Source organism: Amycolatopsis sp. NPDC000009, from assembly GCF_055563465.1.
Window position 1 is genome coordinate 69,807 of sequence record NZ_JBVHDI010000005.1, and the last position, 54,082, is coordinate 123,888.

49 protein-coding genes are annotated in these 54,082 nt (G+C 69.2%); 20 read left to right on the plus strand and 29 right to left on the minus strand.

Going from position 1 to position 54,082, the window contains the following annotated elements:
- Positions 1–174 precede the first annotated feature (174 nt).
- From ACZ3HL_RS16350 to ACZ3HL_RS16365, 4 genes are all read right to left on the minus strand, one after another.
- A complete protein-coding gene (locus ACZ3HL_RS16350) occupies positions 175–1,245 on the minus strand; it encodes a Glu/Leu/Phe/Val family dehydrogenase (RefSeq protein WP_465531742.1) in 1,071 nt (356 codons plus the stop codon).
- Positions 1,246–1,403: 158 nt separating this feature from the next.
- Positions 1,404–2,597 carry a kynureninase gene (locus ACZ3HL_RS16355; protein WP_465531744.1) on the minus strand — a complete coding sequence of 398 codons (1,194 nt, stop codon included), beginning with the start codon at positions 2,595–2,597 and terminating at the stop codon, positions 1,404–1,406.
- On the minus strand, positions 2,594–3,376 hold the full coding sequence (locus ACZ3HL_RS16360; protein ID WP_465421658.1) for a tryptophan 2,3-dioxygenase: 783 nt from the start codon (positions 3,374–3,376) through the stop codon (positions 2,594–2,596). The genes ACZ3HL_RS16355 and ACZ3HL_RS16360 overlap by 4 nt, the downstream gene beginning before the upstream one ends.
- Positions 3,373–4,194, minus strand: coding sequence for a PaaX family transcriptional regulator (locus ACZ3HL_RS16365; protein ID WP_465531746.1), 822 nt, complete (start codon positions 4,192–4,194; stop codon positions 3,373–3,375). Before ACZ3HL_RS16365 ends, ACZ3HL_RS16360 begins: the two co-directional genes overlap by 4 nt.
- Before the next feature lie 48 nt (positions 4,195–4,242).
- On the opposite strand from ACZ3HL_RS16365, the gene ACZ3HL_RS16370 reads away from it, so the two are divergent.
- Genes ACZ3HL_RS16370 through ACZ3HL_RS16385 form a run of 4 tightly spaced genes read left to right on the plus strand, consistent with a single transcriptional unit; the run spans position 4,243 to position 7,980 of the window.
- Entirely contained in the window at positions 4,243–4,968 is a 726-nt protein-coding gene (locus tag ACZ3HL_RS16370; protein WP_465421654.1) for a creatininase family protein, read from the plus strand.
- On the plus strand, positions 4,965–6,467 hold the full coding sequence (locus ACZ3HL_RS16375) for a benzoate-CoA ligase family protein (RefSeq protein ID WP_465531748.1): 1,503 nt from the start codon (positions 4,965–4,967) through the stop codon (positions 6,465–6,467). The genes ACZ3HL_RS16370 and ACZ3HL_RS16375 overlap by 4 nt, the downstream gene beginning before the upstream one ends.
- Positions 6,464–7,156: an SDR family NAD(P)-dependent oxidoreductase gene (locus ACZ3HL_RS16380; protein WP_465531750.1), complete on the plus strand. Its 693-nt coding sequence runs from the start codon at positions 6,464–6,466 to the stop codon at positions 7,154–7,156. The genes ACZ3HL_RS16375 and ACZ3HL_RS16380 overlap by 4 nt, the downstream gene beginning before the upstream one ends.
- Positions 7,153–7,980, plus strand: coding sequence for an enoyl-CoA hydratase family protein (locus ACZ3HL_RS16385; protein ID WP_465421648.1), 828 nt, complete (start codon positions 7,153–7,155; stop codon positions 7,978–7,980). Before ACZ3HL_RS16380 ends, ACZ3HL_RS16385 begins: the two co-directional genes overlap by 4 nt.
- 377 nt (positions 7,981–8,357) lie before the next feature.
- Here ACZ3HL_RS16385 and ACZ3HL_RS16390 read toward each other — a convergent pair whose 3' ends face one another.
- Positions 8,358–9,611, minus strand: a complete 1,254-nt coding sequence (locus tag ACZ3HL_RS16390) for an HNH endonuclease signature motif containing protein (protein ID WP_465531752.1) — start codon at positions 9,609–9,611, stop codon at positions 8,358–8,360.
- A gap of 271 nt (positions 9,612–9,882) precedes the next feature.
- A complete protein-coding gene (locus ACZ3HL_RS16395) occupies positions 9,883–10,845 on the minus strand; it encodes a helix-turn-helix transcriptional regulator (RefSeq protein WP_465531753.1) in 963 nt (320 codons plus the stop codon).
- Between the two features lie 62 nt (positions 10,846–10,907).
- Between ACZ3HL_RS16395 and ACZ3HL_RS16400 the strand changes: the two genes are divergently transcribed.
- Positions 10,908–11,378: a VOC family protein gene (locus ACZ3HL_RS16400; protein ID WP_465421644.1), complete on the plus strand. Its 471-nt coding sequence runs from the start codon at positions 10,908–10,910 to the stop codon at positions 11,376–11,378.
- Here the strand turns inward: ACZ3HL_RS16400 and ACZ3HL_RS16405 are convergent.
- The 5 genes from ACZ3HL_RS16405 to ACZ3HL_RS16425 form a co-directional block, all read right to left on the minus strand.
- Complete coding sequence (locus ACZ3HL_RS16405) at positions 11,370–12,287, minus strand: SMP-30/gluconolactonase/LRE family protein (protein WP_465531755.1); 918 nt, start codon at positions 12,285–12,287, stop codon at positions 11,370–11,372. The two genes, ACZ3HL_RS16400 and ACZ3HL_RS16405, sit on opposite strands and share 9 nt — an antisense overlap.
- A gap of 173 nt (positions 12,288–12,460) precedes the next feature.
- Positions 12,461–13,117, minus strand: a complete 657-nt coding sequence (locus ACZ3HL_RS16410; RefSeq protein WP_465531757.1) for a histidine phosphatase family protein — start codon at positions 13,115–13,117, stop codon at positions 12,461–12,463.
- Complete coding sequence (locus ACZ3HL_RS16415; protein WP_465531759.1) at positions 13,118–14,182, minus strand: phosphotransferase family protein; 1,065 nt, start codon at positions 14,180–14,182, stop codon at positions 13,118–13,120.
- Positions 14,179–14,931: an SDR family oxidoreductase gene (locus ACZ3HL_RS16420; protein ID WP_126735513.1), complete on the minus strand. Its 753-nt coding sequence runs from the start codon at positions 14,929–14,931 to the stop codon at positions 14,179–14,181. The genes ACZ3HL_RS16415 and ACZ3HL_RS16420 overlap by 4 nt, the downstream gene beginning before the upstream one ends.
- Positions 14,932–15,032: 101 nt before the next feature.
- Positions 15,033–16,283, minus strand: coding sequence for a S8 family peptidase (locus ACZ3HL_RS16425; RefSeq protein WP_465531761.1), 1,251 nt, complete (start codon positions 16,281–16,283; stop codon positions 15,033–15,035).
- Between the two features lie 260 nt (positions 16,284–16,543).
- Between ACZ3HL_RS16425 and ACZ3HL_RS16430 the strand changes: the two genes are divergently transcribed.
- The gene (locus ACZ3HL_RS16430) at positions 16,544–17,500 is read left to right on the plus strand and encodes a hypothetical protein (RefSeq protein WP_126735509.1); all 957 of its coding nucleotides are present in this window, start codon (positions 16,544–16,546) and stop codon (positions 17,498–17,500) included.
- A gap of 59 nt (positions 17,501–17,559) precedes the next feature.
- On the opposite strand, the gene ACZ3HL_RS16435 is transcribed toward ACZ3HL_RS16430, so the two are convergent.
- The gene (locus ACZ3HL_RS16435) at positions 17,560–19,194 is read right to left on the minus strand and encodes an acyl-CoA synthetase (RefSeq protein ID WP_465421631.1); all 1,635 of its coding nucleotides are present in this window, start codon (positions 19,192–19,194) and stop codon (positions 17,560–17,562) included.
- Between the two features lie 144 nt (positions 19,195–19,338).
- Here ACZ3HL_RS16435 and ACZ3HL_RS16440 point away from each other — a divergent pair, with 144 nt between their 5' ends.
- On the plus strand, positions 19,339–21,045 hold the full coding sequence (locus tag ACZ3HL_RS16440; protein ID WP_465531763.1) for a bifunctional 3'-5' exonuclease/DNA polymerase: 1,707 nt from the start codon (positions 19,339–19,341) through the stop codon (positions 21,043–21,045).
- A gap of 331 nt (positions 21,046–21,376) precedes the next feature.
- Here the strand turns inward: ACZ3HL_RS16440 and hrpA are convergent, their stop codons facing one another.
- From hrpA to ACZ3HL_RS16470, 6 genes are all read right to left on the minus strand, one after another.
- Positions 21,377–25,267 carry an ATP-dependent RNA helicase HrpA gene (gene hrpA / locus ACZ3HL_RS16445; RefSeq protein WP_465531765.1) on the minus strand — a complete coding sequence of 1,297 codons (3,891 nt, stop codon included), beginning with the start codon at positions 25,265–25,267 and terminating at the stop codon, positions 21,377–21,379.
- A gap of 138 nt (positions 25,268–25,405) precedes the next feature.
- The gene (locus ACZ3HL_RS16450) at positions 25,406–26,569 is read right to left on the minus strand and encodes a lactate 2-monooxygenase (protein WP_465531767.1); all 1,164 of its coding nucleotides are present in this window, start codon (positions 26,567–26,569) and stop codon (positions 25,406–25,408) included.
- Positions 26,570–26,582: 13 nt separating this feature from the next.
- Entirely contained in the window at positions 26,583–27,791 is a 1,209-nt protein-coding gene (locus ACZ3HL_RS16455; RefSeq protein ID WP_465531769.1) for a cation:proton antiporter, read from the minus strand.
- A 40-nt stretch (positions 27,792–27,831) separates the two neighbouring features.
- Positions 27,832–28,143 (minus strand): hypothetical protein, encoded by a 312-nt coding sequence (locus ACZ3HL_RS16460; protein ID WP_465531771.1) that lies wholly within the window; start codon positions 28,141–28,143, stop codon positions 27,832–27,834.
- A 23-nt stretch (positions 28,144–28,166) separates the two neighbouring features.
- Positions 28,167–28,709 carry a GNAT family N-acetyltransferase gene (locus ACZ3HL_RS16465; protein WP_465531773.1) on the minus strand — a complete coding sequence of 181 codons (543 nt, stop codon included), beginning with the start codon at positions 28,707–28,709 and terminating at the stop codon, positions 28,167–28,169.
- Between the two features lie 26 nt (positions 28,710–28,735).
- On the minus strand, positions 28,736–30,205 hold the full coding sequence (locus tag ACZ3HL_RS16470; RefSeq protein WP_465531775.1) for an APC family permease: 1,470 nt from the start codon (positions 30,203–30,205) through the stop codon (positions 28,736–28,738).
- A gap of 188 nt (positions 30,206–30,393) precedes the next feature.
- On the opposite strand from ACZ3HL_RS16470, the gene ACZ3HL_RS16475 reads away from it, so the two are divergent.
- Both ACZ3HL_RS16475 and ACZ3HL_RS16480 read left to right on the plus strand, forming a co-directional pair.
- Positions 30,394–31,035, plus strand: a complete 642-nt coding sequence (locus tag ACZ3HL_RS16475; protein ID WP_465422253.1) for a GOLPH3/VPS74 family protein — start codon at positions 30,394–30,396, stop codon at positions 31,033–31,035.
- A 20-nt stretch (positions 31,036–31,055) separates the two neighbouring features.
- Complete coding sequence (locus ACZ3HL_RS16480) at positions 31,056–32,225, plus strand: saccharopine dehydrogenase family protein (protein WP_465531777.1); 1,170 nt, start codon at positions 31,056–31,058, stop codon at positions 32,223–32,225.
- A 32-nt stretch (positions 32,226–32,257) separates the two neighbouring features.
- Here ACZ3HL_RS16480 and ACZ3HL_RS16485 read toward each other — a convergent pair whose 3' ends face one another.
- Genes ACZ3HL_RS16485 through ACZ3HL_RS16495 form a run of 3 tightly spaced genes read right to left on the minus strand, consistent with a single transcriptional unit; the run spans position 32,258 to position 34,431 of the window.
- Positions 32,258–33,250 carry a PHP domain-containing protein gene (locus ACZ3HL_RS16485; protein ID WP_465531779.1) on the minus strand — a complete coding sequence of 331 codons (993 nt, stop codon included), beginning with the start codon at positions 33,248–33,250 and terminating at the stop codon, positions 32,258–32,260.
- A gap of 18 nt (positions 33,251–33,268) precedes the next feature.
- Positions 33,269–33,772, minus strand: coding sequence for a metallophosphoesterase family protein (locus ACZ3HL_RS16490; RefSeq protein WP_465531781.1), 504 nt, complete (start codon positions 33,770–33,772; stop codon positions 33,269–33,271).
- The gene (locus ACZ3HL_RS16495; protein ID WP_465531783.1) at positions 33,772–34,431 is read right to left on the minus strand and encodes a GntR family transcriptional regulator; all 660 of its coding nucleotides are present in this window, start codon (positions 34,429–34,431) and stop codon (positions 33,772–33,774) included. Before ACZ3HL_RS16495 ends, ACZ3HL_RS16490 begins: the two co-directional genes overlap by 1 nt.
- Positions 34,432–34,465: 34 nt before the next feature.
- On the opposite strand from ACZ3HL_RS16495, the gene araD reads away from it, so the two are divergent.
- The 4 genes from araD (at position 34,466) to ACZ3HL_RS16515 (ending at position 40,839) form a co-directional block, all read left to right on the plus strand.
- A complete protein-coding gene (gene araD, locus ACZ3HL_RS16500) occupies positions 34,466–36,184 on the plus strand; it encodes an L-arabinonate dehydratase (protein ID WP_465531785.1) in 1,719 nt (572 codons plus the stop codon).
- Positions 36,185–36,333: 149 nt separating this feature from the next.
- Positions 36,334–38,136: a VanW family protein gene (locus tag ACZ3HL_RS16505; RefSeq protein WP_465531787.1), complete on the plus strand. Its 1,803-nt coding sequence runs from the start codon at positions 36,334–36,336 to the stop codon at positions 38,134–38,136.
- 137 nt (positions 38,137–38,273) lie between these two features.
- The gene (locus ACZ3HL_RS16510) at positions 38,274–39,485 is read left to right on the plus strand and encodes an MFS transporter (RefSeq protein ID WP_465422246.1); all 1,212 of its coding nucleotides are present in this window, start codon (positions 38,274–38,276) and stop codon (positions 39,483–39,485) included.
- A 139-nt stretch (positions 39,486–39,624) separates the two neighbouring features.
- On the plus strand, positions 39,625–40,839 hold the full coding sequence (locus ACZ3HL_RS16515; RefSeq protein ID WP_465422245.1) for a GGDEF domain-containing protein: 1,215 nt from the start codon (positions 39,625–39,627) through the stop codon (positions 40,837–40,839).
- 71 nt (positions 40,840–40,910) lie between these two features.
- On the opposite strand, the gene ACZ3HL_RS16520 is transcribed toward ACZ3HL_RS16515, so the two are convergent.
- Positions 40,911–42,263: a TrpB-like pyridoxal phosphate-dependent enzyme gene (locus ACZ3HL_RS16520; protein ID WP_465531789.1), complete on the minus strand. Its 1,353-nt coding sequence runs from the start codon at positions 42,261–42,263 to the stop codon at positions 40,911–40,913.
- A 76-nt stretch (positions 42,264–42,339) separates the two neighbouring features.
- On the opposite strand from ACZ3HL_RS16520, the gene ACZ3HL_RS16525 reads away from it, so the two are divergent.
- The 3 genes from ACZ3HL_RS16525 (at position 42,340) to ACZ3HL_RS16535 (ending at position 44,822) form a co-directional block, all read left to right on the plus strand.
- Positions 42,340–43,224, plus strand: coding sequence for an arginase family protein (locus ACZ3HL_RS16525; protein ID WP_465531791.1), 885 nt, complete (start codon positions 42,340–42,342; stop codon positions 43,222–43,224).
- Positions 43,221–43,910: a dienelactone hydrolase family protein gene (locus ACZ3HL_RS16530; RefSeq protein ID WP_465531793.1), complete on the plus strand. Its 690-nt coding sequence runs from the start codon at positions 43,221–43,223 to the stop codon at positions 43,908–43,910. The genes ACZ3HL_RS16525 and ACZ3HL_RS16530 overlap by 4 nt, the downstream gene beginning before the upstream one ends.
- A 117-nt stretch (positions 43,911–44,027) precedes the next feature.
- Positions 44,028–44,822 carry a PIG-L family deacetylase gene (locus ACZ3HL_RS16535; protein WP_465531795.1) on the plus strand — a complete coding sequence of 265 codons (795 nt, stop codon included), beginning with the start codon at positions 44,028–44,030 and terminating at the stop codon, positions 44,820–44,822.
- An 84-nt stretch (positions 44,823–44,906) separates the two neighbouring features.
- On the opposite strand, the gene ACZ3HL_RS16540 is transcribed toward ACZ3HL_RS16535, so the two are convergent.
- On the minus strand, positions 44,907–45,305 hold the full coding sequence (locus ACZ3HL_RS16540; protein WP_465531797.1) for a RidA family protein: 399 nt from the start codon (positions 45,303–45,305) through the stop codon (positions 44,907–44,909).
- Between the two features lie 57 nt (positions 45,306–45,362).
- Here ACZ3HL_RS16540 and mtnA point away from each other — a divergent pair, with 57 nt between their 5' ends.
- Positions 45,363–46,328, plus strand: a complete 966-nt coding sequence (gene mtnA, locus ACZ3HL_RS16545) for an S-methyl-5-thioribose-1-phosphate isomerase (RefSeq protein WP_465531799.1) — start codon at positions 45,363–45,365, stop codon at positions 46,326–46,328.
- Here mtnA and ACZ3HL_RS16550 read toward each other — a convergent pair.
- The 4 genes from ACZ3HL_RS16550 to ACZ3HL_RS16565 are packed head-to-tail and all read right to left on the minus strand — an operon-like array spanning position 46,300 to position 49,942.
- Positions 46,300–47,202: a nuclear transport factor 2 family protein gene (locus ACZ3HL_RS16550; protein WP_465531801.1), complete on the minus strand. Its 903-nt coding sequence runs from the start codon at positions 47,200–47,202 to the stop codon at positions 46,300–46,302. The genes mtnA and ACZ3HL_RS16550 overlap by 29 nt on opposite strands.
- A 57-nt stretch (positions 47,203–47,259) precedes the next feature.
- Positions 47,260–48,480 carry a GNAT family N-acetyltransferase gene (locus ACZ3HL_RS16555; RefSeq protein ID WP_465531803.1) on the minus strand — a complete coding sequence of 407 codons (1,221 nt, stop codon included), beginning with the start codon at positions 48,478–48,480 and terminating at the stop codon, positions 47,260–47,262.
- A 53-nt stretch (positions 48,481–48,533) separates the two neighbouring features.
- Positions 48,534–48,749, minus strand: coding sequence for a ferredoxin (locus tag ACZ3HL_RS16560; protein WP_465422237.1), 216 nt, complete (start codon positions 48,747–48,749; stop codon positions 48,534–48,536).
- A 2-nt stretch (positions 48,750–48,751) separates the two neighbouring features.
- A complete protein-coding gene (locus tag ACZ3HL_RS16565) occupies positions 48,752–49,942 on the minus strand; it encodes a cytochrome P450 (protein WP_465531805.1) in 1,191 nt (396 codons plus the stop codon).
- A gap of 112 nt (positions 49,943–50,054) precedes the next feature.
- On the opposite strand from ACZ3HL_RS16565, the gene ACZ3HL_RS16570 reads away from it, so the two are divergent.
- Positions 50,055–50,621, plus strand: coding sequence for a TetR/AcrR family transcriptional regulator (locus tag ACZ3HL_RS16570; RefSeq protein ID WP_465531807.1), 567 nt, complete (start codon positions 50,055–50,057; stop codon positions 50,619–50,621).
- 40 nt (positions 50,622–50,661) lie between these two features.
- Entirely contained in the window at positions 50,662–51,564 is a 903-nt protein-coding gene (locus tag ACZ3HL_RS16575; protein WP_465531809.1) for a phosphotransferase, read from the plus strand.
- Here ACZ3HL_RS16575 and ACZ3HL_RS16580 read toward each other — a convergent pair.
- Positions 51,545–52,747 carry a cytochrome P450 gene (locus tag ACZ3HL_RS16580; protein ID WP_465531811.1) on the minus strand — a complete coding sequence of 401 codons (1,203 nt, stop codon included), beginning with the start codon at positions 52,745–52,747 and terminating at the stop codon, positions 51,545–51,547. The two genes, ACZ3HL_RS16575 and ACZ3HL_RS16580, sit on opposite strands and share 20 nt — an antisense overlap.
- Positions 52,748–52,825: 78 nt before the next feature.
- Entirely contained in the window at positions 52,826–53,380 is a 555-nt protein-coding gene (locus ACZ3HL_RS16585) for a TetR/AcrR family transcriptional regulator (RefSeq protein ID WP_465531813.1), read from the minus strand.
- A 51-nt stretch (positions 53,381–53,431) separates the two neighbouring features.
- On the opposite strand from ACZ3HL_RS16585, the gene ACZ3HL_RS16590 reads away from it, so the two are divergent.
- Positions 53,432–53,977 carry an SRPBCC family protein gene (locus tag ACZ3HL_RS16590; RefSeq protein WP_465531815.1) on the plus strand — a complete coding sequence of 182 codons (546 nt, stop codon included), beginning with the start codon at positions 53,432–53,434 and terminating at the stop codon, positions 53,975–53,977.
- The last annotated feature ends 105 nt before the right edge of the window (positions 53,978–54,082 follow it).

Genomic DNA, 54,082 nt, shown 5'->3' on the forward strand with positions numbered 1-54,082 from the left:
TTTTGTGCTTGGCGTTGTAATGGCAATTCTCGTATGTTTTTTTTTTGTAATTGTGGCTTTCGCAACCCCCGGCCGCACAGGTCCGCACCGTTCCGGGAGGCGGCACAGCAAAGGTCCCTTCCTTGCGGAATTCGCAAGGAAGGGACCTTTCCTGGCGTCGTGGGGAGGGAGCGGCTACACCGTCAGGATCGACCGCAGTCCGCCGACCTCGGCCATCCGGCGCTCGGCCAGCCGGTCGGCCGCCGTCGCCGGCGGCACCCCGTCGGCCTTGGCCAGCGCGAAGACCGCCTTGGTGGTGTCGAAGATGGCCGTCGTCTTGCGCTTGGCCCGCGCGAAGTCGAAACCGTGCCGCTCGTCGTCGACCTGGATCACGCCACCCGCGTTGACCAGGTAGTCCGGCGCGAAGAGGATGTCGCGGTCGTCGAGCTGCTTGCCGATGCCCGGGTGCGCGAGCTGGTTGTTCGCCGCGCCGCAGACGATCTTGGACCGCAGCAGTCCGACGGTCTCGTCGGTCAGCACCCCGCCCAGCGCGCACGGCGCGAAGACGTCGAGCTCGGTGCGGATCAGCGTGTCGAGGTCTTCGACGACCTCGACACCGGGGTACGCCGCGCGGGTGCGTTCGATCGCCGCGGGTGAGACGTCGGTGATGACCACCTGCGCGCCCGCCTCGATCAGATGCCCGACCAGGATGTGCCCGACCTTGCCGACCCCGGCGACGCCGACCTTGCGGCCCGCGAGGTCCGGGACACCCCAGACGGCGTCCGCGGACGCGCGCATGCCCTGGTAGGTGCCGAAGGCGGTGAGCACCGAGGAGTCGCCCGCGCCGCCGTTCTCCGGCGAGCGGCCGGTGACGAACTCCGATTCGCGGGCGACGATGTCCATGTCCTGCACGTAGGTGCCCACGTCGCAGGCGGTGATGTACCGGCCGCCCAGCGTCTGGACGAACCGGCCGAAGGCGCGAAGCAGCGCTTCGGTCTTGTGCTTCTGGGGGTCGCCGATGATGACGGCTTTGCCGCCGCCGAGGTCGAGCCCGGCGAGCGCGTTCTTGTAGGCCATCCCCTTCGACAGCGCGAGGACGTCCGCGAGGGCCGCGTCCTCGGATTCGTAGGGGTAGAAGCGGGTCCCGCCCAGCGACGGCCCGAGCGCCGTCGAGTAGATCCCGATGATGGCCTTCAGGCCGGTGGCCTGGTCCTGGCAGAAGACGACCTGTTCATGGCCGGTTCCCTGGCCGAACACTTCGGTCACTGTGGTGACTCCTTGTCCTGGAGTGCACGCTGCTTGTGGCTCACGTGCGAAGTTCCTGCAACAAGGCACAGTCCCCGACGAAGGTCGTCCGGCGGCGACGGTGCCACATCGCAAACCTAGATCGCCCCGGTCCGTTCGCCAAGCCGGGGCGAACGGTCTCAGCCGTCGACGACCTCTTTGAGGACGTCGAGCGCGGAATCGAGCTGCCGGTCGGACAGATACGGCGCCGGCCCGAACCTCAGGTACGCGCCGCGGCTGTCGGTCCGGACGCCGCGTTCGTCGAGGGCGGCCTGCAGCGCTCCGGCGTCGGCGCACTTCAGCGAAAGGAATCCGCCGATCCGGTCCAGCGGGGTGTCCCGGTCACGGGTGATGACGTCCTCGGGCAGCCCCAGCTTGTCGAAGCCCTCGGCGAGGTGGCCCACCTGGTGCCGGGAGACCTCCCGCAGGAACTCGGGGGTGAGCCCGTGCTCGGCGAAGAACCGGAAGACGCGGGCGCCCCGGTAGTGGCTGGTCGGGTCGTAGGTCGCTCCGGCGAACCGGTCCGATCCGGAGGCGTAGGCGATTTGACCGGGCCGGCGCGCGTCCGCGAGCGCGCCGAATTCGGCGTACCAGCCGGTGACGACCGGCCGCAGTTCCTGCGCGTGCGCGGGCATCCGCAGGAAGCAGTTGCCCTCGCCGAGCTGGAGGTACTTGTAGCCGCCGCCGAGGACCCAGGCGTTGGTGAGCCCGAGGTCGTGCAGCGAGAACGGGACGACGCCGAGCGCGTGGTAGGCGTCGACGACGAGGTTCACCGACTTCGAAAGGCAGACGTCGGCGAGATGCGCGAGACCCGGCACGAGGCGGGCGGTCTCGAACAGCACCGCCGAGACGAGCACGGCGGCGGTGTCTTCGGTGACCTCGGCCGCGACGCGTTCGGCCAGCGTGGAGACCGGCGCCGCGGGGACGCGGACGACCTCGACCCCTTCCTCGGCCAGCCTGCCCAGCTGACGGCGAAGCGTGTGGAACTCGCCGTCGGTGGTGACCAGCCGCGGACGCCGCGGCAGGTCCATCGCCGAGAGGAACCGGATCACCAGATCGTGCGTGCTGGCGCCGAGCGCGATGTCGCCGTGCGGGTCGGCGAGCAGCGCCCGGAACCCGGACCGCATCTCGTCCGCCTTGGCGAAGGCCCGCGCCCATTTGGTGTCGACTTCCTCGGCAGCGTCGGCGAAGGCTTCCAGGAGACCTTCGCGCGCGACGTCCGGCCAGGCCTGGTGCGAGTGCCCGGTGAACAGCATCCGGTCCGCCACACCGAATTCCGTGTAGTGCGCCGCGAGCGCGTTGGGGTCGCGGCGGAGATCGCCGAGGTTCGTCAAAGCCTGCTCCGCACAGCCCAGAGATCCGGGAACATCGGGGAGAAAAGCGTCGTACGCAGATAGTGCGCTCCCGACGAACCTCCCGTCCCGGTCTTGTCTCCAATGGTCCGCTCGACCATCTTCACGTGCCGATACCGCCACTCCTGCATCCCTTCGTCCAGATCGACCAGGTGCTCCGCCACGACGGACGGCCCGGTGTCGTCGCGGTAGACCCGCAACAGAATCTCTTGGAGCGCCGGAGAGGGTTCGAGTGGCTTGGTGACATCGCGCCCGGTCGGGACGTCGTACCCCTTCACCGCGAGGTAGGTGACGAAGGAGTCGAAGAGCGACGGCCGTGCCATCGCGTCCGAGATCTGGGCACGCTGGTCACCGCCTTCGGGGTAATGCGCGAACACCCGCTCGTCCCGGCGGCCGAGGACGGCCTCCAGAACACGGAACTGAGCCGACTGGAACCCGCTCGAAGCGTCGAGTCGCGCACGGAAACTGGTGAACTGGCTCGGAGTCATCGTCTCGAGCACATCGATCTGCGCGACCACCACCTTGAAGATAGTCAGGATTCGCCTCAGTGTGCGGACAGCGTGAGCGGTGTTACCCGCTTCGAGTTGCTCCTGCAGGTAAAGCGCCTCGTGGAGAACTTGTTTGAACCAAAGTTCATACACTTGGTGGATCACGATGAAGAGTAATTCGTCGTGCTCGTCGGACCGCGGATGCTGTGCGTCCAGCAATTCGTCGAGCGAAAGGTAGGATGTGTAACTCAATGCGGCCTGAGTGTCGTTCATTTTTCTGTCACCTCGTCGAAATGGCGTTGCGCCGCCGGGGCGAGCGCGTGATAGAGATCGTGGAACACCTCGACCGCGGCCGCCCGGCTCGGCGGAGCGGGTACCAGCCCGACCGGGAGCTCCGGATCGAGTGACGGGAACGCGCGGAACGTGTGCGTCAGCCAGGTCCGGACCCGGAACGCCTCGGCGTCGGGCAGGTCTTTCGGATACCCGCCGAACTCCCGGACGAACGCGTCGTACCGCGCGGCGAGGCCATCGAGGTTCCAAGCCCGCGCGGCGAAACGCCGGACGTCGAGGCCCGCCGACGGTTTCCCGAGCATCAGCCCGGCGTGTTCGGAGACGTCCAGTTCGGCCAGCAGCGCGAGCACCTCGGCCTCCCGGTCGTGCGGGGCGATCCAGGTGCCGTCCTGGACGGGGCCGAAACCGAGGAAGCGCAGGCGCCGCACCAGCCGTTCCCTGGCCTGGCGGCGGCTCTCCGGGATGCTCTGCCACAGCACGGTCCACTCCCCGACCTCGCGTTCGCGCCTGCCGAGCGAGAAGATCCGGCGGTCGCCGTCCTCCAGGAGCGCGATCGTGCGGCGGGTCAGCGAGTAGTGGACGAGCCTGCCCGCCTTGTGCCTCGCGAGCAGGTCGCGGCGGGCGAGCCTGGCCAGCGCGATCCGCGCGGCCCCGTCCGAAAAGCCGAGCCCGGCGAGCACGCCGACCAGGCCGCCGGACCAGACACGACGGCTCTCGCGCGGCGACACGTAGGTGCCGAGCAGCGTCATCACCAGTTCCTGGGGACCTGGGTCACCGTGGGGCGCGGCCGATTCGGGCATGCGAGCAACTCTATACACCTCAGGCCGCTGCGGTGTAGCTTGACTCGGGTGACGTACTTCGCGGAGTTGAGCTCACCTCAGGTCGCCGCGCTCGCGTCCGACGAGCGCGTTCCCGTGCTGCTGCTGCCGGTGGGCGCCGTCGAGCCGCATGGACCGCACGCGCCGCTGGGCACCGATCCCCTGATCTCCCGCGGGATGTGCGAGCGCGCCGCCGCGCGGCTGGCGGGTGATCCCGGTGTCCGGGTGCTGATCCTGCCCGAGGTGCCGTACGGGGTGACCCGGCTCGCCGGCGGGTTCGCGGGTGGCATCTCGATCGGCGAGGAGACCCTGTACGCGCTGTTGACCGAGATCTGCGGGGCGCTCACCGAACAGGGACTCACCCGGATCCTGCTGGTCAACAATCATTTCGAACCGGCGCATCTGGCGGTGCTGCGGCGCGTGGCCGAGACGCCGGGCGTCGCCTTCGTCGACCTGGTCCGCCGCCGGTACGCCGAGCGGCTCACCGACGAGTTCCGGTCCGGCGAATGCCACGCCGGGCAGTACGAGACGTCACTGGTGCTCGCCGACCGGCCGGACCTCGTCGACGCCGCCGTCCAGCGCGACCTTCCCCCGGTCCACGTCGACCTGGCGCGCACCACCATCACCGACTTCGCCTCGGCCGGGATGACCGAGGCCTACTGCGGCACGCCCGCCCAGGCGAGCGCCGAAGAAGGCGAGAAGACGTTCTCGGTGCTCACCGACATCCTGGTCGAAGCGATCCGGGAACTGGTATGACCTTCAATCTGGCGACCCATTTCGTCGATCGCCTCCCCGGCGAGCGGACGGCGTTGCTGTGCGGCGACGAGGAAGTCACCTACGCGGAGTTGGCGGCTCGGGTGAACCGGGCCGGGAACGTGCTGCGGGACCTTGGTGTCCGAAGTGGACAGCGAGTTCTGCTGGCGCTGAACGACGGCGTCGAGTTCGTGGCCGTCTGGTACGCGGCGCAGAAGATCGGCGCGGTCACCGCCGAGGTCTATTCCTTCCTCCAGCCCAAGGATTACGCCTACTACCTGGAGTACACCGAGGCCGTCGTCGTCATCGCGGACGGCTCGACGTTGCCCGCGCTGCGGGAAGCCGGGGCGCGGAACCTGCTGGTCGTCGGCGACGTCGCGCTGGAGCCGGGCGAGCACTCGTTCGACTCGCTGGCCGCGTCGGCGCCGGCCGAACTGGAGGCCGCGCCGACCACACTGGACGACGTCGCGATCTGGAAGTTCACCACCGGGAGCACCGGTTCCCCGAAGGCCTGCGTGCATCCGGCGCGCAGCGCGCTGGAGAGCTTCGACCGGTACGCGCTCGGCGTGCTCGGCCTCCGCGAGGACGACCGTGTGCTGGCCGTGCCGAAACTGTTCTTCGGCTACGCGCGCGATCTGACCGCGTTGTTCCCGTTCGGCGTCGGCGCGTCCGGGATCGTGTTCCCGCAGCGCAGTACCGCCGACCTGCTGTTCTCCCTGATCGAACGGTACCGGCCGACGATCCTGGTCAACGTGCCGACCATGATGAGCGCGATGATCGCCCATCCGGCGGCGGTAGGAGTGGACATGAGCTCGCTGCGGCTCGCGACGTCGGCGGGCGAGGCGCTGCCGTCGGAGCTGCATCGCAAGTGGGACAACGTGTTCGGGGTCCCGGTGATCGACGGGATCGGCTCGTCGGAGGCGTACCACATCTATCTCTCCAACGTGCCCGGCGCGCAGCGGGTCGGCAGCCTCGGCCGCGAGGTACCCGGCTACACCGCACGCGTTCTCGACGAGAGCGGCGATCCCCTACCGGATGGGGAGATCGGCACCCTGGAGGTGTCCGGGCCGACCATCGCCCGCGAGTACCACGGCGACCCGGAGAAGACCGCGCGGACGTTCCACGGCGACACCCTGCGCACGAGTGACCTGTTCAGCCGCGACACCGACGGGTACTTCCACCACCACGGCCGCGCGGACGACCTGCTGAAGGTGTCGGGGGTGTTCGTCGCGCCGAGCGAGATCGAAGACTGTCTCATCGGCCATCCCGCGGTCGTCGACTGCGCGGTACTGGGCGTGACGGTCGACGGCCTGGTCGTCCCGCGGGCGTGCGTCGTCCTGGCGGAGGGCGCTTCCGCCACGGCCGAGGAACTGAAAGACCACGCGCGCGCCCATCTGGCGAAGCACAAATACCCGCGCGAGGTGGTGTTCGTGACCGAACTCCCCCGCACCGCCAACGGAAAACTCGATCGGCGCGCCTTGCGCCGGGTGGAGGCAGAGTGAGCAGGATCGTCGTCGTCACCGGCGGGACCCGCGGGATCGGCGCGGCCATCGCCGCGCGGTTCCGGGCCGCCGGCGACCAGGTGCACGCGCCCGGCCGGGCCGACTGCGACGTCACCGACGAAGCAGCCGTCGCGCGGTATTTCGACGATCTCGGCCCGGTGGACGTGCTGGTGAACAACGCCGGGATCTCGGCGAGCGCCCCGCTGGCGAAGACGTCGCTGGAGCAATGGCACACGCAGATCGAGGTCAACGCGACCGGTGCTTTCCTGTGCACACGGGCGGTCCTGCCCGGGATGCGGTCGCGTGACACCGGCCGGATCGTCACCGTCGCCTCGACCGCGTCGCATATCGGCTACCGCTACACGGCCGGGTACACCGCGTCGAAACACGCCGCCGTCGGGCTGATGCGGGCCACCGCCGCGGAACTGGCGGGCACCGGCGTCACCGCGAACGCCGTCTGCCCGGCCTTCGTGCGCACGGACATGACGGCCGCTTCGGTCGCCCGGATCCAGGAACGAACCGGCCGCGACGAGGCCGATGCGGAAGCTGCCCTCGCCGCCGCGTCGCCGCTCGGCCGCCTGCTCGAACCCGACGAGGTCGCCCACGCGGTGACCTTCTTCGCGGCGCCCGAAGCCGCCGCGATCAACGGACAGACACTCGTCCTCGATGGAGGTGGGATCCAGTCATGAGCCCGTTCCGCGCCACGCCGCCGATCACGACGGACTGGGAGCACTTCGAGTTCACCGTGGACGACGGCGTCGCCACGGTCACCCTGAACCGCCCCGGCAAACTGAACGCGCTCACCTTCGACAGCTACGCCGACCTCCGCGATCTGCTGGCCGAGCTGCCGCACCGCGGCGACGTCCGGGTGCTGGTCATCACCGGCCAGGGGCGTGGTTTCTGCTCCGGCGGCGATGTCGAAGAGATCATCGGCGAGTTGCAGAAGATGGAGTCCGCCGAGCTGCTGGAGTTCACGCGGATGACCGGCGCGGTGGTCAAGGCGCTGCGGGAGTGCCCCATCCCGGTGATCGCCGCGGTGAACGGCATCGCGGCGGGCGCGGGTTCGGTGATCGCGCTGGCGAGCGACTTCCGGCTGCTGGCCTCCTCGGCGAAGTTCGCCTTCCTGTTCACGAAGGTCGGCCTGGCCGGCGCGGACATGGGCTCGGCGTACCTGCTGCCGAGGCTGGTCGGCCTGGGCCGCGCGACGGAACTGCTGATGCTGGGCGACAAGATCGACGCGGCTCGCGCGGAGGCGATCGGCCTGGCCTCTCAGGTCGTTCCCGACTCCGACTTGGCTGCCGCCGCCTCTGCTTTGGCGCGGCGTTTGGCCGATGGGCCGGCCTTGGCGTACAGCACGACGAAGGTGCTGCTGACGCGCGAGCTCGACATGGATCTGGGGAGCTCCATCGAGCTGGAAGCGATCACGCAGGCTTTGCTGATGACGGCGAAGGACCATGGGGAGTTCTATGCGGCCTGGACGGCCGGGCGTTCGCCTCAGTGGACCGGTCGGTGAGCTCTTTTCGTTGACGTTCAAGGTGCTGGGCTTTGTCGGACTGGTCGCTGGATCGGTTCCGGCGTGGGTTTCTTCGCGAGACGTGGGCGGGCCCACCGTTCGGGTGCCCGGCGGGCTTCTCGTGGTGGATCAGGCGATCATGGAGCACCGGAATTTGGCGGTGTGGCCTCGTCAGGGATGTCGAGGCCACCGCCTCGTGGAGCCTCTGTAGCGGTGTCTACCTGGAGACGAATGCCTTCGTCGACGAGGCGGCGAGCAAGTCCTGGTCATGGACTGTGTGGATTTTGGGACGTCAGATGTCCCGAATCCACACGGTCACCGACTGCGGGCATGGCGAGGGGCCCGTCGCCGGTGTGGCCGACGGGCTCCTCGGAGGTTCAGCGGTGGTGCAGGGTGTTGCGCCGGGGTTGTCGAAGCGGATCCCGGTACTGAGGCGGGATGAACTCCGGTAGCCCGTCGGCCGCCATCCGTACCGCCCAATCACCGTGATGAATCAGCCGGTGATGGAAACCGCACAGCAGCACGAGATTCCGGAGATCGGTGGGTCCGCCGTCTGCCCAATGGACGATGTGATGGGCGTGGCAGTTCTTCGGTTTCCGATGGCAGCCGGGGAAGGCGCAGCCTCCGTCGCGGATGTTCAACGCGCGGCGTTGGCCTGGGGTGACGAACCGTCGCAGCCGTCCCATATCCAGCGGTTCACCCGAGGCGCTCATCACGATCGGCAGCATCAGGCAGTCGCAAGCGGCGAGACGGGCTTCCCGAGCAGTCATCGTGCCCACGAAGTCGAGACACGCGGTCCCGAGACCCGACTTCAGCTCCTCCAGCCCGATGGTGACATGGACGAGGGTGCGGTAGCCGTTGGTGCCCGGTTGATCCGGGCAGGCGATCGCCAGATCGAGCAGGTCGACCCAGGCGTCGCCCATGCGTTCGCACTTCATCCGCAGATCGGCTTGTCCGAACTCGTCCACCGGGCGCGGCTGAGCATGAGCCTCCAACGCCGCCGCCGTCCGAGCACCGGTCTCATCGTCCAAAAGGCCGGTCAGTTTCCAGAAGCCGTCCTTGCGGCGCTCCAAGGTGATTTCCCGGCGCGGTTCCTTGGGTTCGGGATCTTTCGATTCGTTGCCGTCGGGGTCGAGCCAGCCCAGCAGCTTCGCCTCGGCCTTCGCGAGTCGCCGCGGCCCGGCATCGGGGGCAAGCTCGGCGAGAATCCTGTCCGCCTCCGCCCGATCCTCAGCCGTGGTGTCGGCAGGAAGGTTCTTCAAGATCTCCAGGATCTGATCGATCCGCTCATCCCCCACCAGTCCCTCAGCGGCGACCGCGGCCGTCGCGGGAGCGACCGGCGGAACCTCCGTGCCATCCAAAGCTCGCGTGGGGTTCAACGCGAGGGCACGGTTCACCACCGCGCGTGCTTCCCCGACCGATAGCCCCGCCATATCCGCGAACCACTTATCCGTACGGCCATACCCGTACAAGTCTTTGGGGCCCCGATTCTCGATCTCCGCCAAAAACTGCCCCAAACCGGCAGTGGCCATCCGAATCACCCGCAAAGACTGCTGCACACCATGCGCAAGCTCCAGCTTGCCAGCACGCCACAACTCCTGCGGCAACTCAGGGAGAAAGGTCTCGGACACGTCTCCATAATACCAAGATTCATCGAACACGTGTTCTTAATTTTAAGCGACAAGCGAACGGAACGAACAACACCGAAGAGTGAAACTGCCCCTAGCGCCGCTTCACCCTGCGCAATCTCCGCAATTAGCCGACTAAATGCGAAGGGCGGACCGGCCGCCAAAGCGATCCACCCTCGGCGAGCACGCAGTTGGTCGACTAAATGCAACGATCGTGACCCATCCCAAAGAACATCAAGACACCAAGCCGATTTCCCGAGTGAGACCCCCGCAATTAGTCGGCTAATTGCGGGGAAGAAGCACCAGCCGCGCCCAGCAAACGTTCAGCCAGCGCCCGGCACCGTTCCGCCAACTCCACCGGCTCGATCACCTCGAACGGGTGCCCCAGCAAAACCACATGCATCAGCAGGAAGTCGAGTTCCCCGGCCCCGCTCAGCACCTCGCACCGCGAACGGCCTCGTTCCCGCACCACGGCCGCCGACGCCGGGATCTGCGAACGCACGACCGGAGCGGGCGCGTGCACCAGGAATCGCGCCTGGTGCCGATAGACCCGGCTGGCGATGTTCTCCTGCACGTACGCCGCCGCGTCGGGTGCCGGGCGCGGGCGGAAACGCCACGATCGCGCGGAAACCTCGGTCATCTTGTCGACGCGGAAGGTGCGCCAGTCATCGCGGTCGAGGTCGTAGGCGAGCAGGTACCAGCGCCGCCCGGACGCCACCAGCCGATACGGCTCGACCCGCCGCACCGTGGAACCCGAGGAGGACGGATACCCGAAGCCCGCCTCGACCTCGTCGCGGCACGCGCGGGCCAGGGTCATGAGCACCTCTGGGTCGATCGGCGCGCGGCTTCCGTCGAAGGCGACCACCGAGCCGGACAGCGCGCTCACCTCGTGGCGCAGCCTGGCCGGCAACACCCGGTCGAGTTTCGTCAGCGCCCGCAGTGCGGCCTCACCGCTTCCCGCGCCGGCGAGCAGTGAGACCGCGGTGGCGATCGCCTCCTCGTCGTCCAGCAGCAGCGGCGGCATGTCGTGGCCGGGCCCGAGCTGGTAGCCGCCGCCGACACCGTTGCTGGCCTGCACCGGATACCCGATCGCGCGCAGGCGTTCGACGTCGCGCCGGATCGTGCGCGGGGTGACGCCGAGCCGCTCACCGAGTTCCGGACCGGTCCACACCGCGCGCTGCTGCAGCAGGCCGAGCAGGGTGAGCACCCGCTCGGTCGTCCCGCGCTCGTCCTCCATGTCAGACACTGTGCCAGAGATAGCGGACCGATCCTGTCCGCTAGGCATGTCAGAGTGGTCCCATGAACCGCAAGAGCCGCGAATTCCAGGTCAGCTTCGACGCCCTCGACCCGAAAGCCCTCTCGATCTTCTGGCGCGACGCCCTGGGCTACGTCCACCCCGGCCCTCCCGGGGTGGACGTACCCGAAGGCACCGACCCGCTGGACGCGTGGGACGAGTTCCTCGAGCGTGTCGGCGTGCCCGAAGATCAGCGCAATACCCGCTCCGCCCTCGTGGACCCGGACGGCGTGGGGCCGAAGATCTTCTTCCAGCAGGTCCCCGAGGACAAGATCGCCAAGAACCGCGTCCACCTCGACATCCGTGCCGCGCCCGGCCTTGAAGGGGACGAACGCATGGCGGCGTTCGAAGCCGAATGCGACCGGCTCGTCGCCCTGGGCGCCAAGCGCGTGAAGCGCTTCGAGCCCGAGGAACCGTTGAGCCTCGGGTTCATCGTGATGAACGACCCCGAAGGCAACGAATTCTGCCTAGACTGAGGTGACGGCGATCGCGTTGTCCTCCAGCGAGCCGAAGTAGAGGCTCCCGGCCCGTTCACGGACGCCGACGAGCACGTGGAACCCGTCGATCTCCCCGCGCAGTTCGTGGACCAGCTTCCCCTCCGGAGTCACGCCGCGCACCCCGCATTCCCGCGCGGGTGCGGGCTGCAGGGCGGTCGGCAGCGCCCGGACGCCGGCCCGCAAGGGCGCGGGAAGCTTCTGCACCAAGGAAAGCGCGGGCACCTTCGGGCTCGCCACGGTGATCCAGATCAGCCCGTCGCTGCCGGTCGAGATGTTGTCGGGATAGCCCCACAGGTCGTCGACGAGGTAGTCCCGCGTGCCCGCCTTGTCCCCCGTGAGCCACACCCGCGAGACCCGGTAGGCACCGGTCTCGGCGACGGCCACATAGGACTCGTCGGGCGGCAACGCGACTCCGTTGGCGAACTGGAAACCGTCGGCGAGCTGCTCGATCTTGCCGTCCGGCGTGCGCCGCAGGAGCCGTCCGCCGCCAGTCTGCTCGATCAGGTCGTCTCGCCATTTCTCGATGCCGAAGCGACGCGACGAGTCGGTGAAGTACACCGTGCCGTCGGAGGCGACGGCGGCGTTGTTGCAGAACACGAAGTCGAGCCCCACCGCCGAAGTCGCCAGCGTGGTGACGGGGCCGCCCGCGAGCGGCATGGTGAGCAGACCGGCCTTGGCGTCGCAGATCAGGAGGTCTTCGCCGTAGAACTCCAGCCCCAGCGGACGGCCACCGGTGTCGCCGAGGACGTCGATCCGCCTGCCGTCCGGCGTGACGCGCAGGATCCGCCCGTCGTCGACGCCGGTGTAGATCCGCCCCTGGTCGTCGACCACGACGTCCTCGGGACCGTGCCCGTTGACCGGGATGACCGTGACCTCGCCGAACGCCATCGCGTGTCTCCTAGTGTCGCGCACCGGAATGCGGTGCATGAGTCGGTGGATCCAGGTTTCCGCCGGCGGTGGTGCCGGTTCGTCCTCGTACCGGGTTGTACTCGGGCGAACCGGCGACGCCGCCAGCGGGAAGCTGGGCAGCCGAATCAGGTGCCACATTCCGGTGCGGGACACTAGCGATAAGTGAGCAATTGTGCGGCTTCCGCCTCGAAATGCGGATGTTCGTTGAACGACAACATGGTCACCCCACCGCGGCCGGACACGAGTTTGGTGATGCCCGCGTTCACGGTGACCCGGTTCAGTTTCAGCAGCCCCGCTTCCGGCGTGCCCATGAGCGCGCCGCAGACCGTCGCGATCACGCCGCCGGAGCTGAAGACCACGGCGTGCTCGCCCTTTCCCAGCGACGCCACGACATCGGCCAGCGCACCCTTGACCCGGTCCAGGAACTGCGGCCAGGTTTCCGCGCACGGACCGGAAGCCCCGGCGGCGACCCACGCGTTCAGGGCACCGTCCAAAGCGGCCTGATACGCCCGCGAATCGGTCTGCTGGACACCGGCGGCGTGGTACTTCGCGATTTCGACGTGGTCGTACTCGTTCCAGCGCTCGTCCTCGACGACGGCGATCCCGGAGCCGAGGACCTTCAACGCCGTCGCGGCCGTGTCCCGTTGGCGGGCAAGGGAACCGGACCGCGCCTGGCTGAACTCGACACCGCGGCGCAGCAGTTCCTCACCGACCACAGTGGACTGTTCGAAGCCACGCGGAGAGAGCTGGTCGTAGTTCTCCGCGCCGAACGACGCCTGCCCGTGCCGGACCAGATAGATCGCGCCCATCTACGCGTGTCCTCCTCGGATGATCCGGCGGCAGCGTCCGTCGAGGTAGCCGACGAACTGCCAGAGGTCCTTCAGCGCCGGGTTGGTCGTCTGTCCTTCGTGGAAACGGTAGTAGATCTGCTGGATCACCACCGCGAGCCGGAACAGGCCGTACACCTCGTAGAACGTCCAGCCGCCGATTTCGAGGCCGGAGCGTTCCGCGTACCGCCGCACGAACTCCTCACGCGTGTACATCCCCGGCACATGCGTCGGTTGACGGCGGCTGAGCTTCATGACGTCGTCATCGTCGTCCTGCACCCAGTACGCCAGCGTGCTGCCCAGTTCCATCAGCGGATCGCCGAGGGTGGCCATCTCCCAGTCGAGCACGCCGACGATGTCGAGAGCGTCGTCGAGCACCAGGTTGTCGAGCCGGTAGTCGTTGTGGATCAAGCAGATCCTGACCTCGGACGGCTGATTCTCCTTCAGCCACGCCATCACCTCGGCGCAGTCCGGGACGTTCTCCGTGCGTGCCTTGAGGAACCGCTCCGACCAGCCGCGCACCTGGCGCTCGACGTAACCGGCGCCCTTGCCGAGATCGGCCAGCCCGGCGGCCTCGACGTCGACGGCGTGCAGCTCCACCAGCCTGTCGACGACCTTGCCGCACAGCTCGCGCGCGCCCTCCGGCGGCAGGTCGAGGCCGGCGGGCAGATCTCCGCGCAGGATCAGGCCTTCGAGCCGTTCCATCACGTAGAAGTCGCCGCCGAGCACGGTTTCGTCGTCGCAGAAGGCGAGCACCTCGGGCACGTACGGGAAGACGGGCCGCAACCCCTGCTGGACCCGGAACTCGCGGCGCATGTCGTGCGCGGACGCGGCCTTGTGCCCGAGCGGCGGGCGCCGCAGGATCAGCTCGCGATCCGGATAGGTCAGCAGGTAGGTGAGATTCGAGGCGCCGCCGGGGAACTGACGGACCTCGGGCGGCGCGTCGCCGAGTCCGGGCACCCGTCCCGCCAGCCAGGCGTGCACCGCGGCCGAGTCGAACGAGTCCTCTTCGCGTACCTCGACGGTCTTGTCTTCGGCGACCGTCATCCGAACTTCTTCAGCAAGGGAGCCGGGACGAACGGGAAGAGCTTCGAAAGCACGCTCCACGGCCACGTCGGCACGAACGCCTTCGCCGTCTCGGATTCGATCGCCTTCACCAGCGCCTGCGCGCCGGGCTCCGCCCTGACGGCACCCGGGAGCTTCGAGATGTCTTCGTTCATCTCCGATTCGATGAACCCGGGATGCAGCGTGGTGACCTTGATCGGTGTCTTCAGCAGCTCGATCCGGGTGCCCTCGGCGAACGACGAGATACCCGCCTTCGAGGCGGCGTACGCGGTGGCGTTGCCGGGCACACCGCGAAGCGCGAGGAAGGAGGAAACGACCACCAGGTGGCCGTTCTTCTGCTTGCGGAAGATGCCGACGGCGGCTTCGATCTGGGCGGCCGCGGCGAGGAAGTTCGTCTGGAGGGTCTCGCGGTTGGCGTCGAACCGGCCGGTGCCGATCCGCTGGCCTTTGCCGAGCCCCGCGTTCACGATCACGCGGTCGAGTGAGCCGAGTTCCTCGCGGAACTCCTCGAAGACGGCGAAGACCTGGTCGTGGTCGTTCACGTCGAGCTTCCGGGTGACCACGGTAATGCCGGGGTACGCCTTCTTGAGCTCCGCGGCGAGGGCTTCGAGCCGGTCGACACGGCGGGCGGCCAGCGCCAGGTTGCGGCCTCTGGCGGCGTACTGCCTGGCCATTCCCTCGCCGAGTCCGGAGCTCGCCCCGGTGATCAGGATGTTCTTCCGCAGGACCATGGGCAGGAGCTTACCCGTTGGTAACAAGTCTGGGATCCCCTTGGACACGGGGCTGCCCCCGGCGCCTGGAGTTCGCCGGGGGCAGCTTGTCCGCGAGGGTCTTACTTGACCTGGAGCAGCTTGTTCGCCGTTCCGCCGGTCGGGTTGCTGATCTTGCCGTCCGCGGCGGCGCCGACCAGACCTTCGGCGACCTGGGCCGGGGTGGCGTCAGGGTGCGCCGAGAGGTACAGCGCGGCGGCACCGGCGACGTGCGGCGCGGCCATCGAGGTACCGCTGATGGTGTTGGTGGCGTCGTCACCGGTGCCCCACGTCGAGGTGATGTCGACACCCGGCGCGTACAGGTCCACGACCGAACCGTAGTTCGAGAAGCTGGCCTGCTTGTCGGTCTTGTCGCTGGCGGCCACCGTGATGGCCTCCTTCACCCGGGCGGGCGAAGTGGTGCCGGCGTCGGAGGACTCGTTGCCCGCCGCGAGCGCGAAGGTCACGCCCTTGTCGATGGCGCCCTTGACCGCCGCGTCCAGCGCGTCGTCCGCGCCGCCGCCCAGGCTCATGTTGGCGACCGACGGGCCCTTGGCGTTCGCCGCGACCCAGTCGACACCGGCGACGACACCCTCGGTGGTGCCGCTGCCGTTGGCGTCCAGCACGCGGACGCCGACGATCTTGACACCCTTGGCCAGACCGTGGTCCGTGCCGCCGATGGTGCCGGCGACGTGCGTGCCGTGGCCGTGCTCGTCGTTGGGGGTGTCGTCGTTGTCGACGAAGTCCTTGCCGCCGGTCGCGCGGTCACCGAAGTCCTTGTGCGAGCCGCGGACACCGGTGTCGATGACGTAGGCGGTGACGTTGTCGGCCTTCGTCGGGTAGGTGTACTTGGTGTCGAGCGGCAGGTCGGCCTGGTCGACGCGGTCCAGGCCCCACGACGGCGGGTTGTCCTGGGTCTCGCTGATCTTGAACGTCTTGTTCTGGACGACGTACGCGACCTGCGGGTCGGCGGCGAGACGCTTCGCGGCGGCCTCGTCGGCCTTGATCGAGAAGCCGTTCAGCGCCGAGCCGAACGTGCGGGACAGCGTGGTGCCGTACTGACCGGTGAGGCCCTGCGCCTTGGCGGCCACGTTCGCGGTGATCTCGTGCGCCGCGGCGATGCCCTGGCCGACCGCGGTGGGCTTGAGGACCACGATGTAGCTGCCGCCGACCGCGTTGGCCGCACCCGCGCCGCGGATCTCACCCTGCTGCTCGGCGTTGGCCGCACCCGCGCCGAACGTGGCGACCGCCGCGGTCACACCGGCGAGGGCGACTCCCGCCACGAGGCCGCTACGGGTCTTTCGGGACTTCAGGTTCTTCCGGGACTTGCTCACTGGTTCCCTTCCTGCCGCGCCGTGCGGATCACCCGGGAGGATGATCGTGTTGAGAGCCATGCAAGCCGGTGCCCAGGTGGACGGGCAATGATTCACAGTTACCAGTACTAGGCCATCCGGACTAACGACGCTCGTCCGGAAAGTCGTTTTCGCCTGGCAGAAGGCGCCCCTGAAGCGTTACCTCTGACTGTTAAAGTTATTCGTGTTGTTATCAACCGGGCGGTGTCAGGGAACGGCAGACGGGGGCGGTCGGGCAGCATATGGTGGCGGGGAGCGCGGCGGACCGAGTGACCACGGACGATGAAGATCAGCCGCGTACCGCGTTCGCCACCGCGTTGAGATCGGCCATCGCCACCAGCGGCCTCAGTCTCGACCGTATCCAAGCCCGGCTGCTCGCGCGCGGCGCGTCGGTGAGCGTGACCGCGCTGAGTTACTGGCAGTCGGGCAAACGTCAGCCGGAACGGCAGAGTTCGCTGTCCGCGGTCCGGGTTCTCGAAGAGGTTTTGGCGATCCCCGCCGGTTCGCTGCTCAGCCTGCTGCCGCCGCCGCGGCCGCGCGGGGCGTCGTCACGCCGCAGCCGGGCGACCACCGAGCAGCCGCTGACCTTCCCGCTCGAAGCGCTCCAGGCGTTGCTGGAGAAGGTCGGCGCGCCCAACGCGCTCGAACAGCACCATCAGCTGAAGCTAGTCGGCCTGCACGACCTGTGCGAGATCGCCGAGGACGGCGGGCAACGCGCGGTGACCGCGCGGGCGGTGTTCCAGGCGGGCGCGGACGGGCAGGACCGCTGGCTGCTGGTCTACGCCCAGGGCGATCCGGAGGCCGGGCCGCCGGTGCTGAACACGCTGCGCAACTGTCACGTCGGCCGCGCCGAGGTCGACGACGAGCACGGGCTCACGGTGGCCGAACTGCTCTTCGACCGGCCCATCGACCGCGGCGAGACGCATCTGATCGAGTACTCGCTGACCAACCCCGGGCCGCCGTACCCGGAATGCCGGAACACGCATTACCGCGAGTTCCGGCGTCCCGTGCGCGAGTACCTGCTGGAGGTCCGGTTCGATCCGGGCACCGTGCCGGCGAAATGCTGGCAGTACAGCGCGCACGGCGCCTCGGCGGGGCCGAGGGACCGGAAGGAACTCAAACCGGACCAGGGCAACGGCGTCCACGCCGTGGCGCTCGACTTCGGCCCCGGCGTGTTCGGCATCGACTGGGAGTACTGATCGCCTCGTGAGTGGTAAGGACGGTTAGAACCGTCCTTACCACTCACGAGGCCGTCGCGTCAGTGCAGCTTGTTGCGCAGCACCTTCCCGGTCGCGTTGCGCGGTAGCTCGTCGAGGAACTCCACCTCGCGCGGCACCTTGTACCGGGCGAGGTTGGCCTTGACGTACTCGCGCACGCCGTCGACGTCCAGCTCCGACTTCTCGGCCCGCACCACGAAAGCCTTCAGCCGCTGCCCGAACTCGGGATCGTCGACCCCGACGACGGCGGCTTCGATCACGTCCTCGCGTTCGACCAGGAGGTTCTCGACCTCGATCGGGAAGACGTTCTCGCCGCCGGAGACGATCATCTCGTCGTCACGGCCGTCGATGAACAGCAGGCCGTCCTCGTCGAAATGGCCGACGTCGCCGCTGGAGAGCAGCCCGTCGATGATCTCCTTGTTGCGGCCGTCGGTATAGCCCTGGAAGCTGAGCCCGCTGCCGACGAACACCCGGCCGGTGACGTGCGGCTCGGTGATCCTGCCGCCCTTTTCGTCGTACAGCGCGACCTTGCAGCCCACCGGCGCGCGGCCGACCGTGCCCGGCGCCTTGCGCCAGTCCTCAGGGGTCGCGACCGTCGCGACCGCGACTTCCGTGGAGCCGTAGAGGTTGTGCACGACGTCGCCGAACGCGGCGGTCGCGCGGTTCCCCAGATCCGGTGACAGCGCGGAGCCGGCGACGAAGATGATCCGCAGGGACGAGGTGTCGTACTTGGCGCGGACCTCCTCGGGCAGGTCGACGATCCGCTGCAGCATCGTCGGCACGAGGACCAGCGTGGTGCAGCGGTTTTCCGCGACGCCGCGCAACGTCTCCTCCGGCACGAACTTGCGCCGCATGACGACCTTCGAACCGAGCGCGAACGACAGGATGAACTGCGACAACCCGGTGCCGTGGAACAGCGGCGCTCCCATGTAGGTCGCCTCGCCGGTCCGCAGCGGGATGCGGTCGAGGAACTGCGCGGAGGCGAGCGCGGAGGTATGCGGCCGCGGCGCGCCCTTCGGCGTCCCGGTGGTACCGCTGGTCAGCAGGATGAATCCGCCGGGTTTGGCGGGCGCGGGCCACGCGCGGTCGTCGGTGCTGGCGACCAGTTCGGCGACGACCGGGACGCCGGCCGGGCGGGCGGTGTCCGAATCGACCCACGCGAGGTAATGGTCGACGTCGCCCTCGACCGCGTCCAGCAGGCCGGTGAACTCCTGGTCGTACACGAGCGCGGTGACGCCTTCTCGCTTCGCGACGTCCGCGAGCTGGGGCTTGGCGAACCCGGTGTTCATCAGCAGCAGCTTGGCGCCGAGCTTGCCCGAGGCGAGCATCGTCAGCACGAGACCGCGGTGGTCGCGGCACAACGCGGCGATCACCGAACCCGGGCCGAGGCCGCGTTCCGACCACGCCCTGGCCAGCGCGTTCGACTGGGTGTCGAGCTGCTTGAAGGTCAGCGGGCCGAGCTCGTCGATGATGCCGGTCGCGGTCGGGTCCCGGCGGGCGGCGATCATGTTCGCGCCGGCGAACGGACCCCATTTGCGCACCATGACCAGCGAACGCAGGCCTTCGTCGACCCGCGGGATGGGGAGCAGGCCCGCTTGGCGCATCACGTCGATGCTGCGCACGGTCTCGGTCACCTTGCCCGCCACCAGGGTGGCGAGGCCGGTGGGGTTTCTCATCCGGGCACCTCCGTTGCTGCTGCGGCGAGACACCATGCCACCGGCACGTACCGGCGGTATGGGTTGCTACTCGACAGTAGCCGACCGATAGCGCAGGCGCACTAACCGTCTGGTGACAGAAATGTCGGAGGGAACCACCACAATGTGAGTGTGCAGGCGATCGCAGGTCAAGAGGAAGATGGTGACTTCGCGATCGCTTTTTCCGGGCAGCCGCCGCGGCGCGGGATGAAGCTCCCGGAGTTCGCCGGTGAAGTACGGCGATTGGAGGCGGAGCACTCACCCCGGTGGGTGTTCCCGTCGGTCGAAGGGACGTATCCGGCGCTGATCAAGGCGGGTGTCCGGGTGCGGCGCTGCCATGACCTGGCGCTGACCGAGGGATTGCTCTTGGCCCACGAAGGCCGCCCGCAGGAGTCGCGAAGCCTGCGTGCCGCGCTGGCCAGAGCGAACGGGCAGGAGGCGCCCGCCGACGAGCCGCCGCTCTGGGCCGAGGAAGATCAGCCGACGCTGTTCGAGGCGCGCGGCCCGCGGCTGCCCTCCGGCGTCACGGTGTTCGACGCGGCGCGCCGGGTGCTGGCCGAGCAGGAGAAGCGGGTCGCCCTCACCGAGCGTCCGGAGCGGCTCCGGTTGCTTTTCGCGGCGGAGTCGGCGAGCGCGCTGGCGGCCGCCGAGATGTCGGCCGACGGACTGCCCTGGCGAGCCGACCTGCATTTGGCGTTGCTCGCCGAGCAGCTCGGGCCGCGTGTCCCGGCCGGGCACCGGCCGAAGCGGCTGGTCGAGCTGGCGGCGAAGATCAACGACGCGTTCGGCGGGCGCCAGGTCAATCCGGACGCCCCGGCCAGCGTCGTGCGGGCGCTCGGCCGGGAGGGCATCGAGATCTCGTCGGCAAGGAAGTACCTGCTGCGCGACATCGACCACCCCGCCGTCCCGCCGCTGCTGGAGTACAAGGAACTCGCGCGGCTGCATTCGGCCAACGGGTGGACGTGGCTCGACGAGTGGGTGCACGACGGCCGGTTCCGCCCGCACTACGTCGTCGGCGGGGTCGTTTCCGGCCGCTGGGCGAGCCGGGGCGGGGGCGCGCTGCAGATCCCGAAGATGCTGCGGACCTGCGTCCGGGCCGATCCTGGCTGGAAGCTGGTGGTCGCCGACGCCGCCCAGCTGGAGCCGCGGGTGCTGACGGCGTTGTCCGGAGACCGGAAACTGGCCGAGGTCGCCGCGGCCACGGATCTGTACGCGAGCCTCGCCGAGGCGATGTTCTCCGGTGTGCGCCGCGTGCCGGTGCCCGCGTGGGACGACAGGGACGACCGGGACCGCGCGAAGATCGCGATGCTGTCGGCGATGTACGGCGGCACGTCCGGCGAGGCGGGACCACTGCTGGCGTTGCTGCGCACCAGGTTCCCGGATGCGGTGTCCTATGTGGAGCGTGCCGCGCAGGCCGGGGAACGCGGTGAGCGCGTCCGCTCGCGGCTCGGCAGGACATCGCCCGCGCCGTCGGAGGCCTGGCGCGCGCTCACCGGCGGCGTCGCGGAGGACGAGGCCGGCGAGCTGAAGGCACGCCAGGCGTCCCGCAACTGGGGGCGCTTCACCCGGAACTTCGTCGTGCAGGCGAGTGCGGCGGACATGACCGCGGTCCTGCTGGCGACCCTGCGGAGCAGGCTCCCCTCCCCCGCGCACCTGGTGTTCTTCCAGCACGACGAGGTACTGGTGCACACCCCGGCCGAGTTCGCCGACGAGGTCTCCCAGTCCATTGTGGACAGCATGACCGAGGCGGCGCGGATGCTCTTCGGTCCCGCCTGCCCGGTCCGGTTCCCGCTGCACATCGCCGCCGTGGACACCTACGCCGACGCTAAGTGACCCGCCCACCCGAGTTCCGCCCCATCAAGTGAGTTCGCCGCCCAATCACGCGTGTCGTCCGTCTGATCACGCGTGTCGTCCATTCAGTCACACGAGTTCGCCGCCTGATCACGCGAGTTACGCCCTCAATCACGCGAGTCCCGGCCCCAATCACGCGGGTTCCGGCCCCAAACACGCGAGTCCCGCGTCCAGGCCACGGATCACATGTGACCAGATGGCGAACTCGCGTGATCAGATGGACGACACGCGTGATTGAACGGACGACTCGCGTGATTGAAGGCGTAACTCGCGTGATTGGGGGCGCAACTCGCGAAGCGTCGCAAGTAGGTGACTAATTGCGGGGGGCCGCGGCGTCGTCCAGGGCCTTGATCACTCGCTTGAGCGAGACGGGGTGGGCGGTACCGAGCGTCTGGGCGAAGAAGCTCACCCGAAGTTCCTCGATCATCCACCGGATCTCCCGCAGCGCGGGCGAGGAAGTGCCCGGCGGCAACGCGTCCAGCGCCGCCTGGTACTCGTTGCGGAGCCACGCGATGTCCCCGGTGCGCTGGATGTCGCGCGTGGGCTCGGTCGGGAGTTTCTCCAGCCGCCGTTCGATCCCCCGCAGGTACCGGACGACGTGCTTCAGCCTGTCCTGCCCCGTCTCGGTGACGAAACCCTTGTGCACCAAACCATCCAGCTGCGAGCGGATATCCCCGAGCGAGTCCTTCGGGCCACGCGTGTCGGCCAGGCGCGTTTCGACGTCGTTCGCGGCGCGCAGGATCTTCTCGACGTTGGTCAGCACGTCGAGCACCCCGGAGTTCAGCCCGGCACGCACCTTCTCCAGCAGGACCGCGAAGCCGGCCTCGTCCCAGCGCGGTCCGCCGTTGTCGGCGACGAGCTTGTCGACCGCGCAGTCCACACAGTCTTCGAGCAACGCAGCCACGGAGCCGTGCGGATTCCGGTTCAGCACGAGTTTCGACGAGTTGCCGAGGTTGCGGGTGATGAACTTCATCGGCGACGGGATGTTCAGCCGCAGCATCCGCCGCGTGCCCGCCCACATCGACTGTTCCTGCTGGCCCGGCGTGTCCAGCAGGCGCACCGCCACGGAACCGCCTTCGTCGACCAGCGCGGGATACGCCTTGACGTCGTGCCCGCGCTGCTTGCTCGCGAACACCTTCGGCAGCTCGCCGAACGCGGGCGTCGTCAGGCCCTCGCGCTCGATGCTGTCGGCGGCCTTGGAGATCGTCGCGCGCACCTGGCCGCTCAAGTCCCGCTTGAGCGCCTCGATGTCCTTGCCCTCGGACACCTTCTTGCCGCGGACGTCGACCACGCGGAAGGTCATCTTCAGATGTTCGGGGACCGCCGGCAGCTGCCAGGCGTCGTCGGGGATCACCACCCCGCGCAACGCTTCCAGCTCGTCGGCGACGACGTGCAGCAGCGGTCCGTCGGCCGGGCCGACCCGCGACAACACGAGCTTCGCGTGATCGGGCGCCGGCACGAAGTTCCGCCGAAGAGCCTTGGGCAGCGACTTGATCAGCTGCGTCACCAGCTCTTCGCGCAGGCCGGGAACCTGCCAGTCGAAGCCGTCCGCGGTCACCTGGTTCAGCACCGGCAGCGGGATGTGCACCGTGACACCGTCCGCGTCCGCCCCCGGCTCGAACTGGTAGGTGAGCTTGAAGGTCTGGCCGCCCTGGGTCCAGAAGTCGGGGTAGTCGGCCTCGCGTACGCCGCCCGCGGTCTCGTTGATGAGCATCGTCTTCTCGAAGCTCAGCAGGTCGGGCTCGGTGTGGCGCGCCTTCTTCCACCAGCTGTCGAAATGCCGCGCGGAGACGACGTCGGCCGGGACGCGCTGGTCGTAGAACTCGAACAGCGTCTCGTCGTCGACCAGGATGTCGCGGCGGCGGGCCCGGTTCTCCAGGTCCTCGACCTCGTCGAGCAGCGCGCGGTTCTCGCGGAAGAAGTGGTGCCGGGTCTCCCAGTCACCCTCGACCAGCGCGTGCCGGATGAACAGCTCGCGGCTCACCTCGGGATCGATGCGGCCGTAGTTGACGCGGCGGTCGGCGACGAGCGGGACGCCGTACAGCGTCACCTTCTCCTTCGCCATCACCGCGCCCTGCTTGCGTTCCCAGTGCGGCTCCGAATAGTTCCGCTTCACCACGTGCCCGGCGAGCGGCTCGACCCATTCCGGCTCGATCCGCGCGTTCACCCGGCCCCACAGGCGCGAGGTCTCGACGAGCTCGGCCGACATCACGAACCGCGGCTGCTTCTTGAACAGCGCCGATCCCGGGAAGACCGAGAAGCGCGCCCCGCGTGCGCCGAGATAGTCGCCCTTGGCCGGATCCTTGAGACCAACGTGCGACAACAGCCCGGCGATCAGCGACGTGTGCACACGTTGCGGATCGACCGGGCCGGAGGTGTTGAGGGTGATGCCGAGCGGTTTGGCCAGCTGACGCAGCTGGCTGAAGATGTCCTGCCATTCGCGGATGCGCAGGTAGTTCAGGTACTCGTTGCGGCACATCCGGCGGAACTGGTTGGCGGACAACGCCTTCTGCTGCTCGGTGACGTACTCCCACAGGTTCAGGTACGCCAGGAAGTCCGACGTCTTGTCCACGAACCGCGCGTGCTGCTCGTCCGCCGCCTGCTGTTTCTCCGCGGGCCGCTCGCGCGGGTCCTGAATGGACAGTGCGGCGGCGATGATCATCACTTCGCGGACGCAGCCGTTGCGCGAAGCCTCCAGCACCATCCGCGCCATCCGCGGGTCGACCGGGAGCTGCGCGAGCTTGCGGCCGGTCTCGGTGAGCTTCTTGCCGTCGGACATCTCGAACGCGCCGAGTTCCTGCAGCAGCTGGACACCGTCGGTGACCTGACGGCGATCCGGCGGCTCCACGAAGGGGAACGCCGCGATGTCGCCGAGGCCGAGCGAGGTCATCTGCAGGATGACCGACGCGAGGTTGGTCCGCAGGATCTCCGGATCGGTGAACTCGGGCCGCGCGTCGAAGTCGTCCTCGGAGTACAGCCGGATGCAGATACCGTCGGACGTCCGGCCGCAGCGGCCCTTGCGCTGGTTCGCCGACGCCTGCGACACCGGCTCGATCGGCAGCCGCTGCACCTTGGTGCGGTGGCTGTAGCGCGAGATCCGCGCGGTGCCGGGGTCGACGACGTACTTGATACCGGGCACGGTCAGCGACGTCTCGGCGACGTTCGTGGCGAGCACGACGCGGCGCCCGGTGTGGCGCTGGAACACCCGATGCTGGTCCGAGGACGAGAGCCGCGCGTACAGCGGCAGGATCTCGGTGTTCCTCAGGTCCTGTTTGGACAGCGCGTCCGCGGCGTCGCGGATCTCCCGCTCACCGGAGAGGAACACCAGGATGTCGCCGGGGCCCTCGTGCTGGAGCTCGTCGACCGCGTCGCAGATGGCCTGCGTCTGGTCACGATCCTGGTCGGCGTCCGGGTCGTCCGGGTCGATGATCGGCCGGTAGCGGACCTCCACCGGATAGGTCCGGCCGGAGACCTCCACGATCGGCGCGTTGTCGAAATGCTTGGAGAACCGCTCCGGGTCGATCGTCGCCGAGGTGATGATCACCTTGAGATCGGGGCGGCGCGGCAGGAGCTGCTTCACGTAGCCGAGGATGAAGTCGATGTTGAGGCTGCGCTCGTGCGCCTCGTCGATGATCAGCGTGTCGTACTGGCGCAGCATCCGGTCGGTCTGGATCTCGGCGAGCAGGATGCCGTCGGTCATCAGCTTGACCAGCGTGTCCTGGCCGGAGTGGTCGGTGAACCGGACCTTGTAGCCGACGGCCTCGCCGAGCTCGGTGTTCAGCTCGGAGGCGATGCGGTCGGCGACCGTGCGCGCGGCCAGCCGCCGCGGCTGCGTGTGCCCGATCTGGCCCCGGATGCCGCGGCCGAGTTCGAGACAGATCTTCGGCAGCTGGGTCGTCTTCCCGGACCCGGTCTCGCCCGCGACGATCACCACCTGGTGGTCACGGATGGCGGCGGCGATCTCGTCCTTGCGCCGGCTGACGGGCAGCTCTTCGGGGAACGAGATCTTCGGGACGGCGTCGCGCCTGCGGGTGACCCGCAGCTCGGCGGCCTCGATGTCGGCCTCGAGCTGGGCGGCGACGGACTCGGCGTTCCGCGCTTTCCGGGCACCGTCGAGCCGGCGCCGGAGGCGGTGCTCGTCGCGCGACATCAATTCGGGCAGGCGAGCGCGCAGGGCGCCGAGCGGGGAAGGTTGAGAAGCCATGACCGGCACCAGGATAGCCGTGCGTGACGATCAGGGCCTCCGAATATCCCCCATGTCACCACCACCCCACGCGTTTCGTCCTCTGGATGCGGTAGTTGGCATCGCGAACTACCGCATCCAGAGGACGAAACGCGGGGGTCAGGAGTGCCGCAGGGAGGCGGGGGTGAGGTCGGCGAGGGTCCGGTGCCCGGACAGGCCCATGGTCAGGTCGAGGTCGGCGAGCAGGCTCCGCAGCACGTGCCGGACGCCGTCCTCCCCCGCGTGCGCCAGGCCGTACACCCACGGCCGCCCCACCAGCACGGCCTTCGCCCCGAGCGCGAGCGCCTTGGCGATGTCGGCGCCGGTGCGGATGCCGGAGTCGAACAGGACCTCCAGCCGGTCGCCGACCGCGGCCACGATCTCCGGGAGCGCGTCGAGCGACGCGATCGCGCCGTCGACCTGGCGGCCGCCGTGGTTGGACACGACGATCCCGTCCATCCCGGCCTCGACGGCGCGGCGCGCGTCGTCGGGGTGCTGGATGCCCTTGAGCACGATCGGCCCGTCCCAGTGCTCACGCAGGAACGGCAGCCGGTCCCAGGTGCTGTCGGCGCCGGTGATCATCGAGATCCACCGCAGGATCGCGGTGGGCGGGTCCTCCTCCGGCGTCTTCTCCAGCAGGCCGCGGAACACCGGGTCGCTCAGCGGGACACCGAGCCCGACGCCCTTGATGAACGGCAGATACGCGTGGTCGAGGTCGTTCGGGCGCCACGCGAGGGTCCAGGTGTCGAGCGTGACCACGAGCGTGGTGAAGCCCGCGGCCTTCGCCCGCGCCAGGATGCTCGCGCAGACGTCGTTGTCGGCCGGCCAGTACAGCTGGAACCAGCGCGGCCCCTCGCCACTGGCCTCGGCGACGTCCTCGATGCTCGTGGAGGACGCCGTCGACATGACGTACGGCAGGCCGGCCGACGCCGCGGCCCGCGCGGCCGCCGGTTCGGCGCCCTCGTGCACGATCGACTGCACGCCGACCGGCGCCAGCAGCACCGGCGCCGGAAGCGGCGTCCCCAGCACCGTCGTCGACAGATCGCGTTCGGTGGCGCCGGTGAGCATCCGGGGTACGAGCCGCCAGCGGTCGAACGCCTCCCGGTTGGCGCGCGCGGTGGCACCCGACCCGGCCGAGCCCGCGACGTACCAGAACGGCCCGGGCTCGAGGATCTCCCGCGCGGACTCCTCCAGCTTCGTGGCGTCGGTGGTGCACGGCGGGAAGGTCCCGCCGAGCCCCTGCAGGTAGATCTCGTTCTGGTAGCCGCCGAACCGCTCGGTCACCCGGGCCTCCTCGTCACGTCGCCCTGGCCGGCTCGTCGCGGCGGGTCGAGCCACGGACGATACCCGCCGGTAGCAACCAGGCGAGTTTCTCGGAGCGGATGACCGCGACTGGACCGATCACGGCCAGCAGGAGGACGTAGCCCGCGACGAACGGCGCGACCCGCGAGTCCAGCCCGGCCGCGGTCGCCATCGCGGCGAGCACGAGCGAGAACTCGCCGCGGGTGAGCACGGTGAGCCCGATGTTCACCCCGGCCTGGCGATCGAACCCGTTGACCCGGGCGGCCAGCGCACCCGCGCCCAGGTTCAGCACGATCGTCAGCGCCACGGCGATCAGCACCGGCACGACCACCGAGCCGACCGCGTTCGGATCGATGCTGAGCCCGAAGATGAAGAAGAACAGCGCGCCGAACGCGTCCCGCAGCGGGAGCACCAGCTTGTGGATACGCGGCGCGACCTTCGAGCCGCCGAGCATCATGCCGACCATGAACGCGCCGATGGCGTCGGACACCCCGACCTCTTCGGCGACGGCGGCACCCATCACCGCGACACCGACGAAGCAGACGGTGAGCAACTCGTCGTCGGCCGAACCGAACAGCTTCGACACGACCCGGCCGCCCCAGCGGGCGAGCGCGGCCATCACGATCAGGAACGCGAAGGCCTTGCCGAAGTCCGCGAGCGCCGAACCGAAGCTCCCGGCGCCGGACAGCACCGGCTGCAGCAACGCCAGGTACAGCGCGAGGAACAGGTCTTCGATCACGATGATGCCCATGATCAGCCGGGATTCGGGGTTGTTCATCCGGCGGGCTTCAAGCAGGAGTTTGGTGACGATCGCGGACGACGAGATACCGATGGCGCCGGCGATGACCAGCGCTTCCCTGGTCCCCCAGCCGAGCAGGAAGCCGAAGGCGAGCCCGCCGCCGATGTTGAGGATGAGGTAGATCAGCCCGGACCAGACGAGTTTGCGCCCGCCCTTGGCCAGGTCGTCGAGGGAGAATTCGAGGCCGAGGTAGAACAGGAGGAAGACGAGACCGAGCCCGGCGAGCACACCGAGTTCGGCCGGATCGTCCACAAGGGACAGTCCAGGGGTGTTGGGGCCGAAGACGAAACCGGCCAGCATGAACAGGGGAATGGTCGGCAGCCCGATACGGGCGCCCGCTCTGGCGATGACGCCGGCGGCGAGGAACGCCCCGCCGACGGCCAGCAGGGCATGACCGGAACTCATGGAGACCTCCGATGGATGGCTGATACGGCTTGGGACCGGGTCAGCGCGGAGGTGCCCGTGCGGGCGCCTGGGGCACCGCTCGGGTGATGACGACGGGTTCGCCCTGCTCAGGGGCGTGGCCCGCGTCGGGGAGGTCGACGGTCTCCGCTTCGGCGGGAGCGTCGGCGAGGGGAACGGCTTGCCCGCCGTGGAAGGCGGGCAGCGGATGCGTCGCGAAGACGGCGACGGGATCTTCCTTCGCGGTCCGGCCGTGCCCGTGGGGAACGGTCGGCGTGACGAAGGCGAAGACGAGCAAGATCAGCAGGAAGAAGACGGAACGGTGCCGTGGGGCGGGGGCACGGTTCGTCGTCATCTGCCCGCCACTTTACCAGTCCTTTATAGACAAATCGACGGCTCCCGCCACATGGGCCGCATCGGCGGCCCGCCCTCGACGGCGAAAGCCGGGCCATGATCGCGGAAACCCAGTCGCCGGTACAGTTTCGCGCTCTCCGCGCTGCTCGCCTCCAGGTACGCGGGTACCGCGCCGTACCGGTCGAGCCCGTGCTTCAGCAACCGTGCGCCGATCCCTCGCCGCTGCGCGTTCTTGCGGACGCCGATGAACTGCGCGTGGTGGTACTCGCCGCCGGGGGCGTGCTCGGTCATCACCTCGAACAACGCGGTCAGCCTGCCGACTTCTTCCCCGGTGAGCCCGGCGAAGGCGTCGCCGTCCGGGTCCTCCTCCCCCGCGGGTGTCCAGAGGACGGCGGCGGACAGGTCACCGGTGACGTCGACGTGACCGCCCGCGGCGAGCGTCCCTCGAAGGACCGCGCGGTGAAAGATCCGCTGCGCCACCGCGCGGCGCTCGCCGGCGGGGAAGACCCACGCGCTGACCGGATCGTCGTGGAACGCCTCAGCCAGCACGTCGACCACAGTGTCCATTTCGGACGGTTGGGCGGGCCGGACGATCATCGCGCGGCCGCCAGTGCCACGGGTTCGTCGTCTTCGAGTGGGCCGCCGATGGCCGCGTACGTCTCAGGTTCCTTGGTCCGCAACACTTCCGCGCGCAGGAAGCCGGCCAGCGCCGCGACGAGCACCAGACCGGGCAGCCCCCAGCGCAGCAGGAACGTCCCGGCCGGGCCGAGCAGCAGATCGAAGTTGAGCAGGATCAGCGCGAGAACGGCCGACAGCGCGAGCATCGCCGCGCCGGGTGCGATCCAGCGGCGCCAGGCGTTCTCGGCGTCGCGGCGCCGTTTGAAGAAGCCGATCACCGAAAGGGAGACGGCGATCATGATCACCACGACCCCGGTCGACGCCGTCGTGCCGAGCCAGGTGAACAGTTCGGTCACCGGATCGCGGCCCGCGATCGCGAACAGCGACACGACCACCAGCGCGAGCGCGGTCTGCGTGAGCGAACCGGCCACCGGCGCGCCGGTGCGCTTGCTGGTCTTGGCCAGCGAACGCGGCAGCAGCCCTTCCCGGCCCAGCGCGAAGAAATACCGTGCGACGGCGTTGTGGAAACTCAGCAGCGCCGCGCACTGGCCGGTCACGAACAGCGTGTACGCCACATTGGAGAACGTCTCGCCGAGGTGCTCGCCCGCCAGGTTGAACAGCAGGTCCGGGCCCTGCGCGGCCGCGGTGGTGACGATGACGTCCGGCCCCGTCCCCACGGCCAGCGCGAGCGACGAGACGACGTAGAGCACCGCGGTGAGCCCGATCGCCGCGTACGTCGCGCGGCCGACCGTGCGGCTGGGTTCCCGGGTCTCCTCCCCGTAGGTCGCCGCGCCCTCGAACCCGATGAACGCGGCGGCGGAGAACGCGAACACCGCGCCCACACCGGTGGTGAACAGGCTCGACGGCTCCAGCGGGACCCAGGAGACACTGCCGCCGGCGGGATTGGCGAACAACGCGACGTCGACGATCGCGACGATGGCGACTTCGAGGCACAGCGCCACCCCGAGCACCTTGGCGTTGAGATCGACCCGCAGCACGCCGAGCGCGCCGATGATCAGCACCAGCACCAGCGCGCACAGCCACCACGGCGGCGGGGATCCGGTGAGCGTGCCCAGCCAGGTCGAAACCGACCAGCCGAACAGGCCGTAGATGCTGATCTGGATGGCGTTGTAGGAGAACAGCGTGACGAACGCGATCCCGGCGCCGCTGGATTTGCCGATCCCGTTGGCGACGTACGGGTAGAACGCGCCCGCGTTGGTGATGTAGCGGCTCATCGCGGCGTATCCGACCGCGAACAGCCCCAGGATCGGGGCGAGCAGGAGGAACGACAGCGGCACCCCGATGCTGCCGGTGACCGCGTAGTTGGTCGGGACGCCGCCCGCGATGGCGAACAGCGGACCCGCCGCGGCCACCACGAAGAACACGATCTGGGCGGCTCCGAGCCGTCGATGGCCGAGACCGCGCCGCGGTCTTTGCGTACCCATGAACCCGTCCCCCGGACGTCGGTTTGGCGCTGAAGGTTCTTGATCTTGCGAAAGCCATCCCACCCTAGGGCCGGCCACCTCGGCGAGGTACGTCCGTTCAGGCTAAAAACGGACCTCGGGTCGCAGTGGTCCGCGCGCTACCGCTACTTTGGCCGTCCCGCACTACGACGCCGGGGGGCGTGCCATTCATGCGTCGGCTGACCTTGGTCGATTCCCTGTTCTTCCTCGCCCACGACGAGTTCACCGGAAAACCCGCGCTGCGCCGCACCGGACTAGGCATCGGAATGGCCGGTTCCGCGCTCTGCGATCTCCTCCTCGCCGAGCGGATCACCGTGGAACGCAAACGAATCCGGCCGTTGTCGCGACGCGGCCTCGCCCATCCCCCGCTGGACGGGGTGTTCTCGGAAATCCTCCGCGAACCCGAACGGCACACCGTCCGGGAATGGGTCGGCCATCTCCGCCACGATCTCGGGGAAACGGTCGCGGACAACCTGCTCGCCGCGGGGGTGATCGACCGCGAAACCGACCGGATGCTCCTGCGCAGGAATCACCGGTATCCGCCGCGGGATCTGCTGATGTCCACGGCCGCGCGCAGCAAGGTGCGGGCGGCCGTCCTCGGCACCGAACAGCCGGATCCGCATTCGGTCTGCCTGGCCCTGCTGGCCTGGACCATCGGTCTCGACGATTTCTGCGAACCGGAACTCGACCGCGCCGGCCTGCGGACCTGGGCCGGGTCCACGCACCGGGAGCTCCCGAAGGCGCTCGCCGAACTGATCTCGGGGGTGGACGCGGTGAGCGCCGCCGTCGTCTACACCGGCGACAGGCGATGACCGGCGGTAGCCTGACGCCCATGCCTGCCGATCGTGACCACGACGTCGTCCTGTTCGGCGCCACCGGATTCACCGGTGGCCTGACGGCGGAATACTTCGCCCGCGCCGCGCCGCCCGGTCTGCGTCTCGCCTTGGCCGGACGGAACACGGGCAAGCTGGAGGCGTTGCGAGAAAAGCTTTTCTCGATCAACCCCGCGCTGTCCGAACTGCCGTTGTTGCGAGCCGACGTCTCCGATGTGGACTCGCTGCGAAAGGTCGCCGAGTCCACGAAGGTCGTCGCCACCACGGTCGGCCCGTATGTCCACTTCGGAGAACCACTGGTCGCCGCGTGCGCCGAGGCGGGCACCGACTACGCCGACCTGTGCGGCGAGCCCGAGTTCGCCGACAAGATGTACCTCGCCCACCACGCCCGCGCGGTCGAGACCGGTGCCCGGCTCGTGCACGCGTGCGGTTTCGACTCGATCCCGCACGACCTCGGCGCCCTCTTCACGGTTTCCCAGCTGCCACAAGGGAAACCGATCCGGATCGACGGGTACGTGCGCGCGGGCGCGGCCCCCTCGGGCGGCACCTTCCTCTCGGCGCTGACGGCGTTTTCGCGGCTGCCGTCCAGCTTCCGCGCCGCACGGGACCGCGCGGCGGCCGAACCGCGGCCGGAGGGCAGTCGAGCGCGCGCCGTGCTGGGCACGCCGCATCGCAGCCCCGACGGTTTCTGGGCGGTGCCGCTGCCGACCATCGACCCGATGATCGTCGAGCGGTCCGCCGCCGCGCTCCCGATATACGGCCCCGACTTCACGTACCGGCATTTCGCCGCGATCAAACGGCTTCCGGTGGTGGCCGCCGGAGCGGCCGGGATGGGTCTCGTCTTCGCCGCAGCCCAGATCCCGCCCGCGCGACGGGCGCTGTCGAAACTGGTGAAGCCCGGCGGCGGCCCGGACGAACAGCGACGGGCGCGGTCGTGGTTCTCCGTGCGGTTCCACGCCGAGAGCGACGGCGAGCGCGTCGTCACCGAGGTGTCCGGCGGCGACCCGGGCTACGGCGAGACGGCGAAGATGCTCGGCGAATCCGCGCTGTGCCTGGCGCTGGACGACCTGCCCGCGACGGCCGGGCAGGTCACCACGGCGACCGCGATGGGGCAGGCGCTGATCGACCGGTTGAGCGACGCCGGCCTGCGCTTCGCGACCCTCTCGTGAGTGGTTAGGACGGTTCTAACCGTCCTAACCACTCACGAGGCCAGAAGGTCCTCCGCGGTCCGCGTGTTGATCACCCGGTTCGGCTCGATCCCCAGCTCGGTGGCCCGCTCGCAGCCGAAGACCAGCCATTCCAGCTGACCCGGCGCGTGCGCGTCGCTGTCGATCGCGAAGTCGCAGCCCAGCTCCACGGCCAGGTTCAGCAGGCGCGTCGGCGGGTCACGGCGCTCGGGACGCGAGTTGATCTCGACGGCGACCCCGTTGTCCCGGCACGCGGTGAACACCGCCTCCGCGTCGAACTCGGACTCGGGCCGCTTCCCGCGCGCTCCCATCACCAGCCGCCCGGTGCAGTGGCCCAGCACGCGGACCCGCGGATGCTGCACCGCGGCGATCATCCTCGGCGTCATCTCCTTCGCGGGCATCCGCAGTTTCGAGTGGACGCTCGCGACGACGAAGTCCAGCTGCTCCAGCAGTTCTTCCTCTTGGTCCAGCGTGCCGTCGAGGTGGATGTCGACCTCGATACCGTGCAGGATCCGGAACGGCGCCATCGTCTCGTTCAGTTCCGCGACGACGTCCATCTGCCGCCGCAGCCGTTCGGGCGACAGACCGTTGGCGACGGTGAGCCGCGGCGAATGGTCCGTCAGCACCATCCATTCGTGACCGAGGCCGCGGGCGGCCTCCGCCATCTCCTCGATCGGGCTTCCCCCGTCGGACCAGTCCGAATGGGTGTGACAGTCGCCGCGCAACGCCGCCCGCATCGGGCCGCCGTCGGGCAGCTTCGGCTCGCCGAGTTTCTCGAAGTACGCGGGACGGCGGCCGGCGAGGACGTCTTCGACGACGGCCGCGGTCGCCTTGCCGATGTTCGGCAACGCGGTCAGCGTGCCCGCCTCGGCGCGTTTGCGCAGGTCTTCGGGCTTGACCTTGGCGATCACCGCGGCCGCCTGCCGGAACGCCCGCACCCGGTAGGTCGGTTCGCCCGCGCGCTCCAGCCGGAACGCGATCTCCCTCAACGCCTGCGCCGGTTCCATGGCTACCTGTCTACCCGGTCAGCGGCGAAGAGGCAGCTCATGAAGAGCTACGTCGCGCAGCTCGCCGTCGCGGATCTCGGCGGTCTGGTACGTGCAGAACGGCTGGCGCCGCCGGTCGGTGGGCGAGCCGGGGTTCAGCAGCCGCAGGCCGTTCGGCGTGACCGTGTCCCAGGGGATGTGACTGTGCCCGAACACGAGGACGTCGGTGTCCGGGAACTGGTCGTCGCAGCGGCGCTCGCGCCCCTGCTTGCCGCCGGTTTCGTGGATGACCGCCAGGCGGACGCCGCCGAGGTCCGCCCGCGCGATCTCGGGGAGCCGCGCCCGCAGGTCCGCGCCGTCGTTGTTGCCGTAGACCCCGATGAGCCGCTTGCTCCGGGCCTCCAGTTCGTCGAGCAGGGCGACCTCGACCCAGTCACCCGCGTGGATGACGACGTCCGCCGCCTCGACCTCGCGCCAGACCTGGGCGGGCAGCCGCCTCGCACGCTGCAGCAGATGCGTATCGGCGATGAGCAGCAGGCGCATCATTCGGCTCCGATGGTCTCGAGGATCCGGTCGAGGAAGTCGCCGACATGGGCGCGCAGCAGCCCGGCCGCGCCGTCGGCGTCCCCCTTCTTCGCCGCCGCCAGCACCGCCTTGTGCTCGGCCCATTCCCTGCGCCAGCTGGGATTCGCCGCCCAGCCGACCACGCTGATCAGCGCCGCGCGGTCCCTGAGGTCGTCCAGCATCGAGACCATCAGCGGGTTGCCGCAGCCACTGTAGAGCGCGCGATGGAACCGGCGGTTGAGCAGGCTGAGCGCGGCCTGGTCCTTGTCCGAGATCGCCGCCGAGGCCTCCTTCAACGCCTCCGCGGCGTCTTCGAGCAGGTCCGGCGAGCGGCGCTCGACCGACCGGCGCACGGCCTCGGGCTCCAGCACCATGCGAACGTCGTAAACGGACTTCGCCAGCTCCGCGTCGACCACGCACACCGAGGCGCCCTTGTACGGGCTGAACGTCACCAGTCCCGTGTTCGACAGCACCTTGAGCGCCTCGCGCACCGGCGTCTTCGACACCCCGAGCCGGGCCGCGAGTTCGGCTTCCACCAGCGGCTGACCGGGTTTCAGCTCCCTGGTGAGAATGCCGCGGCGGATCTCTTCGAGCACCACTTCGGTCCGGGAAGCGGGCAGGCTGAAGGTCGAAGGCATGGGGCGATCATATATGAGATGTCATACTCGCTTCATGAGGAACCCTGAGGAACTCCGCAGTCACCGCTGGTTCGGCGGCGGCGAACTCCGTGGTTTCAGCCACCGGGCCCGGAGCAGACAACTCGGCTACAACCCGGAAGAGCACCTCGGGAAACCGGTCATCGCGATCCTCAACACGTGGAGCGACATCAATCCCTGCCACATGCATCTGCGGGAGCGGGCGGAACAGGTCAAACGCGGAGTTTGGCAGGCCGGCGGATTCCCGCTGGAGTTCCCGGTCGCGACCCTGTCGGAGACCTTCCAGAAGCCGACCCCCATGCTCTACCGCAACCTGCTTTCGATGGAGACCGAAGAGATCCTGCGGTCCTACCCCGTCGACGGGGCGGTCCTCATGGGCGGCTGCGACAAGACGACACCGGCGTTGCTGATGGGCGCGACGAGCGCGGGACTGCCCGCGATCTTCGTCCCCGCCGGCCCGATGCTGCGCGGGCATTGGCGGAACGAGGTGCTCGGCAGCGGCACCGACATGTGGAAGTACTGGGACGACAAGCGGGCCGGGCTGATCGGTACCGAGGAACTGTCCGAATTGGAGCGTGGACTGGCCCGCTCTCCCGGAACCTGCATGACGATGGGGACCGCGTCCACGATGATGTCGGTCGCCGAAGTGCTCGGACTGACGTTGCCCGGCGCCGCGTCGATCCCCGCCGTCGACTCCGCGCACCACCGGATGGCCGCGGCGAGCGGCGCGCGGATCGTCGAGATGGTGTGGGAGGACCTCACCGTCACGAAGATCCTCGACCAGCGCGCGTATGCCGACGCGATCACCACCGTTCTGGCGCTCGGCGGCTCGACCAACGCCGTCATCCATCTGATCGCGATGGCCGGGCGGGCGCGGGTCCCGTTGTCCCTCGACGATTTCGACGCGATCGCGCGCCGGGTCCCCGTACTGGCGAACATCCGGCCGGGCGGCGACTGGCTGATGGAGGACTTCTACTACGCCGGAGGGCTTCCCGGTCTGCTCTCCCGGCTGACCGGCCTGCTGCACACCGATCGGGTCACCGTCACCGGCCGGACTCTCGGCGAAATCCTGGCTTCGGCGCGGGTGCACAACGACGAAGTCATCCGGACGCGCGAAAACCCGGTCGCCGCTGAAGGCGGAGTCGCGGTGCTTCGCGGCAATCTCGCACCGTCGGGGGCGGTGATCAAGCACATCGCCGCCGAGCCCCGGCTGCTCGTCCACACGGGACCCGCGGTGGTCTTCGACGACCACGAGGACTTGAAGAACCGCATCAACGACCCCTCGCTCGGCATCACCGAGGATTCGGTCCTCGTCCTGCGCGGTTCCGGCCCGCTCGGCGGCCCGGGGATGCCCGAGTACGGGATGCTGCCGCTGCCGGATCACCTGCTGGCCAAGGGCGTCCGGGACATGGTCCGCGTTTCCGACGCCAGGATGAGCGGCACCAGTTACGGCGCGTGCGTACTGCACGTCGCGCCGGAATCCCACGTGGGCGGGCCGCTCGCACTGGTCCGCGACGGCGATCCGATCACTTTGGACGTCCCTTCGCGACGGCTGAGCCTCGACGTTGATGATGCGGAATTGCAACATCGCCGGGCACGGTGGAAGCCGCCCGCCCCGCGGTACGAACGGGGTTACGGCGCGTTGTACACCGAACACATCACGCAGGCAGATGAGGGCTGCGACTTCGACTTTCTCGCCAGAGTGGGTGAAAATCCCGAACCTGACGCCCAGTGACCACCCGACGGAGTGACCCGCTCACCCAACCGGGCGAGTTGCACGACCACAAAACGCGCCCCGTATCTTGAACCTACGTCCGGAACGTGTGGAAGGCCCGGATGTTCGATCACGACGCCCGGCCTCGCCGGACCGTGGAGGGTGGAGAGTTGCCGCAGGAACCGCGCTGGCCCGAGTCCCACGCTGAGCAGACGGACATTCTCCCGGTCGTCACGCCCGGGTTCGCGGAGTCTGCCACGCCGGAGGAACCCGCGCCACCGAAGCGCCGTCGCAGCTATCGCAAGGCCGCCTTCATCGGCGGCGGCGTGTTCGGCCTGCTGGTCGTCGCGTACGCCCTCGACGTGCTGGTCTCCCAGGGCAGCGTCCCCCGCGGCGTCACCGTCGCCGGGGTCGACGTCGGCGGGATGGACCGCGCGGCGGCCGAGAAGGAGCTCCGCGGCGGCATCGAGCCGCGGCTGACCCGGCCGGTGAAGGTCGTCGCGGGCGACGCCGAGGAGTCGCTGGCGCCGAACAACGCGGGCCTGCGCCTCGACTGGCCCGCCACCCTCGACCAGGCCGGTGACCAGCCGCTGAACCCGTTCACCCGGATCGCGTCGTTCTTCTCGACCACCGAGGTCGGTGTCGTCACGCAGACCGACGACGCCAAGCTCACCGCCGCGATGGAGAACCTGCGCGACAAGGTCGACCGCGACCCGATCGAGGGCACCGTGCGCTTCGAGGAGGCCAAACCGGTCGCCGTCGAACCGAAGACCGGGCAGAAGCTCGACCTCGAAGCCGCCAAGAAGACCATCCTGGAGCACTGGGCCAGTGGCGAGCCGCTGACGCTCGCGGTCACCCAGACCCCGGTCAAGGTCTCAGCGGAGGCCGTCCACGCCGCACTCGAGCAGATCGCGAAGCCCGCCGTGGCGTCGCCGATGGTCATCAAGGGCGAGGGCAAGGACGCCGTCGTCAAACCCGAGCAGATCGCGGCCGCGCTGACCTTCGAACCGGTCGACGGCGGCGTGCTGAACCCGAAGGTGGACAACAACAAGATCATCGAGGCCGCGGGCCCGCAGCTGAAGTCCACCGAGAAGGAGGGCAAGGACGCGCAGATCGTCTTCGAAGGCGGCAAGCCGACCGTCCAGCCTTCCGAGGACGCCAACGTCGTCGACTGGGAGCCGAGCCTCAAGCCGGTGCTCGACGTGCTCAAGCGCGCCGCGCCCCGCGAGCTGCCCGTGACCTACAAGAAGACCCCGGCCAAGGTGACCACCGAGCAGGCGAGCCAGCTCGGTATCAAGGAGGTCGTCAGCGAGTACAAGACCGGCGGATTCGCGCCGGACTCGGGGACGAACATCCGGGTCGTGGCGCAGAAGGTCAACGGCGCCATCGTGAAGCCGGGCGAGACGTTCAGCCTCAACGGGTTCACCGGGCCGCGCGGCGCCGCGCAGGGTTACGTCGACGCGGGCATCATCAAGGACGGCGCGCCCGGCCGTGAGGTCGGCGGCGGGATCTCGCAGTTCGCGACCACGCTGTACAACGCCTCGTACTTCGCCGGTATGAAGGACACCGAGCACAGGGAACACAGCTACTACATCAGCCGCTACCCCGCCGCGCGCGAGGCGACCGTGTTCCAGAACCACAACGGCGGCAGCGTGATCGACCTGAAGTTCACCAACGACACGGACACCGGTGTCGCGATCCAGACCATCTGGACGCCGTCGGACATCACGATCCGGCTGTGGGGCACCAAGAAGTACACCGTCGAGTCGATCCCGGGCGGCCGCACCAACCCGTCCGAGCCGCCGACGAAGGCGGGCCCCGCCGAGAACTGCAAGCCCAGCAACGGTGCGCCCGGCTTCACCACGTCGGACACCCGGGTCATCAAGGACGCCGCGACCGGCCGCGAGATCCGGCGGCACACCCGGAACGTGCACTACAACCCGCAGCCGAAGATCACCTGCGGTACGGAGTAGCCCCGGAAGTACGTGAAGGCCCCCTTCATCGCGCCTAGTGCGGTGAAGGGGGCCTTCACGTACTTGCGAGGGTTCACCGCACGCGTGCGGGGCGGTACGCTCGGTGACTCACCCGATCGAGCGGGGGTGGTCACCTCGTGGAATCCAAGGCGACCTTCCGGCAGATCCTCGCGGTCGGCGAACTGCGGGCGATCTGGTTCGCGGAACTCCAGTCGATCCTCGGTGACCAGGTGGCCAGGGTCGCCCTGTCGGTGCTGGTCTTCCATCGGACCGGCTCGGCGACCTGGCCCGCGCTGACCTACGCACTCACCTACCTGCCCGACCTGATCGGCGGGCCGCTGCTCGGTGGACTGGCCGACCGGTTCCCGCGCCGCGCGGTGATGGTCTGCTCCGACGTCGTCCGCGCGCTCCTGGTCGCGGTGCTCGCCGTCCCCGGCATCCCGTTGCCCGTGCTCGCCGCCGTGCTGGTGGTGGTGCAGCTGGCCAACGCGCCGTTCACCGCCGCGCAGGCCGCGGTCCTGCCGTCGGTGCTCAGCGGGGATTCCTACGTGCTCGGCCAGTCCCTGCTGAAGATCACCAACCAGATCGGCCAGCTCGCCGGCTTCGCCTTGGGCGGTGTGGTGATCGCCGCGATCGGGCCGGGCCGCGGGCTGGCGATCGACGCGATGACGTTCGCCGTCTCGGCGATCGTCCTCCGGCTGGGTGTCCGCGCGCGGCCCGCTTCCGGTACGAGCGGACCGGCGACGTCGACCCTGCGGCGGCTTCGTGCGGGCGCCCGCACGATCTGGCACGACCGACGGCTGCGCGCGCTGGTCGGCCTGGCGTGGCTGGCGGGTTTCGTGATCGTGCCGGAAGGGCTCGCCGTGCCCTACGCCGCGGAGATCGGCGGCGGCGCGGTGACGGCGGGGCTGCTGCTCGCGGCGCATCCCGCGGGGATCGTGCTCGGGGTGTTCGTGCTGGGCCGCCTGGTACGGCCCGAAGTCCGGTTGCGCATGGTCGGCGGGCTGGCGCTCGGCGCGATCGTGCCGCTCGCGGCGTTCTGGTTCCGGCCCTCGCTCCCCTACGCCGCCGGACTGCTCGTGCTGTCCGGGATGTGCGCGGCCTACCAGGTCACCGCGAGCACCACGTTCATGCGGCTGGTACCCGACACCGAACGAGGCCAGGCGTTCGGCCTCGCCGGGTCGGGACTCATCGCCGTGCAGGGAATCGGGCTGATCGCCGGCGGCCTGCTCGTCGGCGTGCTCGGTTCACCAGCGACGACGGTCTCGGTCATCGCACTCGCCGGTCTCGTAGTGGCTGTTCCGGCCACCCGGGCTTGGCGCCACGTGGCCCCGCTTCACCCCCTTTGACCGGAACCGGGTACTCACCAGTTCTGCCCGCGCATGGAGCTCACCCCCTCCACTTCCCCGATCCGGTCACGCGTGGTGCACCCACGCCTACCCAGACAGCGTAGTGACACCTAGTATCCAACCGATTACGTTCGTCTCCGTGGCGCTAACGAATTGGGCGCTGTGGCGGCTACCCCACCGCGGTTTGATCGGCTTCGTCCTCCTGGTGGACGTCGCGGCGATCGCCGGATCCGCCTGGTCACTTCTCCGGATACCGTTCACTCCCGGCGACGCCCTCCCCTTCGCGATCCTGATCGTCAGTGCCGTGGCGTACACGGAGCTGTCACGTCCGGTCGAGCGGGTTCGGGAGCGGTTCGCGGGCACGCCGCACATCTCGCTCGACAGCGTGTGGACCTTCGCCGCGGTGCTGCTGGTGCATCCGGCGCTCGCCGCGCTGGTCATCGCCGTGTCGTTCTTCTACCGCTGGTTCCGCGGGCAGCCGAGCCCGTTGTTCCGGCGGATGTTCTCCACCTCGGCGACCGTGCTGTCGGGTTTCGCGGCCGCCGCCTTCCTCGCCCGGTACGCGGCCCCGTTCGACGTACTCCCTCGTGACGTCGCCTCGTTCGGGTCGATCGTCGCGGCGGGCGGGGTCTTCCTGCTGGTCAACACCGTGCTCATGACGATCGCGGTGTACTTCGGCACGCCACACGAGCGGCTGCGCGACGCGCTGGCGAAGCCGTTCGAGTACGCGCTCGAAACGGCGACGATCGCGCTCGGCGTCATCGTCGCGTGGGCGCTGCGGGACTGGCCGGTGGTGCTGCTGCTCGTCGTCGGGATCACGCTGGTGCTGCATCGCGGCGTCCTGCTGCGGCAACTGAAACGGCAGGCGCGCAGCGACGCCAAGACCGGGCTGCTCAACGCCAAGGCGTGGCGTGAGGCGGCGGCCGACGAACTCGACCGCGCGCGGCGCGCGGGGCGGCACACCAGCCTGCTGATGGTCGACGTCGACCGGTTCAAGCTGATCAACGACCGGCACGGGCATCTGGTCGGCGACCGGTATCTGGCGGCGATCGCGGAAACCCTGCGCACCGAGGTGCGCGGCACGGATCTGGTCGGACGGTTCGGCGGTGAGGAGTTCGTCGTCCTGCTGCCCGGCACGCCCGCCGTCCACGCCCACGCGATCGCGGAACGGATCCGGTCGAGCGTGGCCGCGCGTGCCGGTGACCTGCCCGAGCACGTCACCGTGTCGATCGGCCTCGCCGACCGGCCGGGCGTCAGCGATCTGGACGCCGTGATCGCCGTCGCCGACCGGGCGCTCTACCAGGCGAAGAACACCGGGCGGAACCGGACTTCGGGCTACCAGGTGACCGGCTGACCCCCTCGCGTTTCGTCCTCTGGATGCGGTCCTTGCGTGTGCAAGTACCGCATCCAGAGGACGAAACGCGGTCAGGGGAGGCCGGCGAGGGACTTCTCGAGGACCTCGTCGGACAGCGCGTGGTCGGAGATGTCACCCGCCAGGAACGCGCCGTACGCCGGAAGGTCGAGGTGGGCGTGCCCGCACAGCGCGGTCAGAATCACCTTCTCCTCCCCGGTTTCCTTGCACCGCAACGCTTCCTGGATGCACGCGGCGAGCGCGTGGGTCGGCTCGGGCGCGGGGATGATGCCCTCCGCGCGGGCGAACCGCACGCCGGCCGCGAAACAGTCCTCCTGCCCGATGGCGACCGCGTCGATCAGCCCGAGTTCGTAGATATGCGAGATCAGCGGTGACATCCCGTGGTAGCGCAGGCCGCCGGCGTGGATCGGGTCGGGGATGAAGTCGTGACCGAGCGTGTGCATCTTCAGCAACGGCGTCAACCCGGCGGTGTCCCCGAAGTCGTACGCGTACTTCCCACGGGTCAGCGTCGGGCAGGCGGCCGGTTCGACCGCGCGGATCACCGGGTCCATCCGGCCGGCGAGTTTTTCGCGCAGGAACGGGAAGGCGAGCCCGCCGAAGTTGGATCCGCCGCCGGTGCAGCCGACGAGGACGTCTGGGGTGTCCCCGGCCAGTTCGAACTGTTTGAGCGCCTCTTCGCCGATGATCGTCTGGTGCAGCAGCACGTGGTTGAGCACGCTGCCGAGCGCGTAACGCGTGTTCTCCGCCTGCGCCGCCTGCTCGACCGCCTCGCTGATCGCGATGCCGAGGCTCCCGGTCGAGCCCGGGTCGGCGGCCAGGATCGCGCGGCCGGATTCGGTCAGCTCGGACGGACTCGGGTGCACCGTCGCGCCGAAGGTCTCCATCATCAGCTTGCGATACGGCTTCTGATCGAAGGAAGCGCGGACCTGCCACACCTCGCATTCGAGCCCGAAGGTGGCGCACGCGAACGCGAGCGCGCTCCCCCACTGACCGGCGCCCGTTTCCGTGGTCAGCCGGGTGACTCCCTCCGCCGCGTTGTAGTACGCCTGCGGGACGGCGGTGTTGGGCTTGTGCGAGCCGACCGGGCTGACGCCCTCGTACTTGTAGTAAATGCGGGCGGGCGTACCGAGCGCCTTCTCCAGCCGCCTCGCGCGGAACAGCGGCGACGGCCGCCAGAGCCGGTAGACGTCGAGGACCTCTTCCGGGATGTCGATGTACCGTTCGGTGCTGACTTCCTGCGCGATGAGCGCCTGCGGGAACAGGGGCGCGAGGTCGTCCGGGCCGACCGGTTCACGGGTGCCCGGGTGCAGGGGCGGCGGTGGGGGCTCCGGCAGATCCGGGACGACGTTGTACCACCTGGCCGGCATGTCCGCTTCGTCGAGGATGTATTTGGTCCGCTCCGCCATTGAGCCTCCTCTGTCCGTCCCTCCAACCTAAAGGGACGGACGGCGTGGCACCAGGCGTCACTACTACGGTGGGGGCATGGGGAATTTCGTACTGCTCGACGCGCCGTCCAATCTCGGACTGCGCCCACCCGCCGAAGGTGTGGTCCCCGGTTGTCACAAGGCACCGGGCGCGCTGCGCGACCACGGCCTGCTCACCCGTCTGGGCGCCAGGGACGGCGGTGTCGTCACCCCGCCGCGGTATCTGCCCGCTTGGTCGCCCGGCGGCGGGGTGCGCAACGCGGACGGGATCGCGACCTACACCGCGGCCCTCGCCGGGCGGCTGGCGAAGATCCGCGCGGACGGCGGCTTCCCGGTGGTGCTCGGCGGCGACTGCTCGATCGCGCTCGCCGCGATGCTGACCCTGCGTCGCGAGGGCCGCTTCGGCATCGCCTACTTCGACGGGCACGACGACTTCCGGCACCTCGGCAATTCCGGTCACGTCGCCAACGTGGGCGGTGAGGCCCTCGCCGTCGTCACCGGCCGTGGCCAACCGGAACTGGCCGATGTGGACGGTCTGGGCCCCTACGTCCGTGACGAAGACGTCCTCGTGCTCGGCGTTCGCGCGGAGGAGTCCGCCGAGGCGCGGGACGCGGGGCTGCGCGTCGTGACCAGCCAGGAGATCATGGCGTCCGGCACCGACGGCGCGCTCTCCGCCGCCCGGGAGATTTTCGCACCACTGGACGGTTTCTGGATCCACATCGACATCGACACGCTCGATCCGGAATTCGTGTCCGCTGTGGACAGTCCCGATCCCGACGGGCTCGACCCGGACAAGCTCGTCGAACTGCTCCGCGGCCTGCTCGCGATCCCCGGCGCCGCCGGGCTGGAGCTGACCATCTTCGATCCCGACCTCGACCCCGACGGCACACAGGCCGCCCTGGTGGCGGACTGCCTCGTGCGCGCACTGGAAGGAACCCGATGACCAAGGTGACCGTCGCCGACGGCTCGTTCGACGCCCCGCTCTGGCTGCCCGAATCCGGCTCCGGCCCGGGTCTGGTGCTGATCCAGGAGATCTTCGGTCTCGACGACTACCTCAAGTCCGTCGCCGCCGACCTGGCCGCCCTCGGGTACGTCGTCGCCGTGCCCGAACTCTTCTGGCGGATCTCCCCCGGCTGGTCGGCCACGCACGACGAAGCCGGGCTCTCGGCCTCGGTGGCCGTCGCCGGCCGGCTCGACCCGGCACGCGCCGTCACCGACGTGCTCGCGACCCTCGCGACGCTGCGCGAGCTGCCCGAAACCGACGGCCGCGCGGGCGTCTTCGGTTTCTGCCTCGGTGGCTCGATGGCCTACGCGGCCGCCGCCGAAGGCGACCCGGACGTCGCGGTTTCCTACTACGGTTCGCGCGTTCCGGAACAACTTCCGTTGCTGGACGAGATCACCTGCCCGATCCAGTTCCAGTTCGGCGGCGAGGATCCCTACATTCCCATCGAAGGGGTGCGTCGCCTTGCCGACGCGGTCGCTTCTCACGACGGAGCGGAGATCCACATCCACGAGGGGGCGGGGCACGCGTTCCACAACCACGTGGCGCCCATGTTCCACCAGCCGGAGCCCGCCGCGGCGGCTTGGGCGCTGACGCTGGAGTTCCTCGGGCGGACCTTCCCGGCGTGAGTGGACGTTGGGCTCGTGAGTGGTAAGGACGGTTCTAACCGTCCTTACCACTCACGAGGTGCTTAGCTGTGGGCGAAGCACCGGAATATGTCGGTGCCCCCCGGTAGTTTCCCCACCATGGCCACATTGGTGAGTTTTCACGCCCACCCCGACGACGAGTGCATCGTCGCGGGTGGCGTCATGCGCAAGGCCTTCGAGGAAGGTCACCGTGTAGTGCTCGTCGTCGCGACCAGGGGGGAGGTCGGCGAGGTGCCGGACGGTTTCCTCGACGACGGAGAGGAGTTGTGGCAGCGCCGCGTGCAGGAGACGCACGCTTCCGCCGAGGTCCTGGGGGCCAAGCGGGTGGAGTTCCTGGGGTACACCGATTCCGGCATGATGGGCGAGCCGCGCAACGACGAGCCCGGCACGTTCTGGCAGGCCGACGTCGAGGAGGCCGCGCAGCGCCTGGCCGCGATCCTGCGTGAGGAGCAGGCCGACGTCCTGACCGTGTACGACGACAACGGTGGCTACGGGCATCCGGATCACATCCAGGTGCACCGGGTCGGGATGCGCGCGGCCGAGCTGGCGGGCACGCCGCGGGTCTACGAGGCGACGAGCAACAGTGACGAGATGCGCCGCGGCATGGAGGAGGCGGTGCGGACGGGGCAGATGAAGGCGGAGGATCTCCCCGATTTCGAAGACGGATCCGAGTTCGGCAAGCCGGAAGCGGTCCTGACGGCGAGGGTCGACGTCACCGAGTACCTGCCGTACAAACGGGCCGCGATGCGCGCGCACGCCAGCCAGATCAGTGAGGATTCGTTCTTCCTCGCGATGCCCGACGAGGGCTTCGCGCAGGCGTTCGGCGTCGAGTGGTTCATCCGTGCCGGGCAGGGGCCGGGTATCACCGAGACCGACTTGATGGCGGGTCTCTAGGACGCGAAGTCCGTGAAGGCCTCCTTCCCTACCCTGAGGGTAAGGAAGGGGCCCTTCACTACCTGTCGGGGCCGGCCGGTGAGGTCAGGCCGTGGCGGCGGTGACGTCGAGCTCGACGAGCTGCCCGGGATACCCGAGCTGCGCGACGCCGAGCAGGGTGCTCGCGGTGGTGAACGCCTCCCCGATCTCCGACTCGACGAACCGGTCCCACACCGCCGAGAGCACGTCCGCGTCCGGGGTGACCACGTAGATCACCGTGCGCACCACGTCGGCCGGGGTCGCCTTGGCGAAGGCGAGCGCGGCGGCGGTGTTCGCGACGACCTGGTCGACCTGGGCGAGCACGTCGCCCTCGACGACCTTGCCGTCTTCGGTGAGCGGGCACTGGCCGGCGAGGTGGACGTCCCGCCGTCCTTCGACGATGGTCACGTGGTGGTAGGTGGGCGTGGGGTGCAGACCGGGCGGATGGTGGCGTTGAATGGTCACGGGCCGCATCCTCACCGAGGCGGCCGCGACGGGACAACCGGATTTCGCGGGGGAGCCATGCGCAGGACGATCGACTGGACCGGTGACGCGGTCACGATCATCGACCAGACCGTCCTTCCCGCCGAGTATCGCGTGCTAGAACTGCGCGCGGTCGGCGAACTCGTCGACGCCATCCAGCGGCTGGCGGTGCGCGGGGCGCCGGCGCTCGGCGCGGCGGGGGCGCTCGGTGTCGTGCTCGCGACCCGCGCGGGAGGTGACGTCGAGGCCGAGGCGCGTCGCGTCGCCCAGGCCCGGCCGACCGCGGTCAACCTGAGCTGGGGTGTCTCCCGCGCCCTCGCGAAGCTCCCGGAGGGGCCGGAAGCCGTCCTCGCCGAAGCCTTGGCGATCCTCGACGAGGACGAGCGGATCAACCACGAGGCCTCCCGGCTGGCGGCCGCGGTGGTGCTCGAACACTGCGAGCGGCGGCCGTTACGGCTGCTCAGTCACTGCAACGCGGGCCACCTCGCCACGGTCGCCTGGGGCAGCGCGCTCGGCGTCGTCTGGCATCTTCAGGCCCGTGGCCTGGTCGAGTCCGTGCTGGTCGACGAGACCAGGCCGCTGCTGCAGGGCGCCCGCCTGACCGCGTGGGAGCTGGCCGAAGCCGGTGTCCCGTACCGGATCCAGCCCGACGGCGCGGCCGCCGCCGCGATGAGCCGCGGTCTGGTCGACTGCGTGCTCGTCGGCGCCGACCGGATCGCCGCCAACGGCGACGTCGCCAACAAGATCGGCACCTACGGCCTGGCGATCGCGGCGAAGCACCACGGAGTCCCGTTCGTGGTCGTCGCCCCTTCGTCCACTGTGGACACCGCGATGCCGGACGGCGCCGGGATCGTGATCGAGGAGCGCGATCCCGGCGAGGTCCTGAGTTTCGGTGGCACGAACGTCGCTCCCGAAGGCGCGGAGGTGTTCAACCCCGCCTTCGACGTGACGCCGTTCGAGCTGGTCACCGCGGTCGTCACCGAGCGGGGGGTGCTGCGCCCGTGATCAGCTTGGTGAACAGGGCGGCCGTTTCCGCGTCGTCGTAGCTCAGCGGGAGCGTGTCGAAGTAGTAGCGGAGAACGCCTGAGCCGGTGCCCACGACCATCCCGAAGTCGATCGTCCGCCCTTTCGCCCGCACGGTCCCGCGATACTCCTGGAACTTCGCCGTCGCCTGGCCGGGTGCCAGCCGGACGTCGGTCATCGCGCCCGAAAGCCTGCTGAGGTAAGCGAAATGGCACGCCGGGTCGGTCACCGGCGTGGTCAGCCCCGGGCCGGTGAAGGCCGGCCCCGGCCGAGGGCAGTCGTCGCCGACACCGGCGAACAGTTCGCGAAGGCCGTCGTTCTCCAGGGGGCGGAACCATTCCGTCCGATCGTGGTAACGGCGGCCTTGGGTGACCTCGCCGTCCTTGAGCACCACCCGGTAGACGGCCGGATACCGCACCATCCGGCCGTGGATCACCGCTTCGTTGTCCGCTTCGTAGAAAACGGCCTCTCCGTTCACCGAGATCTTCACCGGCGTGAACCGGAACGTCGGGAACGCGCCGAGCAGGGTGCGCAGGCTGTTCTCGATGTTCGCCCTGCCTCGGACCGGCGCGGCGCTGCCCGATTCCGCGAGCGTCCCGTCCGCGGCGAAAATGGTGCCGTACAACCGGACGCGGGCTTCCCGCGCTTCGGGGGTCTCCGAACGCATGGCCCCGAATTCGGTCTGTTTGACGATGAAGGCACACGCGGACGGTGACACCGCGCCTTCGACCAGGTCCGCGAGCCGCTCCGGAAGTGCGCAGCCTTCGGTCGCCTCAGCCATCGCCGTCCCGCTTCCCATCACCGTCGCACCGAGCAGAACCGCCGCCGCGCCAAGGAATCTCTTGATTTTTCGCACCTCGTCACCTTGGCAAGAGCGACGACGCGAAGTCGATTACCCGGCAGGTAACGGCGGCTAGAAGGATTCGATACAGGACGGCTCACGGTCGGTGGCGAACGCGGCCGTCGCCCGGGAGACGGCGCCGGCGGTCCGTTCCTTGATCCGGCCCGCCGCGGCCAGCGTGCTGGGCCTGGTGCCGCCGAGGAAGATCGCCCCGAGGTCGTCCACGCCCAGCTCCAGATCCGGCGTGTCCTCCACGCGGGTCACCTCGGCGTTCCCGCCGGCGTCGGTGACGAGCCGCCAGTTCCCGGTGTTCCACGGGCAGAAGGCGTCGCGGACGCCGAACACCAGATCCACCGGAGCGCCATAGCGCCGGGTGACGAGGCCACGGTCGACGTCGACGAGCCGGAGCCACAAGGAGTCACCGGCCGACCGGGTCATGGCGCGGGGGTTGGCGAGCAGATGGACGAGCGGCTCGTCGAGGGCGGTGAATCCCTCCACCGTGAACACCAGGTCGTAGTCGAGCAGGAAGCGATACAGGGTCGCGTACGCCTCCGGCGTGGTCGCGACCAGTTCCTGCACGGTCAGGGTCCCTCGCGGGCCTTCCTCGTTCCAGTCGTTCTTCAGCCGGTAGATCACGTAGCCGTCCGGGAGGACGGCGAACTTCAGCGCGGTCGCGCCGTGGCGCCGGTACTCGGGGTCGTCGAGAACGAATTCCCAGGTCGAATCGGGTCTGTCGAGTGCGCCGACCCGTTGCGGCGCCTCCTTTTCGTAAATCGCCTTGATCAGCGGGATCGCCTGTTTCCGCCCGGCTTCGCGTACTCGTTCGGCTTCGAGCTCGACGCCGGGCCGGAACACGGACTTGGCGCGCACCTTCGCGCGATGGAACTGCGCCGCGAGGCCGTAGCCGAAACGGGGATAGATGACCGCTTCGGACGCCCACAACGCGGCGATCGGTTCTCCGCCGTCTTCGTGCAGGCCGTGCAGTTGCGCCCGCATGACCCGGGTGAGCACGCCCCGCCTGCGGTGACCCGGTGCGACGGCGACCGACGTCACCGCGGCGAACGGCGTCTGCCCGGCCCCGGGAACGGTGATCCGGCGGGTGAGCAGTTCCCCCGCCCCGATGAGGTCTTCGCCGTCGAAGACACCGTGTGTGCGGTCCGGCTCGAACACCAGTCTTTCGCGGTGTTTCAGGCCTTCCGTCGGGTCGGTCAGGAAGGCGCTCGCGAGCAGTTCCGCGAACGCGGGCAGGTCGTCGGTGGTCAGAGTGCGGAGGGTCAAGCCGTCTTCGCTCACCCTGCCGTCCTACGCCTGTTCACCGGCGACCGCCACGCATTAACGAGCGGTCATCAGGGCCGCGGCCCGATCACTTCACCCTTTTCCGTCACCTCGATGGCCATCGCGGGGCACGAATCCGCCGCGTCGAGCACTGTCTCGTCCGGCTCCACCTCGCCCGTGACCACCGTCGCCGTGGCACCTTCGAGTGCGAAGACCTCCGGCTTCAGCGCGGCGCACATCCCCGAGCCGATGCACGTGTCGCCATCGACGTCGACTTTCCAGCTCATGCTCACCATCCGATCGGCATGGAACGGGGCCCCCGTACCAGCATCTGCGTCTTCCACACGATATCGCCGTCGAGGTGCAGTCCGGGGAGATCGCGCAGCAACGCCCGCATGGCCTCCTGCAGTTCCAGCCTGGCCAGCGGGGCGCCGAGGCAGTGGTGCACGCCGTGCCCGAAGCCGAGGTGGGGGTTGGACTCCCGGCCGAATTCGAGGGTTTCCGCCGAGGTGAACTGCAGCGCGTCCCGGTTCGCGGCGCCGATCGCGACCATCACCGGCTCGCCCTCCTTCACGAGCACGTCACCCACCTGGACGTCTTCGGTGGCGTACCGGGCGAACCCGGCTCCGGCACCCAGTGGGATGAACCGCAGCAGTTCCTCGACCGCCGCCGGGATCAGGTCCAGGTCCGCGCGGAGGCGGGCGAGCTGCTCCGGCTGTTCGAGCAGGGCGTAGACGAAGTTGGGGATCTGGCTGGCGGTGGTCTCGTGCCCGGCGATCAGGATGCCGATGCACATGTCGACCAGTTCCAGCTCGCTCAGCCGGTCGCGGACGTCGCGCGCCTCGATCAGCGCGGTCATCAGGTCGTCCTGGGGCTCGGCGCGATGCTGCTCGACGAGCACGTGCATGTACGCCCGCAGCTCGTCCTGGTTGGCCATCATCTCTTCGGTGGTCAGCGGGCTGGTCGACAGCGCGGCGTCGCTCCACACGCGGAACTTCGGCCGATCCTCGACCGGGACGCCGAGCAGCTCGCAGATCACCGCGACCGGGATCGGCAGCGCGTAGTCCTCGACCAGGTCGGCGGGCTGCCCCTTGGCCTTCATGTCCTGGATCAGGCCCGCCGCCAGCTCGGCGACGCGCGGCCTCAGCAGTTCGACGCGGCGCATGGTGAACGCCTTCGCGACCAGCGTGCGCAGCCGGGTGTGATCCGGTGGGTCCATGCTCAGGATCCCGCCGGGCCGCCTGCCCGGCGCCATCCGTGGCTCGTCCCTCTCCGCCGCCATCGCGCGGGAAAAGCGCCGGTCGCCCAGTACCAACCGCGCGTCGGCGTACCTGGTGGCGAGCCACGCCGGCTCACCGTGCGGAAGACGGACCCGGAGCATGCCCTTGGTCGCACGGGCCGCCGCGTACGCCTCGTTGAGTTCGAGTCCGGCGTCTTCGTTGAAGGGATAGGCGACGAATTCGGTGTCTGTGGTGGTCATTTGTCCGGAAACCCCCCGGCTCGGCGGTTTGTAAGCAACTGCTTACAACGCTAACCATGATCACGCTGAGCGTCAATGCGCCTACCGTGCGACGCCCGGCTAGCCTTTGCCGATGACGGAAGAACCGCAGGTCCGCAAGCGCGACGCGGCCGCGACCAGGGCGGCCCTGCTCGACGCGGCGGCCGCCCTCTTCGCCGAACGCGGTTTCGACCGGACGACCGTGCGCGACATCGCGAAAGTCGCCGGGGTCAACCAGGCCTTGCTGTTCCGCTACTTCGGTTCGAAGGACGCGCTGTTCGAGGAGGTCCTGGCGCGCGGTGGACGCGAGCAGATCGCCACCACCCCACCGGACGAGCTGCTCGGCACGGCGTTGCGCAGCATGCTGGAGTCCGACACCGGCCGCGACCGCACCCTCGACGCGTACCTGCGCTCGACGGGGCACGACAGCGCCGCCGCCGCGGTCCGGCGGCAGCTCGGTGAGGAGTACGCCAAGGTGCTCGCCACGCTGACCGACGCCGAAGACGCGGATCTGCGGGCCGACCTGATCCTCGCCTGGCTGCTCGGGATCGGCCTGGTCCGCGACATCACCGGCAAGGAACCGCTGGCCAGTGCGGATCCCGACGACGTCTGCCGTCTGGTGCTCGGCGCGGCGCGGACGCTGCTGGAGCGCAGCGGGTAATTACGTCGCCGTCCACGGCGCGCTGCTCTACGGTCGTGCCGTGATCCCGTTCCCGCCCGCCGGCACCGAAGCCGAGTTCGACGCGCTGACCAGGCAAGATCTCCTTCCGGCGGTGAAGTCGCTGGGCCTTGGCGAAGTCGTCCCGTTCACCGAAGGGTCGCTGCCGGTCTACGCCGTCGGCGAAGATCTGGTGCTCAAACTCTTCCCGCCGGTGCACCTCGACGAACTTCCCACCGAGCGGACGATGCTCGAGGCCCTGCACGGGAAACTGCCGATCCCGACTCCCGCCGTGCACGACGTCGGCGAACGGGACGGCTGGGGCTACGTGCTCATGGATCGTCTGCGCGGCGAAACACTGAAGGACGCCTGGCCGAAACTGTCCACAGAGGACAAAAACCGGCTCGCCCCCGAACTCGGCGAGGCGCTGGCCGCCCTGCATTCGCTGCACGACCCGAGGCTCGACGTCCTCGAACCGCCGGACTGGGCGGCGTTCGTCGCCGGGCAACGCGCGAAGGCCGTCGAGCACCACCGCCGGACCGGGCTCAACGAGGCTTGGCTCGGCCAGATTCCGGTGTTCCTCGACTCGGTCGACCTGGGCAGCCCGCCCGTCGTCCCGCTGCACACCGAATTCATGCGCGACCATCTCATGGTCGTCCACGACGGCGAACGCCCGCGACTGACCGGGCTCTTCGATTTCGAACCGGCGATGCGGGGTGCGGCCGAGTACGACTTCGTCGCCGTCGGCCTGTTCGTTTCGGGCGGGGACAAGGACTTCCTGCGACGGTTGCTGGCCGGATACGGCGTCGAGCCGGACGAAGGGTTCTCCCGGCGTTGCCTCGCCTACGCGCTTTTGCACGTCTACAGCAACTTCACCTGGTATCTCAGGGTTCTTCCGGCGCCGGAAGAACCGACCTTGGAGAGCCTCAGCCGGGCTTGGTGGTAGCCCACGTCACCGGCACGGCTTCCGGGCCGCGGATCGAAAGCGGCGGACGCCAGACGATGGCCGAAGCGGGGACCGCGAGCTCCAGCCCCGGCAGCCCGTCGAGCAGCGTCCGGAACGCGATCTCCCCTTCCAGCCTGGCGAGCGCCGCGCCGAGGCAGAAGTGGAGGCCGTGCCCGAAACCGAGCTGCGGCGCGTTCCGGCGCCGGATGTCGAACCGCGACGCGCCGGGGAAGGCGGCTTCGTCGCGGTTCGCCGCGCCGGTGTGTGCCAGCACCGCCTCGCCGCGCCGGACCACACCGGCGCTCAGCTCGACGTCCTCCAGCGCGAGCCGGAGCAGCGACGCGTCGGCTGGCCCGTCGAACCGCATGATCTCTTCGACGGCCCCTGCGGTCAGGCTCGGATCGCAGCGCAGCGCCGCGAGCTGATCCGGATGTCCCGCCAGCAGCACGATCCCGGTCGCGATGAGGCTGACCGTGGTCTCGTGCCCGGCGAGCAGGAGCTGGGTGGCCAGATCGATCAGTTCGGCCTCGGTGAGCCGATCGCCGTCCTCGTCACGCGTGTGCACGAGGACGCTCAGCAGGTCCTCCCCCGGCGTCGCCCGCTTGACCGCGACGAGAGCCGCCATGTCCTCCGCGCCGTCACGCCGGGCCTGGGCCACTTCCGCCGGGCTGTACGCCATGGGCGTGACGATCACGCGTGACCACTGGCGAAACCGTTCCCTGCCTTCGAAAGGGACGCCGAGGATCTCGCACATGACCGCGGTGGGCAGTGGAAAGGCGAACATCTCCACCAGGTCCACCGGCGGACCGTGCTCGGCCATCGCCCGCAGCAGCGTGCCGGCGATCTCCTGGATCCGCGGCCGCAGCCCGGCGATCCGGCGGACGGTGAAGGCCTGCGCAGTCAGCTTCCGCAACCGCGTGTGATCCGGCGGGTCCATGTTCAGGATGCTGTGCTCGCCGGTGGAGAAGTCGCCGGGTTCGATGAGGCACGGCGCGCCCGGCGCGAGCAGGTTCCGGGAGAACCGCGTGTCCGAGAAGATCAGGCGGACGTCTTCGTACCGGGTCACCAGCCAGCCTTCGCAGCCGCTGGGGAAGACGACCCGGGACATCGGCGGATATTCGGCGTAGATCGCGCCCATCGGGGTCGCGGGGTCGTCCTTCGCCGCGGGATACGTGGCTGTCATGGAGCATGATGATGAGCGGCGGCCGTCGCGGCCGGAAGGATCCGGCCGGTCACCCGCCCGAAGAGCCGAAGATCCTTCTCACGGGGTGATAATCCCGCGAAGGAACTCCAGGTAGCCCGGCCGTTCCGTCGCGGATAGGAGCGTGCCGCCGCTCGCCCGCTGCGCCTGGATCAAACCGATGAAGGCCGTGTACGCCAGCAGGCCGCGATGCCGGGCTTCGATGTCCGGGCGGCCCATTTCCCGGAAGCACCGGACGATGAAGCCGACGCGCCGCTCGGTGACCTCGGCGAGGAGCGGACCGATCACCGGGTCGGCGGCGTGGGCGAGCAGCGCCAGCTCGGCCCGCTCGTCGTCCGTGGACCCGAAGACGAGCGTGAAGAGTTCGCGCAGCCTTCGTTCCGGGTCCGAGATCCCGTCCAGCAGCGTGATCAACGCCTCGGTGTCCTGCTCGGCCCACCGGCGGACGGCCGCTTCGACCAGCTCGCCCCGATTCGCGAAATGCCAGTAGAAGCTGCCTTTCGTCGTCCCGAGTTTCGCCGCGATGGGTTCGACGGCGATCGCGGCGACCCCGCCCTCGCACAACGCTTCGAGCGCCGCGCCGGCCCAATCCTCACGCGCGAGCTTCCGTTTCACGCCCCGTACGCTACCGTATGGAAAAACATACGGCACCGTACGGAGGCGGCCATGCCCTTCGGATCACCCGCGAACTGGGGCGCGACACCGGAAGAACGCCGTCGCGCGCAGCCGGCGGACACCCTGCTCGACGGCCCTGTCGCCCGCTTCGACCGCGCCGTCACCGTGCACGCGCCCGCCGCGCTCGCCTACCGCTGGCTCTGCCAGATCTCGGTCGCGCCCTACAGCTACGACCTGCTCGACAACCTGGGACGCCGCAGCCCGGGCACCCTCACCCCCGGCGCCGGCGAACTCGCTCCCGGCGACACGCTGATCGTGTTCGAGCTGACCGAGGTCGACCGCGGGCACAGCCTCACCGGGCGGACCTTCGCCAAGTCCGAGAACCTGTTCGGCCCGGTGGCCGTCACGTACTCGGTCGAACCGATCGACGAGAGGTCATGCCGCATGCTGTGCCGCATCGTGGTGACCTCGAAGGGATTCCGCGGCCGCCTCAAGGAGTTCCTGCTCGGCTGGGGCGACCTGGTCATGATGCGGAAACAGCTGCTGACGCTGAAGAAGTACGCCGAACGGGACGCGCGGCTCGGTCACGTCTCGTGAGCGGCCAAGGAGGCCGGCCGCCTTACCGCCGACGTTGCGAAAGCCACTTTCGCAACGTTGAAGGTTGCGAAAGTGGCTTTCGCAACCGCACCCATTGCGCCCACA

What these genes read in the sequence shown, in the direction of transcription:
- ACZ3HL_RS16520 (WP_465531789.1), bottom strand. Translation starts at nt 42,263, where the DNA reads ATGGCGGAGCGGACCAAATACATCCTCGACGAAGCGGACATGCCGGCC.
- ACZ3HL_RS16475 (WP_465422253.1), top strand. Translation starts at nt 30,394, where the DNA reads ATGCGTCGGCTGACCTTGGTCGATTCCCTGTTCTTCCTCGCCCACGAC.
- ACZ3HL_RS16525 (WP_465531791.1), top strand. Translation starts at nt 42,340, where the DNA reads ATGGGGAATTTCGTACTGCTCGACGCGCCGTCCAATCTCGGACTGCGC.
- ACZ3HL_RS16435 (WP_465421631.1), bottom strand. Translation starts at nt 19,194, where the DNA reads ATGAGAAACCCCACCGGCCTCGCCACCCTGGTGGCGGGCAAGGTGACC.
- ACZ3HL_RS16495 (WP_465531783.1), bottom strand. Translation starts at nt 34,431, where the DNA reads ATGCCTTCGACCTTCAGCCTGCCCGCTTCCCGGACCGAAGTGGTGCTC.
- ACZ3HL_RS16415 (WP_465531759.1), bottom strand. Translation starts at nt 14,182, where the DNA reads ATGACGGTCGCCGAAGACAAGACCGTCGAGGTACGCGAAGAGGACTCG.
- ACZ3HL_RS16590 (WP_465531815.1), top strand. Translation starts at nt 53,432, where the DNA reads ATGCCCTTCGGATCACCCGCGAACTGGGGCGCGACACCGGAAGAACGC.
- ACZ3HL_RS16455 (WP_465531769.1), bottom strand. Translation starts at nt 27,791, where the DNA reads ATGAGTTCCGGTCATGCCCTGCTGGCCGTCGGCGGGGCGTTCCTCGCC.
- ACZ3HL_RS16530 (WP_465531793.1), top strand. Translation starts at nt 43,221, where the DNA reads ATGACCAAGGTGACCGTCGCCGACGGCTCGTTCGACGCCCCGCTCTGG.
- ACZ3HL_RS16420 (WP_126735513.1), bottom strand. Translation starts at nt 14,931, where the DNA reads ATGGTCCTGCGGAAGAACATCCTGATCACCGGGGCGAGCTCCGGACTC.
- ACZ3HL_RS16580 (WP_465531811.1), bottom strand. Translation starts at nt 52,747, where the DNA reads ATGACAGCCACGTATCCCGCGGCGAAGGACGACCCCGCGACCCCGATG.
- ACZ3HL_RS16400 (WP_465421644.1), top strand. Translation starts at nt 10,908, where the DNA reads ATGAACCGCAAGAGCCGCGAATTCCAGGTCAGCTTCGACGCCCTCGAC.
- ACZ3HL_RS16405 (WP_465531755.1), bottom strand. Translation starts at nt 12,287, where the DNA reads ATGGCGTTCGGCGAGGTCACGGTCATCCCGGTCAACGGGCACGGTCCC.
- ACZ3HL_RS16410 (WP_465531757.1), bottom strand. Translation starts at nt 13,117, where the DNA reads ATGGGCGCGATCTATCTGGTCCGGCACGGGCAGGCGTCGTTCGGCGCG.
- ACZ3HL_RS16480 (WP_465531777.1), top strand. Translation starts at nt 31,056, where the DNA reads ATGCCTGCCGATCGTGACCACGACGTCGTCCTGTTCGGCGCCACCGGA.
- ACZ3HL_RS16395 (WP_465531753.1), bottom strand. Translation starts at nt 10,845, where the DNA reads ATGGAGGACGAGCGCGGGACGACCGAGCGGGTGCTCACCCTGCTCGGC.
- ACZ3HL_RS16560 (WP_465422237.1), bottom strand. Translation starts at nt 48,749, where the DNA reads ATGAGCTGGAAAGTCGACGTCGATGGCGACACGTGCATCGGCTCGGGG.
- ACZ3HL_RS16485 (WP_465531779.1), bottom strand. Translation starts at nt 33,250, where the DNA reads ATGGAACCGGCGCAGGCGTTGAGGGAGATCGCGTTCCGGCTGGAGCGC.
- ACZ3HL_RS16365 (WP_465531746.1), bottom strand. Translation starts at nt 4,194, where the DNA reads ATGCCCGAATCGGCCGCGCCCCACGGTGACCCAGGTCCCCAGGAACTG.
- ACZ3HL_RS16385 (WP_465421648.1), top strand. Translation starts at nt 7,153, where the DNA reads ATGAGCCCGTTCCGCGCCACGCCGCCGATCACGACGGACTGGGAGCAC.
- ACZ3HL_RS16460 (WP_465531771.1), bottom strand. Translation starts at nt 28,143, where the DNA reads ATGACGACGAACCGTGCCCCCGCCCCACGGCACCGTTCCGTCTTCTTC.
- ACZ3HL_RS16430 (WP_126735509.1), top strand. Translation starts at nt 16,544, where the DNA reads ATGGTGGCGGGGAGCGCGGCGGACCGAGTGACCACGGACGATGAAGAT.
- ACZ3HL_RS16565 (WP_465531805.1), bottom strand. Translation starts at nt 49,942, where the DNA reads ATGACCACCACAGACACCGAATTCGTCGCCTATCCCTTCAACGAAGAC.
- ACZ3HL_RS16570 (WP_465531807.1), top strand. Translation starts at nt 50,055, where the DNA reads ATGACGGAAGAACCGCAGGTCCGCAAGCGCGACGCGGCCGCGACCAGG.
- ACZ3HL_RS16490 (WP_465531781.1), bottom strand. Translation starts at nt 33,772, where the DNA reads ATGCGCCTGCTGCTCATCGCCGATACGCATCTGCTGCAGCGTGCGAGG.
- hrpA (WP_465531765.1), bottom strand. Translation starts at nt 25,267, where the DNA reads ATGGCTTCTCAACCTTCCCCGCTCGGCGCCCTGCGCGCTCGCCTGCCC.
- ACZ3HL_RS16375 (WP_465531748.1), top strand. Translation starts at nt 4,965, where the DNA reads ATGACCTTCAATCTGGCGACCCATTTCGTCGATCGCCTCCCCGGCGAG.
- araD (WP_465531785.1), top strand. Translation starts at nt 34,466, where the DNA reads ATGAGGAACCCTGAGGAACTCCGCAGTCACCGCTGGTTCGGCGGCGGC.
- ACZ3HL_RS16535 (WP_465531795.1), top strand. Translation starts at nt 44,028, where the DNA reads ATGGCCACATTGGTGAGTTTTCACGCCCACCCCGACGACGAGTGCATC.
- mtnA (WP_465531799.1), top strand. Translation starts at nt 45,363, where the DNA reads ATGCGCAGGACGATCGACTGGACCGGTGACGCGGTCACGATCATCGAC.
- ACZ3HL_RS16465 (WP_465531773.1), bottom strand. Translation starts at nt 28,709, where the DNA reads ATGGACACTGTGGTCGACGTGCTGGCTGAGGCGTTCCACGACGATCCG.
- ACZ3HL_RS16470 (WP_465531775.1), bottom strand. Translation starts at nt 30,205, where the DNA reads ATGGGTACGCAAAGACCGCGGCGCGGTCTCGGCCATCGACGGCTCGGA.
- ACZ3HL_RS16360 (WP_465421658.1), bottom strand. Translation starts at nt 3,376, where the DNA reads ATGAACGACACTCAGGCCGCATTGAGTTACACATCCTACCTTTCGCTC.